Source organism: Dyella sp., assembly GCF_035508675.1.
Lineage (GTDB): Bacteria > Pseudomonadota > Gammaproteobacteria > Xanthomonadales > Rhodanobacteraceae > Dyella_B.
In genome coordinates this window covers 1-51,633 of record NZ_DATJMN010000056.1, presented here as the reverse complement: position 1 = coordinate 51,633, position 51,633 = coordinate 1, and the positions used below count along the sequence as shown (strand labels likewise).

Below are 51,633 nucleotides of genomic sequence, written 5' to 3'. Positions count from 1 at the left end.
AGCGACCGCCTGCGCACCTTGGACGACTACCGGCGCTATCTCGACCGCCTCGGCCAGATTCCGCACTATTTCCAGCAGCAGATCGACAACATGCGGCTGGGCCTCAAGCGCGGATTCAGCGTGCCGCGCGCGGTGCTGGCGGGCCGCGACAAGTCCATCGCCGCCGTGGCGGACCTCACGGACCCCACGGCCAGCAGTTTCTACGCACCCTTCGAACAGATGCCCGCGGGCATCCCCGCCGACCAGGCGCAGGCGCTGCGCGGCGAGGCGCTGCAGCGCATCCGCGACCAGGTGATTCCCGCCTATGCCAACCTGCTGAAGTTCTTCGACGACGAGTACGTGCCGCAGGCGCGCACCACGCTGGCCGCCGAGGCGCTGCCCGACGGCAAGGCCTATTACCGCCAGCAGATCCGCGAATACACCACGCTGGACATCTCGCCCGACCAGATCCACCAGATCGGCCTGGACCAGGTGGCGAAGATCCACGCGCAGATGCTGGACGTGATGAAGCAGACCGGCTTCAAGGGCAGCTTCGCCGACTTCCTCAATTACCTGCGCACCGATCCGCAGTTCTACGCCAAGACGCCGCAGTCGCTGCTCGACCAGACCGCATGGGTGGCGAAGGAAGTGGATGGCCAGCTCGGCAAGTTCTTCGGCCACCTGCCGCGCTCGCGCTTTACCATCGAGCCGGTGCCGGACGCGATCGCGCCGTATTACACCTCCGGCCGCGGCGGCCCGGACGTCTATCTGGTCAATACCTACGACCTGCCCTCGCGCCCGCTCTACAACATGCCGGCGCTGACCTTGCACGAGTCGTATCCCGGCCATGCCCTGCAACTGGAACTGGCGGAGGAGCAGCACGACCAGCCCGCGTTCCGCCGCAACAGCTTCATTTCCGCTTATGGCGAAGGCTGGGCGCTGTACTCGGAATACCTCGGCAACGAAATGGGCATCTACAAGACGCCCTACCAGCACTTCGGCTACCTGACCTACCAGATGTGGCGCGCCTGCCGCCTGGTGGTCGACACCGGCATCCACCACCTGGGCTGGACGCGCCAGCAGGCGATCGACTACATGACCGAGAACACCGCGCTGTCCGAGCGCGAAATCGCCAACGAGGTCGACCGCTACATCAGCTGGCCGGGGCAGGCGCTCTCGTACGAGCTGGGCTATCTCAAGATCATGGAGCTGCGCGCCAAGGCCGAAAAAGCGCTAGGGCCGAAATTCGACCTGCGCGCGTTCAACGACACCATCCTGTCCCTGGGTTCGGTGCCCTTGCCGGTGCTGGAGCAGCGCATCGACCGGTTTATTGCCGAAGGCGGCCCGGAGCCGGACTACGATTGCGACTGCGCCAAGCATTAGCCGCTTGCTTGGCGCGAAGGGCATTGGCAAGAACTTCACAGATGAAGTAGTATGCATTTAAACTTCATCGGGAGAGTCAGCCATGACAGCCCACGCCTTGACCAGGCTAACCCCTGCCGAAGAACTGAGCGGCCCCGCCTTGCGGGCGTTCTTCAACATGGCCGAGCGCTGGAACCTGCGCATTACCGAACAGCGCAGGCTGCTCGGCGAGCCGCCCGAGTCCACGTTCTACAAGTGGAAACGCCACCAGGATGGCGCGCTGGGGCGCGACACGCTGGAGCGCATCAGCTATCTGCTGGGCATCTACAAGGCGCTGCAGATCCTGTTTCCCAATCCCGAACAAGCTGATGCATGGCTGCACAAACCCAACCGCTCGCCACTGTTTGGCGGGCAGTCGGCGTTGGAGCGCATGTTGTCGGGCAACGTGGCCGATCTGTACGTCGTGCGGCAATATCTGGACGCGCAACGCGGCTGGTAAGCACTTCGTCGCAGTCGGCGAGAAGCCATTCCGGCACCCTTCCATTCCCGTCGAACAGGGACGAACACCGATGCTGCGGTGATGTGCCGCGGACCACGCCATGCCTATCGACACGCCGCCCTTACGCCGCATCCGCTGGACGCATGCCTATCGCATCGTGCCGAGCCGCTTTCCGCCGGCTGGCCTGTTCGATCGCATTGCCGATCCGGCCGACATGGATGCCATCTTCGCCATCGAAGTGATGACCAATCCGCGCCTGCGCGAAGAGGCCGATGCCTTGCGCCTGGTACCGCGCGATCGCCGCATCTCCGGCCCGGGCTCGACGCCGGTGATGGCCGCATTCACCCACCTGAATCCGGAAGGCAGCCGTTTTTCCGACGGCACCTGGGGCGTGTTCTACGCGGCGCGCAACATGATCACCGCGGTGGAAGAAACCGTGTACCACCGCGAGCGTTTCCTTGCGGCCACCTCGGAACCTGCCTGCGATGCCGAAATGCGCTGCTATCAGACCAGCGTCGATTGCAAGCTGCACGATATCCGCGGCGGCTGGATGCAGGCGCATGATCCGGACAGCTACGCTGACAGCGTCAAGCTGGCGCGCAGGCTGCTGGAGGAAGGCTCCAACGGCATCGTGTACGACAGCGTGCGCCATCGCGGCGGCGAATGCCTGGCGGCGTTCTATCCCGACGTGGTGGCGCCGTGCGTGCAGGCGCAACACCTGATCTATCGCTGGGATGGCCAGCATATTGCGCAAGTTCTCGAAGTCAGCGAGTTGAAGCGGCGTTGATGCGCTGGCGAAGTCCATGACGGGATCATGCTGGCCACTTCCACCATCAGCTGACGCGCGCGACTATGCGCCAACGCAAAAGAATGTGACGTATATCGATGTGTTTACGCCGAGGTTGGGAGCGAATGGCCAGCCGCAGCCGAAGTGGTTCGTCGAGGATGGGCTGCACATGAACCGTATGGGTTACGAATCGTGGATCACGCTGCCCAAGCCGTGGGTGGACGTGCACGAGCGGTGATTTAACACATTGACTCAAGCGCGCGTCGCGCGTCCACGACGATACGTCCCCTACGCAAAAAAAGCGCCCCTGGGGCGTCCATTCGCCCAAGGTGCGCTTTCCTCTCTGGATCACCAGCCAGCGTTTTGTGGCGAACCATCCGGATGTGCAAACCAAACCACCCAGTTGTGGCCGCCAGGGCAACGCTGGCCACGATTGATATCAGTGATCGCGCCATTGCTGGATGTCATTTTCGCGCGATAACAACTACCGAAATTGTCGGTGTAATCGCGGGTGGTGAAGCTCGTCCAGTCGGTATCCGTTTCGGCAGGGCCACCCTTTCGGAAGGAATGGAACCCGCTGTCAGTATGCGCGGTGAAGGTTCCGACGCCGGGCCGGTAATGGTCTTCGTCGATGACACGCCGCTGTGTGATTGCCACTTTGTAGTTCAGCAAGCTAAGTGTCTCGTAGGGAGGGACGTATTCTTCGAACACGGACTTTCCGGCGACGTAGTAAGTCATTTGCAGGGGATACTGGATGCGAGTCCGGTCCCAGCTGATCAGCCAGTGCCCGATCCTTCGGCTGCTGATCTGCTCCACGTTGTTGGTCAACGAAATAGTCTGGCTATACAGCTCCGGAACTGCCTCGGGACTTTGGTATTGCGGCGAGCTGCTTTCCAGCTGAAAAGCCTGCGTATTGGCAAAACGGCTTATCTGATGCACGCACGAATCGATACGGCCGCGCGACGTGTTGATGAAGCCGTGGATCTGGAAATCCCTGTGCTGTTGTGTCTTGATGTCGCCCTGGTTCGTGATGCCATCGCCTACGATCGTGTCGACGTCGGTAGGGGCGCCATTCTCGGTGGCAAGCGTGTTGAGTGTTACGGCGCCTGTTATCTGAGTGCTTTGCTTATCAAGATAGAGCAGCAATGTCGTGCCTCCATTTCTGCTGCCGTCGGCGTCGGGATTTAGCACCTGGGCACGATTGTCGGCTGTAATGCTGTGTGGGCCGGCTGCACTCAGGATGGCCGCAAAGGGGGTCAGATCGACCCGGTAAGGCTTGAGATTAGGCATTTCCAGTGTTGTTATCGGCTCGTCTGCGGTATTCCGCAGGAATGTCCAGTTCAAATCGGCGACAACAAGGGGAAACGCCGGAGCAATGCCCGCGGGCGTGCCGTCTACTCCGATCTTGGTTTCACGGAAGCTGCCGCCAGGGCACCCTTCCATTTGCAAATAGGGCGAGTAGTAATCGGCATTGCCAGGCGCAAAGTAAAACGCGCTGAGATTTTTGAGCTGTAAGTTGTTCGAGTCAGCGCTGTAGCAGGTGTACCAAAACACGTGATTGTTGTCCTGCGTATTGGCTGGCATGCTTTGATAGTTACCTTCGACATCGAGATAAGCGCGTTCGATGTTGTGAGGCAGGGCGACGGGCGCATCCAGATTCACCGCGACAACCACATCCGGCACTCGGGGCGCCGGCGTGGCGGGAGTAGCCGGGTAGAACAGCAGCTCTGCGCTCCCGGTAAAGGTCGGGCTGTTGGGGATTTGGATGTCATCGAGCTCGGCGCTCCAGATAACACCGCTCTGAGGCGACTTGAACAATGCACTGTAATCGGTCAAGTCGCGCTCGATGGACCAGCTAGAGGTGCCGTCGTAGTGCGGTATGGCGCTACGAAACAACCGCACATGGGCCAGATCCATGCCGAGCGTATCCACCACCGAGCGCCAGCTGGATTGAATATGCACCTCCAGGATGACCTTCGCCCAAGGCGGCGGACAGGCCGACGGTGGCACATAGCTGAAATTCGGATCAATGATGACGGAGTTGGTCGGTTCCGGCCAAGTTCGATCGTGCATCAGCTCGACGACGCACGGTTGTCCAGCAGCAGCCGGTATATGCGGATCGATCGACGCGATTTGCCCAGCTGGTGTTGCAGCGGCGGCCGTGGTCAGCGATGTGGACAGAAGCGCCAGAACAAATGGCGCTGTCGCCATCAGGCGACGCGCTAGACGCATAACTTTCATCGTGGGGCTCCCTGACATTCCCTTTGCGCATCCCCTGCGCGCGCGAACCTACGCCACGCCACATCAACAAAGAGTGAGAGTGGGCATTGCGGGAGCAACTTTATTCCACACGGCGAATGGCTGTTCGCCCTTTACGTGCCGCGGCAGCAACCCCCCTCCTCATTGGAGAGGGGAAGGAAAGGTCATGTATCCGCGTCGGTCGCAAACCCTTCGCGCGTGCCGCGGTTGAACACGCGATCACTCGCCAGCACATCCGCCGCTGCATGCGCCGTTTGCTGCTTGAGCTTGGCGTAGATCGGTGCGAAATCCGGCCGCGTGGCCTCGAACAACTGCTCGAAGCTGTCGATCACGAAATAAGTCTGCTGGTAGGTATCGATGCGGTAGCGCGTATTCATCACGCGCTCCAGGCCGAAGCCGATGCGGTTCGGGGCCGGTGAATCCAGGCAGTAGATCGATTCGCCCTTGGAGCTGACGATGCCGGCGCCATAGATGCGCATGCCTTCGTCGGTGTTGATCAGGCCGAATTCCACCGTGTACCAGTACAGGCGCGTCAGGTTCATCAGCGCCTCGGGGCCGATGCCGAACGCCTTCATGCCGCCGCGACCGTAGGCCTGCATGTAGTCGCCAAAGACCGGATTGAGCAGCAGCGGCACGTGGCCGAACAAGTCGTGGAACAGGTCCGGTTCGCTCAGGTAGTCGAGCTGTTCGGGCTTGCGGATCCACCAGGACACCGGAAATCGGCGATGGGCGAGGTGGTCGAAAAACACCTCGTCCGGCAATAGGCCTTCCACGGCGACCAGTTCCCAGCCAGTGGCCTTGCCCAGCACCTGGTTGAGATCGGCGAACCTGGGAATGCCGCCATCGCCCAGGCCGAAGCGTTCTACGCCTTCCAGGAATTCGCGGCAGGCCCGGCCGGGCAGCAGCTCGCGCTGGCGCTGGTACAGCGTGTCCCATACCTCGTGGTCGGTACGGCTGTAGCTCGACCAGGGCTGCTCCACCACGCCGGTGGCGTAGACGGGGACATAGCCACGGTCGGTCTGCTGGTGTTCCACGCGGCGCGGGGGGCTGGAGGTATCCATCGACGGCTCCGGAAACGGCTTGCGGTGATCAATAGAATACGTCCCATACCGCGCATGTTCCTTGTTTTATTGCATGTAAAAGCGCCATGTGCGCAATAATCATGCGCCATCACCCGAGCAGATCGAGGTATCGTGCATGGTCAGCCTGGATCGCACCGACTTGCGCATGCTGGCCGCATTGCAGGCCGAAGGACGCATCACCAACGCCGAACTGGCCGAGCGGGTGAGCTTGTCGCCTTCCGCCTGCCTACGTCGCTTGCAGCGACTGGAGGGGGAGGGAGTGCTCACCGGCTACAGCGCCCAAGTGGACCCCGAAGCGGTAGGGCTGGGGTTGCAGGCCTTTGTGCGCGTGCAGCTCACCCGCCACGAAAGCGATGTGATCGAGCGCTTTGTGGAGCGAGTGAACGGCTGGGACGAAATCGTGGCCTGTTATGCGCTTACCGGCGACATGGACTATCTCATGCACGTCTATGTGGCCGACCTGCAGCACTTCTCGCGTTTCCTGCTGGATCGCCTGCTCAATGCCTCCGGCGTGGCGGATGTGAACTCCAGCTTCGTGCTGCGCACCGTGAAACGGGCCGGCGCCTTGCCGCTGACTCAGCTGGAGCGTTGATTACGCGTTCTCGCCCGCCACGTGCAAACGCACGGGCTCGCTGTGGCGCCGAATGCGCAAAGCCAGGCAGGCGGCGACCACGCCGGTAGCCCCCGCGATCACGAACGGTGTGAGGTAGCTGCCCAACTGCACGCGCAAGACTCCGGCCATGAACGCTGCCGTCGCCGCGCCCACCTGGTGCCCCGCCACCACCCAGCCAAACACCACCGGCGCATCGCGTTCACCGAAGGCTTCGGTGGTGAGGCGCAGCGTGGGCGGCACCGTGGCGATCCAGTCCAGGCCGTAGAACACACCGAACAGCGATAGGCTGTACAGCGAGAAATCCGAGTAGGGCAGGTACATCAGCGACAGGCCGCGCAAGCCGTAATAGACGAATAGCAGCTTGCGTGGATCGAAGCGATCGGTCAGCCAGCCAGAGGCCGTGGTACCGATCAGATCGCACACGCCCATCATCGCCAGCACGCCGGCCGCGCGCACTTCCGGAATGCCGTGGTCGCCGCACAGCGCGATGAAGTGCGTGCCGATCAGGCCGTTGGTGGTGAAGCCGCACACGAAGAACGTGGCGAACAGCAGCCAGAACACGCCATGTTTGCTGGCGCGGTGCAGGGTGCCCAAGGTCAATGCAAACAGGTTGCCGGATGATGCTGTTGCGTCGGCCTGTTCATTCGGTGCGGCACCGTAGCGCGTGAGACCGATGTCGGCGGGGCGCTCCGGCATCAGCCACAGCACCAGTGGCAGCAGCAGTGCACAGACCGCGGCAATGGTCAGCACCACCGGCTGCCAGCCGGCGTACTCGGCAATGGCTGCAAGACCGGGCAGGAAGATCAGCGTGCCGGTAGCGGTGCTGGCGGTCAGCAAGCCCATCATCAGGCCGCGATGGGCGCTGAACCAGCGACCGACCACGGTTGCGCCCAGCACCACCGCCACGCAGCCGGTGCCGGCACCCGACAGCACGCCCCAGGTCAGTAGCAGATGCCAGGGCCGCGTCATCAGCGCACTGGAAGCGGCCGCCAGCGCCATCAGCGCCAGGGCGACAAGCAGCACTCGCTTGATGCCGAAACGCTGCATCAGCGCCGCGGCGAACGGACCCATCAAGCCGTAGAGCAGGATGCCGACCGCGGCGGCGGACGAAATATCGTCCCGGCTCCAGCCGAAGGCGCGGCCAAGCGGCAGCATCAGCACGCCGGGCGTGGCACGCATGCCGGCCGACGCCAGCAAGGCCAGAAACACCACGGCGAGCACCACGAAGGCATAGTTTTGGCCGAACGGCCGGCGGCGCTGTATAGTCATGTTACCGATCGGTACGGGGCGGAAGCGCAGCGTACGTACCGATCGGTAACATTGTCAACTATCTCGCTTATGGCCATGCGTTCTAAATCTTCCCCCGACATTTCTTCCGACGCCCCGCGACGTGCCGCCGACCGCATCCGCGACACGGCCTTCGACCTGTTCTACCGGGAAGGCATCCGTGCCGTCGGTGTGGAGGAAATCGTCAACCAGGCCGGTGTCACCAAGCCCAGCCTGTATCGCGCCTTCGAATCGAAGGACGAACTGATCGCTGCCTACCTGCGCGATTACGACCAACGGTTCTGCCAACGTTTCGAAGCACCCGGCACCGATCATCCCGACGATCCCAGGGAGCATCTGCTCGCCTATTTGGACCGGCTTGCCCGCCGCGCCAGTCGCGACGGCTATCGCGGCTGCGGCCTCACCAATGCAGTGATCGAATATCCCCACCACGATCATCCTGCACACCAGGTTGCCGTGGAGAGCAAGCAACACCTGCGCGAACGGTTGCGCGAGATGTGCCGTGGCATGGATGCGCGCGATCCTGAGGAACTGGCTGATGGGCTGCTGTTGCTGATCGAGGGCAGCTACGTGTCAGGCCAGGCCTTCGGCGAGGGCGGACCAGCACGCGTGCTGGGCATGATGGCGCGGCGTTTGATCGACGCATCGACGTAAGGCATCGCGCTTCAACTCGTTTGCAGAGGATGTTGCACTGCCGATAGGACGTCGTTAACGCTAAACTAACTGCTGATGAGCATCGAAGCCGTTACCACTCCCGACCGCGACCTGCTGCGCCCGCTGCGTTATCTGTGGCGCGTACCGTTGCTGCTCGTGCACGTCGTGCTGGGCATTCTGCTGTGCGGGTTGATTCTGACCTGGCGTCGCCATGACGTCATGAAGAACGGCCGCGAGCCGTTCACCCATCGCATGATCCGCGCCTGGTCCACCGGGCTAATGCGCATCTTCGGCTTGCGCTCGGTGCGCGTCGGGCAACCGCTGCGCGATCCGGTGCTGTTTGTCGCCAACCACACCTCGTGGATCGACATCGAGCTGTTGCACAGCCAGCGCGCGGCCTGCTTCGTGGCCAAGGCCGAAATCGCCAGCTGGCCGCTGGTCGGCTGGCTGGCGGCGAGCGGCGGCACCATCTTCCATCGGCGCGGCAACAATCATTCGCTGGCGGCAGTGATGCAGGTGATGGTGGAGCGCCTGCGCGCCGGCCGTTCCGTGGCGGTATTCCCCGAAGGCGGTACCGGTCACAACGGCGTGCTGAAAGTGTTCCATGCGCGCATCTTCCAGGCTGCGCTCGATGCCGAGGTGCGGGTACAACCGGTGGCGTTGCGCTTCGTGCGCGGGGGCACGCGGCAGATCGATGCCGGCTTCCGTGACAACGAGAACTTCATGCAGAACTTCCTGCGCATGCTCGGCGGCCCGGCAATGGATGCCGAAGTGCATTTCCTCGAACCGGTGCCGGCCAGTCCCGACGGGCGCCGCCGCATGGCCGAGCTGTCGCGCGAGCGGATCGCCGCCGCGCTCCAGGATCGTTCTGCATGACTGGAGGGACTCAACGCGCCCGCGCGACTCGGGTTGCCGCGGAGCGCCCGCCATGCGGCAGCGTGCGGCTTGAACGGATCACCCGCCAGGCCGCGCGCCGCGCCCTACCACCTGACGACCGCGCCGCGGCAACCCAAGCCACGTGGACACATTGAGCAAACCCTTGCCGCAAGGACGCGACTTTCAGCCGCCCTGGCCGCTGACCAACGGGCATATTCAAACCATGCTGTCCTCCAGCGGCGTGCGGCGCAGGCTGCTGCCGCGCAGCGCCTACCGTGTGCTGAAAGGTGCACAGGAGGTGCTGGTGGATGGTGGCGACGGCATTCGCCTGACCGGTTCGTTCACCGCGCAAACCACGCAGTCCCAGTCGCGCGGCCTGGCGGTGCTGTTCCATGGCTGGGAAGGCAGCGTCGATTCGACCTATGTACTGCAAACCGGCAGCCGTTTGCTGGACGATGGCTGGGACATTTTCCGCCTCAATTTTCGCGACCACGGCGAAAGCCATGGCCTCAACGAAGCACTGTTCCATTCCTGCCGCCTCGATGAAGTGGCGCATGCGCTGGGCGATATCGCGCAGCGCTGGCCGGCGCGCGTGATGGCGCTGGCAGGATTCTCGCTGGGCGGCAATTTCGCGCTGCGCGTGGCGATGCAAGCGCCGGCACATGGCATTCCGCTCGACTACGCGCTGGCGGTGTGTCCCATCATCGATCCCAGCGAAGGCCTGTTCTCGCTGGAAGAATCCGCGCCATGGTTCTACCAGGCGTACTTCATGAACAAGTGGCGGCGCTCGTTGCGCGCCAAGCAAAAGGCGTTTCCGGAAGTTCAATACTTCGAGCTGCAGGAGCTGAAGCAGAATCTGCGCGGCCTCACCGAGTCGCTGGTGCTGCGCCACACCGATTTCGGCTCGCTCGAAGCCTATCTGGATGGCTATTCGGTGGCGGGCCACGCACTGGCGGACATGCAGATTCCGGCCACCATTCTTACGGCGCGCGACGATCCGGTGATTCCGGTCGGCGCGTTCGAAAAGCTCGAGCTGCCCAGCAACGTCGAACTGGACATCGCGACGCATGGCGGCCACTGCGGATTCATTCGCGGCTGGGATATGACCAGCTTCTGCGACGACTACATCGCCGCGCGTTTCAACGCCATCGCCGCAGGGCAGTCGCCGCACTCCTGAGCCCGGTGCATGCCGGGCTGTCACAATCGGATCATGGCGTGCACGTTACCGTCGGACAAACGCCGACTCGCACCGGCACAAGCCTGCCCTGAACCCACGGGCTCCCCTGGCGTCGGAGATTCCCATGCAGCTACGCAGCGACAACTTCCAACACGGCCAACCGATTCCGCCGCAGCTGGCTTTCGCCAGGCTCGGCAAACCGGTGGTGCTGTCCGACAACCGCAGTCCGCATCTGGCCTGGAAAGATGCGCCGTCCGGCACGCGTTCGTTCGTGCTCACCTGTATCGACAACGACGTACCGGGCAAACCCGATGACGTGAACAAGGAAGGCCGCAGCGTGTCGGCCGATCTGCCGCGGGTGGAATTCGTGCACTGGTTGATGGCCAACATTCCCGTCGAGTGCGGCGAACTGGCCAAAGGCGCCTGCAGCGACGAGATCACGCCACGCGGCAAGCAACAGCCCGATGGGCCGCCCGGCAGTGTGCAAGGCGTCAATAGCTATACCGACTGGTTCGCTGGCGACGTGCAGATGGAAGGTACCTATCTGGGCTACGACGGCCCATGCCCGCCTTGGAACGATTCACTGCTGCATCACTATCACTTCCGCGTCTACGCCCTGGATACGCCGCGCCTGGCGCTGGCGACGGGTTTCTCGCTCGAAGAGCTGCGCGCGGCGATGGCCGGCCGTGTCCTGGCGGAGGCCCTGCTTACCGGAACCTACAGTCTCAACCCCAGCGTCCCGGCGTAGGGCGGCCAGCACCAAACGGAGCAGCTCTTCACGCCAGCACAGCATGCGCTATGGAACATGCAAAACGGGGTGGCGACAGGATGCCCTCGGATCGAGGAGGAATGGTGCCATGCTGCATTACGCCCTGGTCTTTCTGGTCATCGCTGTCATCGCTGCCCTACTTGGTTTTACCGGCATAGCCGGTACTGCCGCGTGGATCGCCAAGCTATTGTTCGTGCTATTCCTGGTTCTGGCCGTGATTGCCTTTTTTCGGCGGGCCAGCTGAACAGCGCGAAGAAAGGTTCAGCCAACAGCCTGGCGAACGGCTAGAGTGACCATTCTTGACCTCACGGAGTAACGTCATGAACAACGAAGTCCAGACGAACGAAAACAACGCCCACGGACGCATCGAGCAAGGTGCAGAACGCATCAAGCAGGCGACTTCCGATGCCGTGGCGAACAGCAAGGAAAAATTCGATCGCGCCGCCGACCGTGTCGAGGAACGCGTGCATCACGCCACCGACAAGGCTGCGCACGCCGCCAACCGCGCTACCGATAAGGTCGCCGAAGCCACCGAGCGCGGGCGTGAAGCTTATGACCAAGCCAGGGAACGCGCCGACGAATGGCTGGAAGACGTGCGCGAATACGTGCGCGAAAAACCCGTGCAGGCTGTAGCCATTGCTCTCGGTGCCGGCTGGTTGCTCGGCCGCATCCTGCGTCGCTGAACTTGGCCGTCAACCAGGCACGGAGGCGGCCCATGCACGATGCCGTGCACGACCACGAAGCAGCCGCGCAGCCGGAGCCATCCGGCGCAGCGGCTTCGGGCAGCTTGCTCGACGATCTTGGCCGACTCGCGCGCGCGGTGCGCAGTCTGTTCGGCGCGCAACTGAGCCTGCTCGCCGCGGAACTGGGGCTGGCGCGCAGCGCCGTGTCCTGGCTGCTTGCCGCGGGCCTGGGCGCGACCATTGCCGGGGTAGGGCTCGGTCTCACCTTGCTCAGCCTGATCGGCTTCCTGCTGGCCAAATGGCTAGGCTCATGGATTTGGGCGCTGGCGGCGCTCGCCGTGCTGGAAGTGCTGGCGCTGCTCGGTGCCATCCTGCTGTTCCGCCGTTGCATGCACTGGATGAGCCTGCCGGGCACACGGCAGGAATGGCGTGCGATCATGCGCGATACGCTGCAAAAAGCCGAACGCGATATCGATGCAGGCAAGGGCAAGGGGGAGGTCTGACATGAGCTTGTTCAAGCAACTCAAACGGGTGGACTCGGCGCGCCAGCGCGTGGCGCGACATCGCGAGGAATTGGCCACGCCGGCGGCAGCGCTGCTGGAACGCGGGCACAGCCATCCGTTGACCACGGTCGGTGCGGCCGCCGGCGCAGGGTTCGTGCTCGGCAGCCTGGGTGTCGGCCCGCTGCGTGTACCGGGCTTGATCACGACGGTGAGCGCCGGCTTGGCGGAAATCGTGGCGTACGGCACGCGCCTGATCGCCGAACTGGGCATGGACGAAGGCGATCACGCCAGCGACAGCGACGGACCATGACCGCCATCGAACCCACGGCGCGGCCAGGTACGGCGCCCGTGGACGAAGCACCGCACGGAACGCAGGCCGTGCGTGCATCCGCCGGCATGGCGAAACAGGTGCAGCAGGCCACGCGCGGCGTTCATCGCTTGCGCGGCCATCTGCGTGCCATCCGCATGACGCTCAACGCCATGCTGATGCTTGCCCTGCTCTACACCGTCACCCTGGTCAAGGCGCTGATCATCCCGCTGGTGCTGGCCGGCTTCATCGGCCTGGCCTTGAACCCCATCGTGGCGCGCGGCACACGCCATCACGTTCCGCGCTGGCTGGGGGCGAGTGTGCTGATGGCCGCGCTGATAACAGGCATCGTCGCCGGCATCAGCATGTTGACGCAGCCGGCGTTGACCTGGCTGCATAGCGCGCCATCGCAGATCCACAGCTTCATTCCGAAACTTCAGCACCTCACCCGCCCGCTGGAAGCGGCAAGCCGCGCCACCCAGACACTGGTCAATGGCCATCCCACCTGGTCGGCGCAGAATCCCGGCGACGTCGCGATCAGCGTGTGGGATGTGCTGGCAGGCACGCCGAAAGTATTGGCGGCTGTGCTTACCGTGCTGCTGCTGGTGTATTTCTTTCTGGTTTATGGGGATCTCATCCTGCGCCGGCTGGTTGAGATCGCACCCAGCTTCGGCTACAAGCGGCACGCGGTAAGCATTGTGCGTGGCATCCAGACCGAAGTGTCGCGCTACATTCTCACCACCGTGCTGATCAATGCCTCGCTCGGCGCTGCCACCGCGGGCATGTTGTATCTGCTGCACATGCCCGACCCGCTGCTATGGGGCACGGTGGCGATGTTCGCCAACTTCATTCCCTACGTGGGCGCGATCGTCACCACCACGACCTTGCTGTTCGTGGGGTTGATTCACTTCGAGGTACTTGCCAACGCCCTGCTGCCGGCCTTTTGCTTTGCCTGCATTACCGCCGTGGAAGGCAATTTGATCACGCCGTGGATTCTCGGCCGGCGCATGCGCGTGAGCCCGATCGCCATCCTGATCTGGTTGCTGATCTGGGGTTGGCTGTGGGGCGTGCCGGGTGCGTTGCTGGCGGTACCGATGCTGACCAGCGCGAAGTTGATCGCCGAGCGCGTGCGTGGATGGGAGTGGTTCGCGCGGATGGTGCAGCGTTAACGCCAGCATAGGTGAGGTAGGCTGGGGATCGGCATCGCCTCGCCCCAACCTGTGGGCCGGACACGTTACGGCGCTTGCGCCACGTTTGAGCAGCTGGCGTCGTCACATGCCTGCCAACCGCCGCCTAGCGCCTTGTACAACGCCACCGCGCGCGTATCGATCGCACTCTCCGACTGTGCCAGCGCATCTTCGGCGGCGAGCTGCACGCGTTCGGCATCCAGCAATTCCAGATAGCCAGTGGCGCCTTCCTGATAACGCACGCGTGCCAATTCGGCCGCGCGCCTGCTCTGGTCAGCCTGCGCCATCAATTGCTCCACACGCGCATGTTCGGCGTTGTAGTTGGTCACGGCGTTGTCCACATCCTCGATCGCCTGCAGCACGGTGCGCTGATAATTCGCTTCGGCTGCATCGGCGCGCGCTTCGCTGGCATGCAGATTCGAACGCACGCGTTCCACGTTCAGGCCATTCCAGGTGATGCTGGGCATGTACGACCAAGCGCGCGAGGCCGGTCCGCCGAAATCGTTGCTGCGTCCGGCCAGGAAGCCGACAAAGCCGCCTAGCGTTATACGCGGAAAGAAATCCGCTTTCGCCACACCGATGCGCGCCGTTGCGGCGGCATACTCACGTTCCGCGATGCGCACATCGGGGCGGCGCGCGAGCACGTCGCCGTTCTCGCCCATCGGCAAAACGGTCGCGATCGGCTTGAACGTGGCGGGCGACACGTCGACGTCCAGCTCGCCGGGCCGTTCGCCGAGCAACACCGCCAGCCGGTATTCGTAGCTGTGGATCTGTGCGTCGAGTACCGGCAACTGCGCCTTGGCCGCGCTGAGCTGCGCACTGGCACTGGCAACGTCCTGCTCGGACGCCGTTCCGATTTGTGCCCGTGCATCAATCAGCTTCAACGAATCGGCCTGATTGGCGATGTTGTGCTGGGCGATGGCCAGACGCTGTTGCGTGCCGCGCAATTCGAAATAATTGCGCGCCACTTCTGCAAACAGACTTACCTGTGCATCGTGCATGGAGGCTTCGCTTGCACCCAGGTCCGCTCGCGCCGCCTCCACCGAACGGCGAATGCCGCCGAACAGGTCCAGCTCCCACGACGCGTCAAAGCCTGCCTGATACGTATCGGCCGAGACACGCTGATCGGTAAAGCCAGGCTGTTGCTCACGCGCGCGCTGGAAGTCGATGGTCGTGTCGATGGTGGGAATCTGGTCCGATTTGGCCGTACCGAGCAGCGCGCGCGATTCGGTCAGCCGCGCCCGCGCGATACGCAGGTCGAGGCTGCCCTTGGCGGCGCGCTGGATCAGCGCATCCAGCACCGGATCGTTGAACTGTTTCCACCATGCGGCCTGGAACTGGGCGTTGCTTTCGCGCGCCGCATCGATGTTCTGCACGTTGGCCGGAGGTGTATTCGGGGTCTTGTAATTCGGTCCCACGCTGACGCAGCCGGCCAGCGCGAGTGCCGCAAACAAGCTGGTGTTACGTAAAACACTACCGATAGAAAAAGCGGTCATCTCAATGCCCCTCCAAGGCGGGCAAGTTGGATGCGTGCTGCTTCTTGCGCGCTTCGCGGCGTTCCACCACGGCGCGGATCAGCACGTAGAACAATGGGGTATAGATCAGGCCGAAGAGGGTCACGCCCAGCATGCCGGAGAACACCGCCACGCCCATCGCGTGACGCATTTCCGCACCGGCTCCATGCGAAGTCACCAGCGGCACCACGCCCATGATGAAGGCGATCGACGTCATCAGGATCGGGCGCAGACGCAGGCGAGCCGCTTCGAGCACCGCGTCGTAGCGCGTCATGCCTTCATGCTGGCGTTCGCGCGCGAACTCCACGATCAGGATCGCGTTCTTGCACGCCAGACCCACCAGCACGATCAGGCCGATCTGGGTGAAGATGTTGTTGTCGCCGCCCGACAGCCACACGCCGACGATCGCGGAGAGCAGCACCATCGGCACGATCAGGATCACCGCCAGCGGCAGCGACCAGCTTTCGTACAGCGAAGACAGCACCAGGAACACCAGCAGCACGCACAACGGGAACACCAGGATGGCGGTGTTGCCAGCCAGGATCTGCTGATAGGTGAGTTCAGTCCACTCGTAACTCATGCCATTGGGCAGGTTTTCCTGCGCCAGCTTTTCCATCGCCGCCTGCGCCTGGCCTGAGCTGAAGCCCGGCGCCGGGCCACCGTTGATTTCCGCGGTGACGTAGCCGTTGTAATGCTGCACGCGTTCCAGGCCGGCGGTACGACGCACCGTGACGAACGAACCCAGCGGCACCATCTCGCCCTTGTCGTTGCGGGTCTTCAGTTGCAGGATGTTTTGCGGCTCATGCCGGAACGCGGGCTCGGCCGACACGTTCACCTGATACACGCGGCCGAAACGATTGAAGTCGTTCACATACAGCGAACCCAGGTAGGCTTGCAGCGTTTCGTTCGCATCGTTCAGGTCGATGCCTTCCGCCTTGGCCTTTTCGCGATCCACGTCCGCATCGATCTGCGGCACGCTCACCTGATAGCTGGAGAACAACCCTGCCAGTGCCGGCACCTTCTGGCTCTTGGCGATCAGGTTCTGAGTCTGCTTGTACAACTCGTCGAAACCGAGCTGCCCGCGGTCCTCGATCTGGATACGGAAACCGCCGATCGTACCCAGGCCCTGCACCGGCGGCGGCGGGAATGTGGCGATGTAGGCATCCTGGATCGTCGCGAACTTCTGGTTCAAGGCTGCGGCAATCGCGCCCGCGGACAGCGATGGATCGCGCCGCTCCTCGAACGGTTTCAGCGTCTCGAACACGATGCCCGCGTTGGTGGCATTGGTGAAGCCATTGATCGACAGGCCCGGGAACGCCACGGCGCTCTGCACGCCGGGTTGCTTCAATGCAATCTCGGACATGCGTCGGATGACGTCCTCGGTACGGTCCAGTGACGAGGCATCCGGCAATTGCGCGAACGACACCAGGTATTGCTTGTCCTGCTGCGGCACGAAGCCGGTCGGCACGTGGTAGAAGCCGAAGCCGGCCAGCGCGATCAAACATGCATACACCACCAGCGCCGCCGGTCCCAGGCCGACGATGCGACGCACGCCGCCCACGTAGCGATCGGCGCTGCGATGGAAGAAGCGGTTGAAGGGGCGGAAGAACCAGCCAAGCGCCTTGTCCATCAGGATGGCGACGCGATCCTTCGGCGCATCGTGGCCACGCAGCAGCACAGCCGCCAGCGCCGGACTCAGGCTGAGCGAATTGAACGCAGAGATCACCGTGGAGATCGCAATGGTTAGCGCGAACTGGCGATAGAACTGCCCGGTAAGCCCGCTGATGAAGGCGGTCGGGATGAACACGGCGCACAGCACCAAGGCCGTGGCGATGATCGGTCCGGTCACCTCGTTCATCGCGCGGCGTGTCGCTTCGCGTGGCGTGTAGCCCAGCTCGATATTGCGCTCGACGTTTTCCACCACCACGATCGCGTCGTCCACCACGATGCCGATCGCCAGCACCAGGCCGAACAGCGACAGCGCGTTGAGCGAGAAGCCCGCCACGTACATCACCGCGAAGGTGCCGACCAGCGATACCGGCACCGCCACCAGCGGAATCACCGAGGCGCGCCAGGTCTGCAGGAACAGGATCACCACCAGCACGACCAGGAAGATCGCTTCCACCAGCGTATGCGCCACCGCTTCGATCGAGCCGCGCACGAAGATGGTCGGGTCGTAGACGATGTGGTACTCGATGCCCTGCGGGAAATCCTTGCTCAGCTCCTTCATCGTCGCGCGGACTTCGTCGGAAATCTGGATCGCGTTGGAACCCGGCCGCGCGAAGATCGGAATCGCCACCGCCGGCTGGTTGTCCAGCAGGCTGCGCAACGCGTACTGGTTGGAGCCGAGTTCGATCCGCGCCACGTCGCGCAGATGCACCACGCTGCCATCCGGATCGGTGCGCACGATGATGTCGCCGAATTGCTCGGCGGTGCTGAGGCGGCCTTGCGTATGGATATTGAGCTGGAAGTCCGTATTGCCCGGCACCGGCGGCGCATTCAGCGCACCGGCCGCCACCGCCACGTTCTGCTCCTGGATCGCACGCACGACATCGCCCGTGGTCAGGCTGCGCTGGGCCAGCTTGTTCGGGTCCAGCCACACACGCATGCTGTATTCGCCGGCACCGAACAGCTGCACGTCGCCCACGCCATCAAGACGGGCAAGAATGTCCTTGATGTGCAGGCGCGCGTAGTTCGACAGGTACAGCATGTCGTAGCGCTTATCCGGCGAGGTAAGGTGCACCACCATGGTGAGGTCGGGCGAACTCTTCTGTGTGGTCACGCCCAGGCGCTGCACTTCTTCGGGCAGGCGCGGCAAGGCTTGCGAGACGCGGTTCTGCACTTCCACCTGCGCGTTGTTGAGATCGGTGCCCAGCGCGAAGGTGACGGTCAAGGTCATCTGGCCGTCGCTGGTCGCCTGCGAGGAGGAATACAGCATGCCTTCCACGCCGTTGATCTGTTCTTCCAGCGGCGTGGCCACGGTTTCGCCGATCACTTCCGGGCTGGCGCCCGGATAGCTGGCGCGCACCACCACGGTGGGCGGCACCACTTCGGGATATTCGCTGATCGGCAGCTTGAATACCGCAATGCTGCCGGCGATCACGAAGATCAGCGAAAGCACGGCGGCCATGATCGGCCGGTCGACGAAAAACTGTGCGATGTTTTTCATGTCAGTTCTCGAATTCATTTGAATGACGCGCTCGCCGGAAAGCGGGCCGATGCGCAATCTTTCTGCTCCCTCCCCTACGTGCAGTAGGGGAGGGTTGGGGTGGGGTGAAGCAGCCTCGCGGCGAACTCAAACAGTGCGGGAAGCCCCGGCCCCCCCCGGATCAAGTCTGGGGCAGGCTCTACTTGGCGTAGGGGGAGGGGTCGTATGTCGTGACATCGGGGCATGGCAGTGGGCCGCAGCTGCGCAGCGCCTCAACCCTGCGAACGCTTCTGTGCATTCCTGCCATCTGCCTGCGCGGTCCGTGAATCCTTGTTATCCGGATTCGTCTCCGCCGCATCGACCAGGGCCTTGTCCTGCGCATCCAGCCGGTAATCCATCGCCACCTGCTGCGGATTCACTTCCACGCCTGGACGCACGTGCTGCAAGCCGTTCACCACCACCACGTCGCCGGCGTTGAGGCCGTCGTCGATCACGCGCAGGCCGTGAAACAGCGGGCCGATATCCACCTTGCGGTACTGCACCTTGTGCTGTCCATCCACGACGTATACGAATTGATTGCTCAGATCCGTGCCGACGGCGCGATCGTCGATCAGCACGCGCGGATGCGGCTGGCCAGCCTGCAAGTGCACGCGCGCATACAAGCCAGGCGTAAGCAGGCCGTTCTCATCGTCGAACACCGCGCGCAAGCGCATCGTGCCGGAGCCCGGGCGCACCTGGTTGTCGACGAAGTCGATGCGTCCCTCGTGCGGGAAGCCCTGTTCATCGGCCAAACCCATGGTGGCGTCGATGCGCGGCGCGCGGCCATTCTTGATCGCGTCGCGGCGCAGGCGATCGAGCTTCAGCCAGGTGTGCTCGTCCACATCGAAGTACACGTAGATGGGGTTTACCGAGACCACGCTGGTGAGCACGTCCGAGCTGGACACCAGGTTGCCCGACTGGATGCGGGCATTGCTGACGCGGCCGTCGATCGGCGCCCGCACCTGGGTCCAGTCGAGGTTGAGCTTGGCCGTCGCCAGTGCGGCGGTGGAGGCTTCGAGTGAGGCCTTGGCGCTTTGCTCGGCCGTGTTCTGGCTGTCGGCGTCTTCCTGCGAAATGGCATGCTGGGCGAGCAGCCGGCGCGCGCGGTCGGCATTGGACTGCGCCAGCGCGAGCTGCGCTTTCGCTTGCGCGACATTGGCGCTCAGCCGGTCGACTTCGGCCTGGAACGGACGCGGATCGATCACGAACAGCACGTCGCCCTTGTGGACTTCGGTGCCTTCCTTGAATTCCACGGCATTCACGTAACCGCTGACGCGCGGACGCACGTCGACCGTGTCGACCGCCTGCAGCTGTCCGGTGAAGTTGGCGCTGTCGCTGATCGGGCGCACCAACACCGGGGCCACGGTGACTTCGGGCAGGCCGCCCTGTGCACCGGCGGCTTGGGCATGAGCGCTGCCGCCATGACCGTCCAGCAGCGCCCAACTGCCGGCAATGGCTGCTACGACCAGGCCGGCCAGGATTGCTTTCTTCAACATCACTCGCTCCCAATTTTTGTCAGATGCAAGGAAAGGGCGGTCCCGCGCTTTCCGCTGCGCCGAACCGCGGCGATGCCGGGTTCGTTTACGCCGATACCAAGCGGTTGCCATGCTTGAATCGCGACAGGCCATCCAGGGTCTGTACTGACAAGGCAATTGCGAATACCGTGTCAGGCTTCTTCTTGTCGCACTGCAGCAGGATTTGCGACGGAACGAATGATGGGTACACCGTACAGTTTAGAAAATCCGTTTCTTGCGCAAGCTACTCGTGACTCCCAGTCATGAATGGGCGCATAATCACCGGCAGTCCGTATTCTGGAACATGCTATGGAAGACTTTTCCGCTATCTCCGCTTTCGTCCGGGTCGTGGAAGCGAAGAGTTTTGCGTCGGCTGCCGCCCAGCTCGGCATGACCCCCTCCGGCGTCAGCCGCGCGGTGTCGCGGCTGGAGGAGCAACTCCGTGTGCGGCTGCTGTTTCGCTCCACCCGTGCTTTGCGTTTAACCGACGATGGAGCCTCGTTCTATGCACGTTGCAAGGAGATCCTTGCCGATCTGGCCGAAGCAACGGAATCTTTGGGCTACGCCCACCGCAAGCCCCAAGGCAAGCTGCGGGTCGGTATGTCGGCCTCGGTGGGGCGCGCGGCGATCGTGCCGCAGCTGTCTGAATTCGAGCGCCGCTACCCCGACATCCGCCTGGAGCTGATGATGTGCGACTACCCCTACGACCTGAACGAGGAAGGGGTAGATTGCGCCATTCGCATGGGTGAGCTGGAGGATTCCAGCCTGATCGCACGCAAGATCGGCTACCTGCGCAATGTGCTGCTGGCGTCGCCGGAATATCTGGAGCGCTACGGTTCCCCGGACAGCGTCGAGGATCTGAAAAACCATCGCTGCATCAACTACGTCTACGCCAATGGCAAGCCGCGCCTCTGGCAGTTCGACACGCCCAGCGGCCGCATGGAGCTGGACGTCAACGCGCACCTGTTGATCAACGATGGTGAGTCGGTGATCCAGGCGGCGATGGCGGGCCTGGGCATCATCCAGGCGCCGCACGTGCTGGCCGCTTGCGCACTGGATCTGGGTAAGCTTGAACCGATCCTCCCCGACACGGTGTCCACCGGCAAGAACGTGTGGATCGTGTATCCGCAAAAGAAGCATCTCTCCGCGCGCGTGCAGGCGTTCATCGAATGGGCGCGTGAGCTGTTCGAGCGGCCGTTCGAGGACATCTGCCCGATGGCGCCGGTGGTGGAAGCCTTCCGGCCGCCATTGCCGGCCGTGCGGAAGGAAAAGCTGGCGCCCAGCAGGCTGGGATGAAATCCCAGCATGGCCATGCATGCCGATGCCGGGATTCGACTACGCTCCGTCCCGGCCTGCGAATTCAGGCACCCGCCGGTATCAGCCATAGCAATGCCGCGCCCAGCGCAATGCGATACCAGGCAAACCACGTAAACCGATGCGTGCGGATGTAACCCAGCAGCCACTTCACCGCCACGAACGCCACCACCAGCGACACTACGAAGCCGACGATCAGTGCGCGCCAATCCTCGTGCGCCGCACCGCCACCTTTGAGCACCTTCAACAACTCATAACCGGTCGCGACATACATGGTCGGAATGCCGACCAGGAACGAGAATTCCGTCGCTGCCGGGCGATTGCTGGTGCCCGCGAGCAGCGCGGTGAAGATGGTCGCGCCCGAGCGCGAAGTCCCCGGAAAAATACCCGCCACGATCTGTGCGACGCCAACCAGGATCGCCACCCGCCAAGTCACCTCGCTGCGATCCGCCTGCCGTGCGGCAATGGCCTCCGCGCCCAGCATCCAGAACCCGCCAACCAGCAGCGCCCACGCAATCGGCGTCACCGTCTCCGGCAGCTTGAAGCCGTAGTGCGTCACCACCAGGCCGAGCACGCAGGTAATCAGGAATGCCACGCACAGCTTCAGCAAATAAGCGCGATTGGCCGGGTCCCGCCATCGCGTGAGCAATGCCCAGATGCGTTTCCAGTAGATCAGGGTGATGGCCAGAATCGCGCCGGCCTGGATGCCCACGTTGAACAGATCGGAACGCGCGCCGAGCCCGAAGCTTTCGGCAATCAGCAGGTGGCCGGTACTGGAGACGGGAAGGAACTCGGTAATCCCTTCGATGATGCCGAGCAGGATGACGTTGATGAGGTCATTCACGCGGAAAATTCCTTGCAGGTAAATGCAGCAAGGCCATTAGGCCCATGCGGAAAACGGTATAGCCTAGGGGCTTGGCCATGGTTTGTCGGTTGATTGAGCGGCGTCGTCCGCTTGGCGTCAGTTTGGTGCAAATAAGCACCACATTGGTGCAAAATTTTCTTGCACCAACGTAACTAACCGTGCAATCCATTGAAGTGAAAAGTGTTTTAAAGTTGGTACGGTGTTTGCTCCTAGAGCACGCGCGATCCCCTTCACGAATCATCGAGGTTTTACATGTCCGCCAAGAAAGTGCTCGACCTGATCCAGGAAAAAGAGGTCGAGTTCGTCGACCTGCGTTTCGCCGACATGCTCGGCAAGCATCACCACGTCACCTTCCCTGCCCACACCATCGACGAATCCACGTTCGAGGACGGCAAGATGTTCGACGGTTCCTCGATCTCCGGTTGGAAGGGCATCAACGAGTCGGACATGGTGCTGTTGCCCGACGCGGACAGCGCCTACCTCGATCCATTCAGCGCCCACACCCAGCTGGTTCTGCATTGCGACGTGCTGGAACCCAGCACCATGCAGGCCTACGGCCGCGATCCGCGTTCCATCGCCAAGCGCGCTGAGGCGTACCTGAAATCCACCGGCGTGGCCGACACCGCTTTCTTTGGTCCGGAGCCGGAATTCTTCATCTTCGATTCCGTGCGCTGGCAGAACGACATGGGCCGCGTGTTCTACGAAATCGAATCGCAGGAAGCCGCCTGGAGTTCGCGCTTCAAGTACGACGAAGGCAACAGCGGCCACCGTCCGGGCGTGAAGGGCGGCTACTTCCCGGTCAGCCCGGTCGACTCGCTGGGCGACCTGCGCGCCGACATGTGCAAGGTGCTGGAATCGCTCGGCCAGGTGGTGGAAGTGCATCACCACGAAGTGGCCAACGCCGGCCAGTGCGAGATCGGCGTGAAGTTCAATACGCTGGTGACCAAGGCCGATGAGCTGATCACGCTGAAGTATGTGATCAAGAACGTGGCGCACCAGAACGGCAAGACCGTCACCTTTATGCCCAAGCCGATCGTCGGCGACAACGGCAGCGGCATGCACGTGCACCAGTCGCTCAGCAAGGACGGCAAGAACCTGTTCTCCGGCGATCTGTACGGCGGCCTGTCGCAGCTCGCGCTGTGGTATATCGGCGGCATCTTCAAGCATGCCAAGGCCATCAACGCGTTCGCCAACTCCACCACCAACAGCTACAAGCGCCTGGTGCCGGGCTTCGAAGCGCCGGTGATGCTGGCCTACTCCGCGCGCAACCGCTCGGCGAGCTGCCGCATTCCGTTCGTGTCCAACCCGAAGGGGCGCCGCATCGAAGTGCGCTTCCCCGACCCGATCCAGTCCGGCTACCTCACCTTCACCGCGCTGATGATGGCGGGCCTGGACGGCATCTTGAACAAGATCGACCCGGGCGCGCCGGCCGACAAGGACCTCTACGACCTGCCGCCGGAAGAGGAGAAGAACATCCCGCAGGTGTGCTCCAGCCTCGACGCCGCACTGGAAGCGCTGGACAAGGATCGCGACTTCCTCAAGGCCGGCGGCGTGTTCACCGATGACTTCATCGATGCCTACATCGAACTGAAAATGCAGGAAGTGACGCGCTACCGCGCCAGCACGCATCCGTTGGAATTCCAGATGTATTACGCGATCTGATCGCGGTTGTTTTGGGTATAACGCAACGGGCGCTTCGGCGCCCGTTGTTGTTTGTCCTGAATACAGCAACGGCTGGGATGAAGCGTCGGAACGCCCAACAAAGCTGGGATTTCATCCCAGCCTACGCCGCGCCAGCTTGCTGCTTTCCCCGGCAAACGCCGTTTCGTGGCAAGGTCACTTCTTGCATCACTTTCAAGATGGGAACGAAGCAGCATGGCGACGTTGGTGACAGGCAAGCGAATCGCACTGGGGTTCATCGTATCCGTGGCCTGCTGCGCGCATAGCCTCTACGCGACACCATCGGTCATATCGTCAAGGGAAGCGCCTGCCGCGGTGCATCGCCCCCTCGACCAACCGCAGCCGCCACCCGGCCCTGGCCCGAGTGCGGAAACCATCAAAGCCTGGCAAGACCGTAAATTCGGCATGTTCATCCATTTCGGCCTGTACTCCGTCGCTGGTGGCATGTGGAACGGCAAGCGCGTGGACAACGGCTACAGCGAGCAGATTCTTGCCAACGGGCCGATTCCGCCGAAGGACTACGACGCGCTGGCCAAGCAATTCGATCCGGAGAAATTCGACCCCGATGCGATCGTGGCGCTGGCCAAGGCGGCGGGCATGAAGTTCATCGTGATCACCGCCAAGCATCACGACGGCTTCAACTTGTTCCAGACCGCACAGACATCCTACAACGCGGTCGATGGCACGCCCTATCACCGGGATATCGTGAAAGAACTGGCCGAGGCTTGCGCGCGTGGCGGCCTGAAGTTCGGCGTGTATTACTCCACCATCGACTGGCATCATCCTGGCGGCAATAAGTACATCGAAGGCAACAGCAATCCGATCACGCCCGGACAGGAAGCCTTCAATGTTGCGCAGATCAAGGAACTGCTGAGCCACTACGGCCCGATTTCCGAAATCTGGTTCGATATGGGCAAGCCTACGCCGGCGCAAAGCGCCCACTTCGCGCAGACCGTGCATGCGCTGCAGCCGCAAAGCATGATCTCCGGGCGCGTATGGAACTACTACGGCGACTTTGCCGTGATGGGCGACAATGCGGAACCCGATGTGGCCATGGAATTGCCCTGGCAAGCACCGGCTTCCATGTTCCCCCAGACCTGGGGCTATCGCTCCTGGCAGGAACGAAAGGATTTGCCGGGCAAGATCCGCGAGAACATCACGCGGCTGGTGCGCGTGGTCAGTCGGGGTGGTAACTACATTCTCAACATCGGGCCTGAGGGTGATGGCTCCGTCGTGCCCTACGAGGCGCAGGTGCTGCAAGGCATCGGTGCATGGATGAAGCGCAATGGCGAAGCGATCTACGGCACCCGCAAACAGCCGTTCGCGCCCGTGGATTTTGGTTACGCCACGGTGAGCCCGCATGCGCTTTATCTGTTCGTGGCGAAGATGCCGCCGGATCACCAGTTGCGCGTGCCTGGCTTGGCAGACACCGCGTTCGGCCCCGCCTATCGGTTGGGTGCGCCCGAATCAACCGTGGACGTGCAGCGCAACGGCCATGACATAACCATCGCGCTGGACCATCTCGCCCATTGGCCCATGGTTGACGCCGACGGCAGCGTTGACTACATGCCGGTCATCGCGCTTCCGTTCAAAGGTCCGTTGCGTGTCCGTCCGCAGATGATGGATGCCGGTGCCGACGGTAGTTTCCATTTGCAAGCGACACAGGCCGAGCACTACCTCAACTACAACGGCGAAGGCTACGAAGCCCCGGCTACGCTGTACAAGCTGAGCTGGCAGCTCAATGCAAAAGCCGCGGATTACGTGCTTACCCTGCACTACTCGCGCGCAGCCGCGATTGCGAAAGTGGATGTGTGGATCGACGGCCAACGCTATCCGCTTGGCTTAAGTGGAACGGGTGCGGCCAGCCCATCGCTGCGCATTCACCGCAACCGCGCCGCTCATCCCTATGCGATGCAAGTCGAGGTAACACCTTCCGCGCCCTTCGAGCAGGGCACGGCGCTTCCGCTGACCGTGCAATCGGTGGACCTGTCGCCGACGCAGTAAGGCATCTCGCCAAGGTCATAAGTTGACCCATCGCGTCCAAACAGCTGCCGTGGCGCAGTGCTTGGTGCGCAGACAGGCGCGCAGCAGCGCGGCCAAACGCATGGCATAAACATTGCTGCTCCCGCAATTCAGTGATGCAGTTCACAAAATGGACGACTGCATCACAGCTTCTGGCCCAAGACCAGTTGTGCAGGGGGGAGATATGCGGCTGTCCGATTCTCGCGCCAATCAGGGAAGTATGCCGGCTTCGCTGCTTGGCTTGCTCGCTTGTGGCCATTGCCTGGCTTTCATCGATCGTTACTTGCCCGCCGTTGCTGCCCCATTGCTAAGGGCAGACTTGGGCTTGTCGGATACGCAGATGGGGGTGCTCGACGGACCCGCATTTGTACTGCTTTATGCCGTGGGCATGCTGGCAAGCTGGCCGCTGGCGCGTTCGCCCTATCGTCTTCGTTTGCTCGCCGGGTGCATTGCCACGTGGATGCTCGGCATGGCCGTGTTCGCGCTGGGGCGCTCATTCGGCGTGTTGGTCGTGGCGCGCGCACTGGTGGGTCTTGGACAAGCGGCCTTCGTCCCGCTTGCCCTGGGACTGATCGTGGACTGTTCGGCCGCGCGCTGGCGCGCCCGCTCCATGGCCCTGTTCACCGCAGCGTCGTTTGCCGGGCACAGTCTTTCGATGCTTCTGGGCGGTGCGACGTTGGCGCTGCTAACGAAGTGGACAGCCGTGCCGGCATCCGCGCACTGGCGCTGGTTGTTCCTCATCATGGCGGCGCCCAACGCCGTATTGATCCTCTGGCTGCTGCGCCGGGAAGAACATCCGTATACGCCGTCGCTGCCGCGCGGCCGCGTTTTCAGCCAGATGCTGGCGGCGTTTCGCGAACGCCCGTGGGTGATGGGCATGTATCTATGCGGTGCCGGTGCCAGCATGCTGGTCATCCAGAGCATCGGCGCATGGGCGCCCTCGGTACTGCATCGCGAACAAGGATTGACGCCAGCGACGGCCGCCCTGGTATTCGGCGCATCGCTGCTGGTCGCGGCGCCGCTGGCGAATTTCATCGCCGGCACGCTGGTCGACAAGCGCAGCGATAAGCTGTCGCCCATGATGATCATGGCTGTGGTGCTGCTGCTGGCCATCCCCGTGTTCTGGTCCATTCCCTGGTCGACGTCGGCGGCGACAGCATGCGCGTTGTTGATGCTCGCCTGGCTGATCGGCGCCATCGCCGCCGTCACCATGCTAGTGGGGTTGCCATCCATGCTAAGCGCCCCGTTGCATGACATGGGTTTGCGCATGTTCCTGACCTTCGTCACCGTGGTGGGCGTAGCGCTTGGGCCGCTGATGGCAGGCGTCGTGAGCGATGGCATGCACATGGGCACGCATGGTTTGTCATGGGGCCTGAGCGAGGTCTGCCTGGGCGCCGCGATCGTGGGCATCGTGACGGCCTTGCTGACGCGCAGCGTTGGACAGCGCGTTGCGATCGAGGTAGCCCGGTGAGCGATCTTTGCTTTCGACAGCGAGGACTACGACACGGATGAAGCGTTTGCGCGCTGCTGCAAGCTCTACGCACGCGGCGCGCACGGGCACGCTGTTCTTCGCCTGGGTGCGCAGTGGGCGCCTGGACCGCATGATCCCGCTTGCGTGCGAATACGGCGGCATTCGCCATCACCGCAGGCAGCGAGTGGCGCACGTGGTCGATACCAGCCAGCCGGCGGAAACCAGCGCAGGAAAGGTCCACCTGATCACGGTGGGTCTGGCGCGCGAAGCCACCCGGGCGGCGACCGGCAACCTTAGGCGGCTGCCATAGTTCTGTCATGCGTGGCTCGTAGTGTCGACAAGATGATTTCCCTAAGCCTCGATCCACATGCCGGGCTGCGTGGCGTGGGCTGCCCATGACGACAACGCGGCGTGATTTTCTGCGTAGCGCCGGTGCGCTTGCCGGTGTCTACGTGCTGGGCGACACATGGCGCATGGCGAAGGCCGCCAGCATGCCGATGGCCATGCCGGCGCGCACCACGGCCGCGACCCTGGCTGCACCTAAGGTGCCGTTGATCAATCCCACGTCGTTGGCGCGATTCGTCGATCCGTTGCCGATTCCGGCCGTGGCGCAGGCGGTGGAACAACGTGCGCATCCGGCTTACCCGGGCCGCATGTTGCCCTATTACCGGGTCGAGCTGCGCGCCTGCAAGGTGCGCCTGCATCGCGACATTCCAGCGACGCGGATGTGGGGCTACAACGGCCAATGTCCGGGTCCGACCATCGCGGCGCGGCGTGGCGAGCCGCTGCTGGTCGAATGGGCGAATGCGCTGCCCTCACGACACTTCCTGCCGATCGACCACACGGTGCATGGAGCAGAAAAAGACAAACCCGACGTGCGTGCAGTCACGCACGTGCATGGCGCACGCGCGCCGGCCAAGTCGGACGGCTTTCCGGATGACTGGTATACACCCGGGCATTCGGCGCTGTATGACTATCCCAACGGACAGGACGCAGCCACGCTGTGGTATCACGATCACGCGATGGGTATTACGCGGCTTAACATCTACGCCGGTTTGTTCGGTGCGTACATCGTGCGTGATGCGGACGAACAGGCGCTCAATTTGCCGTCGGGTAACTACGACATTCCGCTGATACTGTGCGATCGGCTCGTCGCCGAGGATGGACAACTCTACTATCCCGTATCGGATGACCCCAACGCACCGTGGGTGATGCAATGCCTCGGCAATCTCGTGCTGTGCAACGGCAAGGTTTTCCCTTATCTGGACGTCGAGCCGCGGCGCTATCGTTTTCGCGTGATCAACGTGGCCAACACGCGTTTCTTCGATCTGTCGCTATCGCATGATCAAGCCATGCAGCAGGTTGCCAGCGATCAGGGCCTGCTTTCGGCACCTCTGGCGCGCGCGCGCATCGAGTTGTATCCCGCCGAACGCGCGGATGTGGTGATCGACTTTGCCGGCTTCGCCGGCAAATCCCTGCAGCTGCGCCATGAGTCGCAAGGCATCCTGGAGTTTCGCGTTGGTACTGCCGCTCGCCGCGACACATCCGCAGTACCGGCAGTGCTGCGTCCTGTCACGCGCATCGATCCGGCCGCCGCCGCGCACGATCGCATCCTTACGCTCAACGAGAGCGATGATGCCAACGGCAACGCCATGCAGATGCTGCTCGACGGCAAGCGCTGGTCCGATCCCATCACGGAAAATCCGCGCCAGAACAGCCTGGAAACCTGGAGCTTCGTTAACCTGACCGGCGATGCGCATCCGATCCATCTGCACCTGGTGCGGTTCCAGCTGATCGATCGCCGGCCGTTCGACCTGTTTGCCTGGAACGCTCATCGCAAGCTGGTGTTCACCGGTCCGCCGGTGCCGCCGGAACCGCAAGAACTTGGCTGGAAAGATACGGTACGTGCAGATGCCGGCATGGTGACGCGCATCGCCATGCGTTTCGAAGGTGAGCCCGGCCGCTACGTGTGGCATTGCCATTTCCTCGAGCACGAGGACAACGAAATGATGCGGCCGTTCGAGGTGCTGCCGGCGCATTCGTAAATGTTGCGTCAATATCGTGTGCATGCATCACGTTTGTCGCAGCATTGTCATCCGTTCATGACGCGGTGTCGTGTCCTTGCCAACGTGGCGTCACATGACCGGCGCAAACTTCCGGGCGGTCTGTGGGGATTTAAGAGCCTGTTCAAAACCTCAGCGCAGCCCGTATAGCCCCTGAGTGACCGCCATGCGGCTGCGCGCGGCTTGACCGCACGGCCAGTCAGGGGCAATGCGAACCACGCTGAGGTCTTGAACAGGCTCTACATCGCAGCAGACTGTAATCAGGGGGATTACTCGATTGCAGGTTTTCGAAGCAAGCCAGCAGGAGACACCCGTTATGCCCACGAAGTTTGGCCGTACCCGGTTGAAACCCTTTGTCTTTTGCGCGCTCGTCACCAGCCTGGTCGGCGTGGCGAATGCGCAGAATGCCGATCAAACCAATGACGCAGCATTTCGCGCCAGCGTACCTGCCACCGCCATCAAGCCCGTCAGCGGCCAACCCGGCGGTGCCGTCACGCTCTACAGCCCGGATTCTGCCGACGCGAGCAATCGCACACGTACGCCCATCAAGCATGTGATCCTGCTGATCGGTGAAAACCGCACCTTCGATCATGTGTTTGCCACCTACACCCCGCCGAAGGGACAAACGGTTGAAAACCTGCTGTCCGAAGGCATCGTCAATGCCGACGGCACGCCCGGTCCGAACGTGGCCAAAGCCCAGCAATGGCAGGCGAGCCAGACCGGCGACTATGCCAATGCGCCCACGCGCACCAGCCCGTACACCAACCTGCCGCCCATGAACACCGGCGGTGCGCCTACGCAGGCTTATCTTTCTTCCGTGGCTCAGGCAGAAGCGATCGAGCCGGCGCTGGAGTCGAACTATTATCCCTACCTCGCCGAAGGCGGCACCGGCCTGCCGAACGACGTGGTCGACACGCGCTTCCCGACCACGCTGCCGAATGCGCCGGTCGATCTGCATGCATCGATCAGCTACAACGACTACGCCAACAGCCCCGTGCATCGTTTCTTTCAGATGTGGCAGCAGCTCGACTGCAGCGTGAGCTATGCGACCTCGAAAAACCCCAGTGGCTGCCGTGCGGACCTGTTCCCATGGGTGGAGGTGACCATGAGCGCCGGCAACAACGGCAAGACGCAGCCGGCCAACTTCACCGATGAAACCACCGGCGAAGGCTCCACTTCCATGCAGTTCCTCAACATGGCCAAGGGTGATGCGCCGTACTTCAAGCAACTGGCCGAGCAATACACGATCAGCGACAACTTCCATCAATCGGTAATGGGTGGCACCGGCGCCAACCACATCATGCTGGGCTTTGGTGACCTGATCTACTACGCCGACGCGAATGGCCAGCCCGTCGCGCCGCCGTCCAACCAGATCGAAAACCCCAACTCGCAACCCGGGACCAACAACTGGTGGGTGCAGGACGGCTACAGCGGCGGTTCCTACGTGAACTGCGCGGATGAAAGCCAGCCTGGCGTCGGCGTCGTGCGCAAGTATCTCAAGAGCCTGCCGTACGACACCTTCCGCCACGGCGACTGCAAGAAGGGCGCGTACTACCTGGTGAACAACTACAACCCCGGCTACCTGGGCACGGGTACGCCCGCGCCGCTGGGCGCCGACCTGTTCACCGTTCCGCCTACCAAACAGCAAAACCTTGGCTTGCTGCTGTCGCGTCATCACGTCAGCTGGAAGTACTACGGCGAAGGCTGGGATGGCGGCAAGGAAGACGGCGAGGCCGGTACCTTCTGCAACATCTGCGATCCGTTCCTGTATTCCACGCAGATCATGACCAACCCGGCCCTGCGTGCGAATAACCAGGACATCAACAACCTCTACAGCGACATCCAGAACGGCACCTTGCCGGCGGTATCCATCGCCAAACCGGATGGACTGCTGGACGGCCATCCTTCCTCATCCAAGCTTGAGCTGTTCGAAGGTTATGCCCAAAAGATCATCGACATGGTGAAGGCCAATCCCAAGCTATGGGACAACACCGCCGTCATGATCACCTTCGATGAGGGTGGCGGCTACTACGACTCCGGCTACGTGCAGCCGATCGACTTCTTCGGCGACGGCACGCGCATTCCGCTGATCGTGGTGTCGAAGTATTCGCAGGGCGGGCGCGTGGTGCATACGTATGAAGATCACGTGTCCTTCGACAAATTCGTGGAGGCGAACTGGGACCTGGATGAAACCATCTCCCACCGCAGCCGCGACAACCTGCCGAACCCGATCTCGCTGCCGTACAACCCGTATGTGCCGCTCAATGCACCGGCCATCGGCGACCTGATGGACATGTTTAGCTTCCACCGTCATTGGGACGGCGACGCCACCGCGCAAAACTGAGTAAGCTCCAACCCATACCCTGCCTGCCAAGCAGGCAGGGTATGTTTTTTCCACCACGCATGCATGATGATGTGAATGATGAGCCTGCTAGCCCGTTCTACCGGCTATCTAAGCCGCTGGTCCAATCCCGTTGCCGCACTGATGTTGATCGGTGCATCCGCCGCCATCAGCACCGGCGCGCATGCCGATCCTGCGGACTTCCAGGCGATGCCGGGTCTGTGGAAAATCACCCTGCACACGCTCAAGGACGGCAAGGAGCAGGTGAAGTGGAAGTGCTTCTATGAGGGCGCCGATCCTTGGACAACCTTCGCCGACAGCGTCGAGCCGGATGCGAACTGCCAGCGCAGCGGCGAGCATCGCACCAGCACGGCGCTGGCGTGGCAGGTAAGCTGCGGCGCACACCAGGGCACCGCGCGCATTCAACTGGATTCCGCCCAGCATTACGCCGGCAAGGTGATGCAGGATGGCAAGCCGGTGCTGGATATTGAAGGCCAGCGTTTGGCGGGATGCACCGGGCCTGCCGACTAGTACGTCATGTGTGGGTGCTGGGATTTCATCCCAGCCTGCGTCGCTACGTGTTCTCGCCTATCCAACACGTTCCGCTTCCGGTGCAGCGATCGGCTTGCCCAATTGCCGTGAGCGTCGCTTCTCTTCACGCCGCGTCCTACGCGCAGCTTTGCGTACACGCCGATCGTGCTGCCACAGGTAAATTGCTGGCGTGCTGAGCAAGGTCAGCAGTTGCGATACGAACAGTCCGCCAAGGATCGCAATGCCCAGCGGCTGGCGCATTTCCGAGCCGATGCCGAAGCCGATCGCCAGCGGCAGTGCCGCGCCCATCGCTACCAACGTGGTCATGGTGATAGGACGAAAGCGAACCAGCGCCGCTTCGCGAATCGCTTCCGGCGGCGTAAGGCCGCCTTCGCGTTCGGCGACGAGCGCGAAGTCCACCATCAGGATCGCATTCTTCTTCACGATGCCGATCAGCATCAGCACTGCGATCACCGACATCGTGCTGAGTTGTGTGTGGGTGATCAGCATGGCGAGGAAGGCACCCATGCCGGCGGCTGGCAGCGTCGAAAGAATGGTCAGTGGATGGATCAGGCTCTCGTAGAGAATGCCCAGTACGATATACATCGCCAGGATCACGGCCATGAACAGGATCAGCGCATTGGTGGCCGCTTCCAGCAGCTTCTGGTTGTCGCCGGTGTACTGCTTCATCACGCCGGGCGGCAGCTGTGCGGCAAACATGGCCTGGTCGACATACTTCAGGCCATCGGCCTGGCTGACGCCGTCGGCGAGGTTGTAGTTGATAGTCGCCGATTCCAACTGGTTGTAGTGCTCGACGTTGATCGGCTCGATGCGCGGGCGAATATGCACCATCGCCGACAGCGGCACCATCTTGTTGCTGTTGCTGCGTACGTACAGGTTGAGCAGCGTGGCGGGACTGAGCGAATGGGCGTTGTCGGCGATCAGGATGACCTGGTACTGGTTGATGTCGGAATAGATGATGGATGCCGGCGTTTGACCAAACGCATCAGTCAGCGCCTGATCGATTTGCCCGATGTTGACCTGCAGCCGCGATGCCGCATCGCGATCGATTTCCACCAGCTGCTGCTTGCCGATGTTGTCGAAGCTGGTGCTCACGTCCTTGAACTGCTTCATCTTGCGCATCACTTGCGCCAACCGCAGCGTGGGTTGCTGCAGGGGCTGGCTGGTGGTGCTGGTGAGGGCGAAGGCGTACTGGCCCTTCGCCCGGCTGCCGCCGCCGCCATTGAAAAAGCCAAGGCTGGTGACGGCGACATTGACCTCGGTCAGCTTCTTGTACTGTTCATTGAGGCGCTTGATCACCTTGTCCGCTGGATCATGGCGCTGACCGGGACCGTCGCCGCGCGGTTTGAGATCGATGAAGAAAGAAGCCTCGTTGCCGACCGCGCCATTGGTGTTGTTGCCGCCCAGGAACGACGCCACATCGAGCACGGCCGGGTCGGCCAGCATGATGGCTTCCACCGCTTGCGCATGCCTGGCGAGCAGGTCCGGAGAGATGTTGGGGTCGGCCACCATGTCCGCCTGCAGCATGCCGGTGTCGCCTTCGGGCATCAGGGCGCCACCGGCCGTCTTCACCACGGCCATCGCCAGGACGATCGTCAACACCAGCAGAATCAGCGGTTGCCAGCGCATTACGCGCCGATGATGCATGGCCCAATCCAGTCCGCGCTCGTAGATGCGCAGCAGCCAGCGATCCAGCCGCTCCACCGTCCTCTCCAGTTTGCCGGGCGCGCGCCGCGCGCGCGTTTCCTCCAGCAGGAAACGCCCGCACAGGGCTGGTGTGAGCGTGAGCGACACCAAGGCCGAAATCACGATGGTAGCAATCAGCGTGACCGAAAACTCGCGCATCAGCATCACCATCGGGCTGTTGCCGAACACCATCGGCGCGAACACGGCGACCAGCGACAGAGTGATCGAAATCACCGTAAAGCCGATTTCCCGCACGCCGATCAAGGCGGCATCCAGCGGTTTGGCGCCCTGCTCCATGTGACGAAAGATGTTCTCGATCACCACGATCGCATCGTCCACCACGAAACCGATGCACAGCACCAGCGCTATCAGCGACAGCATGTTGAGCGTGAAGCCGAGCGCGTACATGAGCACGAACGCGCCGGCCAGCGACAACGGCACGCTGAACATGGCGATGATGGTCGGGCGCACGCGGCGAAGGAACAGCAACATCACCAGCGCCACCATCACGATGCTGAGCAGCAGGGCGATTTCCACTTCATGCAGCGCAGATTTGGTCGACAGCGTCAGATCGAAAATCGGCGTGATCTGCACGTCGGCCGGCACCAGCTTTTGCAGCTGGGGCAATGCGTCGCGGATGGCTTGCACGACCTGCACCGCGTTGGCATCGGAGCGCTTCTGCACCTGCATGATGACGGCGTGCTGGTGGTTGAACCAGGCCGCCTGGGTCGCGTCCTGCTGGCCGTCGCTGACGGTGGCGACATCGGAAAGATGGACCGGCCTGCCTTTTTGATTGGCGATGACCAGCGACGCGAAATCGGCAGGGGTATGCAAGCCGTCGTTGGCCGACACCGTCATCTGTGTCATGCCGTCGCTCAAAATGCCTTGGGGCGAGGCCACGTTGGCAGCACGCAGCACGTTGGCCACGTCGTTGGCGGTCAAACCCTTGGCGGTGAGCGCATTGCCGTTCAACGCGATGCGCACGGCGTGCGGCGAGCCGCCGATCAACTGCGCCTGCGACACGCCCGTGACCTGTGCCACGGCCGGCAGCATCAATGTATTGGCCAGGTCGTAGAGCTTGTCCGGCGCCATGCTGGTCGAGGTCATGGCGATCAGCAGCACGGGAATCTGCGAGGTATCGTTCTTGAAATACTGCGGCGGCGACAGCGCCATCACGGCAGGCAGATCCGGTGCGGCGGCATTGAGTGCCGCCTGCACGTCGCGCGCGGCCTGGTCTGCGTTGCGCGACATGTCGAACTGGATCTGGATCAGCATGCCACCTGCGTTCGAGTTGGAGGTCATCTGCTGGATGCCGGGAATGCGTGCCAGCTGGCGCTCCAGCGGCGCTGTCACCGTGGATGCCACGGTCTGCGCGTTGGAGCCAGGTAACACGGCAACCACTGCCACGGCAGGAAATTCAATCGACGGAAACGCGGCGATGCCGAGCAGCAGATAGGCGCATAAGCCCGCCAGCACCAGGCCGATCGCAAGCAGCGAGGTACCTGCCGGGCGGCGGATGATCGGCTCGAATAGGTTCATGCCGGCGCTCGCGTGTGCGCACGGCCGTGGCGCGTATAAAAAGTATCCATGCGTACTTCATACGCTGACACGTGTGCGCGCAAATGTGCATGAAGTCGGGCCGTGCCAGAAGGCATGGCGACGCTTGCATGAGACTGTCCATGCAAAAGGCGGCGTTCAACGTCGCCTTATCGCCAAACTCGGCCCGCTCAGTCCAATTCGATCGCCGGTGTCTGCCGCGCCAATTCGCGCTGCCGCCGCTTTTCCGCGCGCCGAGCCTTGCGCGCCTCCTTGCGTAGGCGGCGGTCGTACGACCACAGGTAAATCGCCGGCGTGCTCAGCAGGGTCAGCAACTGCGATACCAGCAAGCCGCCGACGATCGCGATACCGAGCGGCTGGCGCATTTCCGAACCGATGCCAAAGCCGATCGCCAACGGCAGCGCGGCGCCCATCGCCACCAGCGTGGTCATGGTGATGGGCCGAAAGCGCACCAGCGCCGCTTCGCGAATCGCGTCCGGCGGCGAACGGCCGTGTTCGCGCTGCGCCACCAAGGCAAAGTCCACCATCAGGATCGCATTCTTCTTCACGATGCCGATCAACATCAGCACCGCGATGATCGCCATCAGCGACAGTGGCGTTTGTGTCACCAGCATCGCCAGGAACGCGCCCATGCCGGCCGCCGGCAGGGTGGAGAGAATGGTCAGCGGATGGCCGAGACTTTCGTACAGGATGCCGAGCACGATGTACATGGCAACGATCGATGCGAGCAGCAGGATGCCGCCATTGGACTTCGCCTGCTGGAACTGCTGGTTGGCGCCGGTGAAATCCAGCCGCACGCCTGCCGGCATGTGCACCGCAAGCGCCGCCTGCTGCACCAGGTCGATACCGGTGCTCTGCTGTACCTTGGGCTTGAGGTTGTAATTGATGGTCGCCACCTGTTGCTGGTTGTGGTGGCGAATGCCGAGCGGGCTCATATCCGGCACGATGCTGGCCAATGCTGCCAACTGGATCATCTGGCCCTTGCTGTTGCGCACGTACAGGTTGAGCAGCGCGTCGGCGCTCATCGATTCGGAGCTGGATGAGGTGAGCACCACGCGGTACTGGTTGATGTCGGAATAGATCACCGACACCTGGTTCTGCCCGAACGAATTGAGCAGCACCGAGTCGATGTCGCCGATGCTCACGAACAGGCGGCCGGCTTTCTCGCGATCGATCTTGATCTCCTGCTGCTTGCCCACGAGATCGAAATTGCTGCTTACGTCGGTGAGCTGCGGAATGGTGCGCAGCTTGCGTACCAGTTGCAGCGTGATCGGCTGCAGGTCCTGGCCGCCGCTGGTGTCGAGGATCTGGAATTCGTACTGCCCCGCGTTGTCGCCGGCGCCACCGCCATTGAAGAACTGGATCGGGTTGAAGTACGCCTTGATGCCGGCGATCGGCTCGAACTTCTTCTGCAGCCGCTCGATCACCTTCTTGATGTCTTCCTTGCGTTCGCCCGGGCCATCGCCGCGCGGCTTGAGGTCCGCATACATCGACGCCGCATTGCCCACCGCACCGCCGGCATTGTTCTCGGGGCCAAGGACCGTCAGCACGTCGCGCGTGGCAGGATCGTCCTGCAGGATCTTGTTGGCTTGCTGTACGCGTGTCGCCAGCAGCGTCGGCGAAATATTGGCGTCCGCGCGCAACGATGCCGCGAGCTGGCCGGTGTCCTGGTCAGGCATGAAGGTGCCGCCCGCGGTCTTGACGATCGCCATGCCGAGCACGACGGTGAGCACCAGCAGGGTGAGCGGTTGCCAGCGCATCAGGCGGCGATGGTGCATGGCCCAGTCCAGCGCCCGCTCGTAGTGCCCATGCAGCCAGCGGTCGAAACGCTGCAACGCCAGCTCGGCGCGCGAGGCTTGTCCGACATACGCCGCTTCGGGCTTCAGGAAATGGCCGCACAGCGCGGGCGTGAGGGTCAGCGACACGATCGCGGAAATCACCACGGCGGCAGTGAGCGTCACGGAGAATTCGCGCAGCAGCATGACCAGCATGTTGTTGCCGAACAGCAGCGGCGCGAACACGGCGATCAACGACAGCGTGATCGAAATGACGGTGAAGCCGATTTCGCTCACGCCGCGCATGGCCGCATCCAGCGGCGGCTCGCCATGTTCCATGTGGCGGAAGATGTTTTCGATCACCACGATGGCGTCATCCACCACGAAGCCGATGCACAGCACCAGCGCCACCAATGACAAGGTGTTGAGCGTATAGCCCAGCGACCACATCACCACGAAGGCGCCGGCCAGTGACAGCGGCACGCTGAGCGCGGCGATCAGGGTGGGACGCAACCGGCGCAGGAACACCAGCATCACCAGCGACACCAGCACGATGCTGATCAGCAGCGCCACTTCCACTTCGTGCAGCGCGCCCTTGGTGCTTTCGGTGAAATCGAAGATCGGCGTCATCTGCACGTCAGCCGGCAACAGCCGGCGCAAGTCGGGCAGGCGGGCGCGTATTGCCTCGGCCGTGGCCACCGCATTGGCTTCCGGCCGCTTGTTGATTTCCAGGCCGACGGCGCGCATGCCGTTGAACCAAGCGGCCTGGTATTTGTCCTGCTCACCGCTGCTGACCTTGGCCACATCGGACAGGTACACCGGCACGCCCTTGCGATTGGCGATCACCAGCTTGGCGAAGTCTGCCGGTGTATGCAGTGCATCGTTGGCAGTGACCGTCATCTGCGTCTGGCCATCGCTCAGGATGCCTTGCGGCGAGGTCACGTTGGCGGCGATCAGCGCATTGCGGATGTCGTTGGCAGTGAGGCCCTTGGCGGACAGCGCGGCGATATTCACATCCACGCGTACCGCATGCGGCGTGCCGCCGAACACCTGCACCCGCGCCACACCCGGGATCTGCGCAATCGCGGGGCTGAGCAGCGTGTCAGTGAGATCGTAGAGCTTGTCCGGCGCCAGACTGCTGGACGTAATGGCGACGTGAAGGATGGGAATCTGCGAGGTATCGAACTTGAAATATTGCGGCGGGCTCGGCAGCGACGAGGGCAGATCGGGCTGGGCGGCGTTGATCGCGGTCTGTACGTCCTCGGCGATCTTGTCGATGTTGCGGCCGAAGTCGAAGCGCACCATCACGGTAGCGCTGCCCTGGTTGGCATTACCGTACATGTCCTGTACGCCAGGGATGCGGCCAAGATGGCGCTCCAGCGGCGCCAGCACCGTGTTCGCGATGGTCTGTGCGCTGGCGCCCGGCTGAGCGACCGTGACGAAGACACCGGGGAAATCCAGCGTCGGCAAGGCTGCCACCCCCAGCATCAGATAGGCGCAGAAGCCGGCGATGGTCAGCCCGATGGCCAGCAGCGAGGTGCCGATGGGGCGGCGAATGATGGGCGCGAAGATATTCATGGCGTTACCCGCGCCGATGCGTCAGGCAAGCGCAAGCCACGGCCGCAGACATCCCGCGCAGGCCGTGGCGCAAGCAAAAAGAAGGGCACATTCATGGGCACCTTTATGCCTTGGAGGCCAGAAGTGCAAATGTGCCTGAAGTCGGGCCGTGCCGAAAGGCATGGCGTGAATTGGCCAGAGTACGTCCCCTCCCCTGCGGCCGCAGGGGAGGGAGCGCATCGTGGCGACGTTGCTTCAAGGACGACCTACAAGCCGTAGCGCACCGTCAAATACCAGGTGCGCCCCAACTGGTTGTAGTAATACACGGTCTCGTAGTTGTGATCGAACACGTTCGCCAGCTTGGCTTCCACCTGCCAGCCGGGCGCAAAGCTGTAGCTCGCGCGCAGGTCGGTGGTGGCATAGCCGCCCATGCGTTCGGTATTGGCGATGTCGTCATAGCGCTTGCTGGAAGCGAAGAACGTGGCGCCGACATTGAACCGGCCCAGCTTGCGGTCGACGTCGACGCGTGCCGTACGTTGCGCACGCCGCTGCAGCAGCTTGCCGTTGTCTGCACCGCCATCGTTCTTCGGCTGCATCAGCGAGAGGTAGCTCTGCACGCGCCAGTCGTCGAGATTGAAGCCGAATTGGCCTTCCAGGCCGCGGATGCGTGCGCGGCTCAGGTTTTGCGGCACGAAATTCTCGTCCAGCACGATCAGGTCGTTGATGGTGGTCTGGTAGGCGTTGAGGCTCCAGTTCCAGTGCTGCAGCTGCTGCGCGAGGCCGATTTCCGCGCTGCGCGAGGTTTCCGGCTTCAGCTCCGGATTGGCGGTAGGGATGGCGCCAAAAGCCGGGAAATACAGGTCATCGAAGGTGGGCGCATGAAAGGCGCTGCCATAGCTCACCGACAACACCGGACCGTTTTCGAAGTGATAGCCCCACGCCGCCGAACCGGTGTTGTGATTGCCGAACTGATCGTTGTGGTCGTGGCGCACGGCAAGCTGCACTTCGTTCTGGCCGAACGTAGCCTGGTATTGCGCAAAGCTGCCGGTGTCGCCGCGGGAGAGGCGCTGGAAATCGGTGTCGCTGGCGATGTGCTCCTGCTGATAGTCCACGCCCACGGTAAGCAGCTGGTTGGCGGTCAGGGTGATGTCGTTCTGCCATGACGCCTGATTGCGGCGCGAATTGAAATAGCCCGTCGCCATGCGCGGGTAGTACTGGCCGAAATAAGTACCCTGGTAATACGTCGCCAGATCGTCGCGGCTCTGTCCGGCATTGAGCGTGACCTTCCACTGCGACAGCGGCGAGAAGCTCAGGCGTGCGCCGGCCACATATTGCTCTTCCAGGCTGTCGTCGCCGCTATACGGGCTGCCGGCAAATTCCGCGTTGCTCTTGCTGCGCAGCCAATCGAAGGCCAGCTCGGTGCCGTTGTCCCAGCGATAACCGAAATTGGCAAAGCCATTCCAGTTGCGGTAGGCATCGTTGCGCGGGTCATCCACGTAGCAGGCCACGCCCAGCTCCGCGGCTCCAGAGCGGCAATTGGGGATGCCGCCGGTGTAGGTACCTCCAAGGCTGGCGTTGTACCAAAGATGCGCATCGCCGCCAGAAACGCCAGCCTGTCCGTCCACGTAACCATGGCTGCCACCGGTGACGCTTACCGAAGGCGACACGCCGCCGTTCGGCTGCCCATGCCGGGTGAAAATCTGGATCACCCCGCCGATCGCATCGGAGCCATACAAGCTGGCGCGCGGACCGCGCACGATCTCGATGCGATCGATCGCATCGACCGGAATCTGTTCCAGTGCCGGCAGGCCGATGCTTACCGAACCGATGCGCACGCCGTCGATCAGCACCAGCACATGCGTGGCATTGGTGCCGCGCAGATACAGCGAGGTCTGCGCGCCGATGCCGCCGCTGCGCCCGATCGACACACCGGGCAGGCCGGTCAGCAGGTCGGCGACGGAAACCGGTTGCAGCCGGTCGATGTCTTCGCGCGTGATCACGGTGACCGAAGAAAGCGCGTCGTTGGCGGTGATGGCGGTACGCGTGGCGGTGACGATCACCGGTTCCAGCGAACCGTTCTGTTCGGTCGATTGGGCGTAGCTGGCCTGCGATGCAGCCAGTGAAAGCAGCAGGGCGGCTGCAAGCGCGGTCTTGTTCAACACGATGGATGTCCCCTGCCGCACGTCCCCGTGCGGCGCAAGTCATGAAGCGACCAGCATCGGGTGGACGTCGAAGGAACGGGAAGCGGGCAGCGCAGAACGCCGCAGCCCGAAAGCCGTGCCTCGCCCACCGCGAGCGCCAGAACCTGTTCCGGGCCGGTCTCCGGACTTGCGAGTGGCATGCATCAATGCACGCCGCCGAACGATGCCTTCCCATGCTGCTGGCACAGTGGCGTGTGGTTCGTTCGGAAAACTCGCATACCGTTGCGGGGGCAGTGCCGGCCTTGCTGCACGAACAGCGCACCGGCTTCCCGTTTCATCCCCTTGGCGTTGGCCGTGGGGACACCTGGAACGCGCGCAACTGTAGCGGGTGGGGGCGGTCAGGGCAATTCGGCTCGCGGTGCAACGCCCTAAAGCGAGTCGATGAAAGGCTCCAACGCTTTCACGGTGCTGGGCAATTGCAGTTGCAGCAACGTATCGAGCAGTTCGGAGGCGGTGCGGGGTGGATTTTTAAGCCGCTCGCGCTGCGCGCGCACGGCGGCGACCACGGTGGGTGCATGGAGATCGATCAGGTGCGCAATGAATTCGTCAGGGTGCTGCGCTTCGATGCTCTTGGGCGCTAAAAAAGCCGCCGGAAAATGCTTCAAATTGAAGGTTACGATTACGTCAGCTCGACCCATGATCGCAGCGGCAAGCACATGGCGATCGTCTGCATCAGGAAGTTCCAACGCACTTCGATGGTTTCATAGCCTGTAATGAGGCAATCAGGCACCGCCTGGTTCATCAGCGCGCGCGTGCGTGTGAGCTGAGCGGGCGTTAGATCGGGGCGTTTTGCCGCCAGATTCCGTATCCGCTCGTCGTGGATGCGATCGGTCCATCTGGCACGAAACATTCCTGTTCCCGCCAGTTGCATGAGCAGGTCACGCAGCGGCGCCGGATAGAGGACGCACGCGTCGTAAAGTGCGACAAACGCCATCAGTAGCCCATGTCCAGTTCTTGGGCTTGGGCTGCCAATGCGTCCATCGCGGCCTTGCTCTGTGCATCACGCTTTTGTTTGTAGTCCAGGACGTCCTTGGCGTAGAGCCGTCGATGCGTGCCTGTTTTGTGAAATTTGATCTCGCCGCGTTCAATTAATGCCACGAGGTGGGGGCGGGAGACATTCAGGAGGTCCGCCGCCGCCTGAGTGGTGAGTTCGGCATGCAGTGGCATGATGCTTACCCCCCTGCCTTCGGCCATGTTGGTCAGAATGTCGACCAGCATGCGCAAGGCGACGACGGGTACTTCAATCGTTTCGTCACCGTTGTGCACGCGCAAGCGTGCGGTCTCGCCGTCTCCGAGGCAGGCGGCCAGGAGGCGGCTGCTGGTTTTGGCCAATTCGGCTTCGTGGACGGTCGGTGGCGGTACCGAGTCCATGCCGAGACGGTTGCGTGAGGTGGTCATAGCCGAAAATCCCATTCACGTTCAGGTTGTTGCGCTGGATATGCAGGCGCACCTTGGTGGATCCGATGGTGGCATTTATTCGAAATAAACGCAACAAACGAAACATTCAAAACGTGAGTGGACAAATTTCCGGCCGGATGTTCTTGGCGGACCGCCTGGCCTCCACCGGAATGAGAAATGGAGCGATCAATCCGTCTGCAATTCGGCGACGAAATCGTAGATATCCCCGCGATACCACGAGGTGGTGAACTCCACCACACGTCCATCGTCGAGAAATCCACGCCGCTCGATATGCAAGCCTGCGCTGCCCGCGCTCACATGCAGCAGGCGCGCCTGCCGTGCGCCGAGCAACACCGCGCGCAGGCGCTGCAAGGCGCGCACCGGGCGGCAGTTGTACTTCTCCAGCGCCTCGTACAGCGAATCGTGCACCTCGTGCGGATCAGGCAGCACGCTGGCCGGCACCACGCTGCGCTCGATCGCCAGCGGTTCGTCTTCCGCATAGCGCACGCGGTGCAGGCGCGCCACCAGCATGCCGGGGGAAAGATTGAGCGCCATCGATTCCTCCGGCGTCACCTCGCCCACGCTGCGCTCGAAGAATTCGGAACGCGGATGCAGTCCGCGCGCGCGCAGGTCCTCGGTGAAGCTGGTGAGGCGCGACATCGGCTTGATGATGCGTTCGGCCACGAAGGTGCCGGCGCCGTGACGCTGGGTAAGCAGGCCTTCTTCAACCAGCCCTGAAATCGCCTTGCGCACGGTCACGCGGGACAAACCCAGGACCTGCGATAAATCGCGTTCGCTCGGCAGCGTCTGGCCGGGCTCGATGTCGCGATGCTGGATCACGTTGCGAATAGCCCGTCGCAGCCGCAGGTAAGCCAGCGGCTGGTGGGTGGTGGTATCGCGGCTAAGACGCCGGTATTCCTCGGCCAAGGCATTCTGCATAGTTGCGAACCATACCAATGCGTGACCAGTGGTACAACAGGGCCGTGAATTGGGAATCGGCCATCGGAAACCGAGGAGCCCGGCGCCCAAAGCCCCGCCAATTGCGGCGCTTTTACGATTTATGGTTCCCGATTTACGATTTCCGCCCATATGAAAACAATGCATACGATTGCACTGCACAAAAGACTGGTATTGCCTGGTACGGCATTGGTACCATCGGGCTTCCCCGGCGGCCGCATTGTCGCGGCTGCCCGCATTCCATAGAGGTGAGTTGTGACTGCACCCGCGCTACCGGTCGAGCTTTTCGACCTGGTGATTTTCGGCGGCACTGGCGATCTGGCCGTACGCAAATTGCTCCCTGCCCTCTTCCACCGCTTCGTCGACGGCCAGATCCAGCCGGGTAGCCGCATCGTCGGCGTGGCCCGCGAAGGCCTGGATGACGAGGGCTACCGTGCGCAGATCCGCAGCGCGCTCAACGGCGCCGCCGCCAAGCACGGCGACAAGCTCGACGCCTTCCTCAAGCTGGTGCATTACCGCCCGCTCGACGCACGCAAGGACGCCGGCTGGGACGACTTCGCCAAGCTGATGGGCGAATGTCCCGATCACGTGCGCGTGTTCTACCTCTCGACTTCGCCCGACCTGTTCGTGGACATCTGCCAGCGCCTGGGCGGCTACGGCCTCAACCAGGGCCAGTCGCGCGTGGTGCTGGAAAAACCCATCGGCAAGGACCTGGCCAGCGCCAACCGCATCAACGACGACGTCGGCCGCGTGTTCGCCGAATCGCAGACCTTCCGCATCGATCACTACCTCGGCAAGGAAACGGTGCAGAACCTGCTGGCGCTGCGCTTTGGCAACGCCTTGTTCGAGCCGTTGTGGAATGCCGGCCACATCGACCACGTGCAGATCACCGTGGCCGAAACGCTTGGCGTGGAAAAACGAGGCCCGTATTACGACCATGCCGGCGCGCTGCGCGACATGGTGCAGAACCACATGCTGCAGCTGTTGTGCATGGTGGCGATGGAGCCGCCGTCCTCGTTGTCGCCGGATGCGGTGCGCGACGAGAAACTGAAAGTGCTGCATGCGCTCAAGCCGATCAACGAAACCAACGCCTCCCAGCTCACCGTGCGGGGGCAGTACCGTGCGGGTGTGGGCGAAGGGCAGAGCGTGCCCGGCTATATCGACGACTTGAACAGCAGCAGCAAGTCCAAAGTCGATCACTCCAATACCGAAACCTTCGTCGCGCTGAAGGCGGAAATCGCCAACTGGCGCTGGTCCGGCGTGCCGTTCTACCTGCGCACGGGCAAGCGCCTGGCCGAGCGCGTGTCGGAAATCGTGGTGGCGTTCAAGCCGGTACCGCATTCCATCTTTACCGCCTCCGCCGGTCCGCTCGCGCAGAACCGCCTGGTGCTGCGCCTGCAGCCGGATGAAGGCGTGAAGCTGTGGCTCACCATCAAGCACCCCGGCCCGGGCGGTTTGCGCCTGCGCCACGTGCCGCTGGACATGAGCTTTGCCGAAGCCTTCGGCGTGCAGCAGCCCGATGCGTACGAGCGCCTGTTGCTCGACGTGGTGCGCGGCAATCCCACGCTGTTCATGCGTCGCGATGAAGTCGAAGCCGCATGGCGCTGGGCCGATCCGATCCTGGCGGCATGGGCAGCGGCCGGCGAAGCGCCGCGTCCGTACACCTCCGGCACCTGGGGTCCGAGCGCCGCGGTGGCCTTGATCGAGCGCGACGGCCGCACCTGGGACGAGGATTTCGAGCAGTGAGCGAGCAACACATCCTGCATGCGTTCGACGATGGCCCGGCGCTGGCCAAGGCCTTGTCGGCCAGCATCGCAGGCCAGCTGCGCGAGGCGATCGGCGTGCGCGGCGAAGCGTTGATGGCGGTATCCGGCGGCAGCACACCCAAGCTGCTATTCGACGCGTTGTCGAACGAAACACTGGATTGGTCGCGCGTCACCGTCACGCTGGTCGACGAACGCTGGGTGCCGGATACCGACGAACGCTCCAACGCGCGGCTGGTGGAATCGCAGCTACTGCAACGCAAGGCGGCCGACGCCGAATTCGTGCCGTTGTACGTGGAAACGCCGACGCCGGAAGCGGGCATCGGCGAAGTGCGCGCACGCGTGGCGGCGTTGAAGCAGCCGTTCGACGTGATTGTGCTCGGCATGGGGCCGGATGGGCACACCGCTTCGTTCTTCCCTGGCGGCGATCGCTTGAGCGAAGCGCTGGACGTCTCGAACACCGCGCTGGTGCTGCCGATGCGCGCGCCGGGTGCGGGCGAGCCGCGCATCACGTTCACCTTGCCGGTATTGTTGAAAGCGCAGGCGCTGTATCTGCATATCCAGGGCAACGACAAGCGCGATGTATTGGCGCAGGCCGAACAGCCCGGCAGCACGCTGCCGGTTGCCAGCGTGCTGCGGGCGAAGCGGCCATTGGATATCTATTGGTGCCCGTGATGTATCCGACTTGTCGCCATTCGCTCCCTCTCCCCGTCGGGGAGAGGGTTGGGGTGAGGGGTCACAGCTTGCATGCATCTTCCAATACACGAAACGTAGGTTGGGGTGAGCGCACGCTAACCCCAACGTCGCCATGCATAGCATTACGTTGGGGTTCGCATACGCTCACCCCAACCTACGCACGCCATGCACGGACATTGAATCAACGCCGAGCGCGCTCGGCCGGAGCATGAAATGAGTTTGCATCCCGTCGTTGCCGAAGTCACCGAACGCCTGCGCGAACGCAGCCGCGATTCACGCGCTGCCTATCTCGAGCGCATCAACAATGCCGTCATCGATGGCCCGCATCGCGCACGCCTTTCCTGCGGCAACCTCGCGCACGGCTTCGCCGCCTGCAACACGCACGACAAGGCGGCCCTGCGCGAGGGCCACACGCCGAACCTCGCCATCGTGACGGCATACAACGACATGCTCTCGGCGCATCAGCCCTACGAGCGCTATCCGGAATTCATCCGCGAAGTGGCGCGCCAGGCCGGCGTTACCGCACAGGTGGCCGGCGGCGTGCCGGCGATGTGCGATGGCGTCACACAAGGGCGCGCCGGCATGGAGCTGTCGCTGTTTTCGCGCGACCTGATCGCCATGACCACCGCGGTCGCCCTGTCGCACGACATGTTCGATGGCGCGTTGTACCTCGGCATCTGCGACAAGATCGTGCCGGGCCTGCTGATCGGCGCGTTGAGCTTCGGCCACCTGCCGGGCGTGTTCGTACCCAGCGGCCCGATGCCCAGCGGCATCAGCAACGAACAGAAATCGAAAGTGCGCCAGGCCTATACGGAAGGCAAGGCCAGCCGTGACGAGCTGCTGGAAGCGGAGGCCGCTTCCTATCACTCGCCCGGCACCTGCACGTTCTATGGCACGGCCAACTCCAACCAGATGCTGATGGAGATCATGGGCCTGCACTTGCCCGGCTCCAGCTTCGTCGCACCCGATACGCTGTTGCGCGATGCGCTCACCGCCGAAGCCGTGCGCCGTTGCGCGGCCTTGGGCAAGGCGGGCGAGCATGTGCCGATCGGCCATATCGTCGACGAACGCGCCATCGTCAACGGCGTGATCGGCTTGCACGCCACCGGCGGTTCAACCAACCATCTGCTGCACCTGGTGGCGATCGCGCAGGCGGCCGGCATTGCGTTGCGTTGGGAGGATTTCGACGCACTGTCGTCGGTGGTGCCGCTGCTGGCGCGCGTGTACCCGAACGGCTATGCCGACGTGAATCATTTCCACGAAGCCGGCGGCATGGGCTTCCTGATCGATCAATTGCTGAGCGCCGGCCTGTTGCACGGCGATGCGCGCACCATCGCCGGTGGCGATCTTTCCGGCTACGCCACCGTGCCGCAGCTGGACGACGTCGGCCAGCTCGTCTGGAAGCCGGTCTCGAAGGAAAGCGGTAACCGCGGCGTATTGCGCAGCATCAGCGAACCGTTCCGCACTGATGGCGGCTTGCGGATGCTCAACGGCAATCTCGGCCGCTCGGTGATCAAGGTGTCGTCGGTGCCGGAAGATCGCCAGGTGATCGAAGCACCGGCGGTGGTGTTCCATGACCAAGACGACATCAAACACGCTTTCGACCGCGGCGAACTCAATCGCGATTTCGTGGCGGTAGTGCGCTTCCAGGGACCACGTGCCATCGGCATGCCGGAATTGCACAAGCTCACGCCGACACTCGCTGTGTTGCAGGATCGCGGCCACCGCATTGCCCTGGTCACCGATGGCCGCATGTCGGGTGCCAGCGGACGCGTACCGGCGGCCATCCACGTGACGCCGGAAGCGGACGATGGCGGCCCGATCGCAAAAGTGCGCGATGGCGACATCATCCGGCTGGATGCGGTGAAGGGCACGCTCGACGTGCTGGTGGATGCGGCGGAATTCGCTGCGCGCACGCCGGCAGTTGAAGATCTTTCCAGGCACCAGCACGGCATGGGGCGTGAGTTGTTCGGCATCTTCCGGCGTAACGCGGTGACGGCCGACCTAGGCGCCGGCGTGTTTTGATCAAGCCACGTAGGTTGGGGTGAGCGCAGCGAACCCCAACGTATCGACATGCATGGCCGTGTTGGGGTTCGGCTACGCCCCACCACCCACCTACGTTTCTCGGAATAGTTATGAACATCGAAACCAAGCAACAACACGTCGAAGCCACCATGCGCCTGGCGCCGGTGATCCCGGTGGTGATCATCGAAGACGCCAAGCATGCCGTGCCGATGGCGCGCGCGCTGGTGGCTGGCGGCATTCCGGCGATCGAAGTAACCCTGCGCACGCCGGCCGCGCTCGATGCGATCCGTGCCATTGCCGCGGAAGTGGAAGGCGCCGTGGTCGGCGTTGGCACCGTGCTCACCGCGAACGACCTGCATGCCGCGGAAAAAGCCGGCGCGCGCTTTGCGGTTTCACCCGGCATGTCGCCCAAGCTGCTTGCTGCCGCCGACGACAGCGCCCTGCCCTTGCTGCCCGGCATCGCCACCGCCAGCGAAGCGATGGCCTTGCTCGAACGCGGTTATCGCCACCTGAAGTTCTTCCCCGCCGTTCCCGCCGGTGGCGCCAAACTGCTCGGTGCATGGGCCAGCCCGCTGCCACAGATCCGCTTCTGTCCCACCGGCGGCATTTCCGTGGCGACGGCGAAGGATTTTCTCTCGCTGCCCAACGTGCTCTGCGTCGGTGGCTCGTGGCTGACGCCGAGCGACAAGCTGCACGCCGGCGATTGGGCCGCCATCGAAAGGTTGGCGCGCGAAGCCGCAGCACTGCACGGCTGATCGTCGCGCCATCGGCATGCTGGGGTTTCATCCCACTAGCTTGCGCGCCCGGGCCCGCAAGCTCGAATGCTTGGCCGTGGCAAGGGTGACTTCTGGGGCGTGAAACAAGTCGTGCTTGGTGCTTAAGCTGCGGGTCTCATCATGCCGCTCTAGGATTGCCCATGCGCAAGCTTCCGCTCGTCCTCGCCCTGGCCGCGTTGCTGGCCGGTCAAGGCGCCACCGCCGCCGACAAGAAGGACAAGGGACCGGAAGAGCCGAAGCCAGAAGCCGCCTTGCTCCAGCCCCAGGCTTCCGCCACCGAAGGCTCGGTATCCGTCGAAGGCAAGCACATTGCCTATAAGGCCGTCGCCGGCACGCTGGTGCTGCACGGCAAGGGCGACAAGGAAAACGAGCCCACCGTCAGCATGTTCTACGTGGCCTATTTCAAGAAAGGCGCGGAGGCATCCAAGCGGCCCATCACCTTCATCTATAACGGCGGCCCGGGCTCGGCCACGGTATGGCTGCACATGGGCGCGTTCGGGCCGCGCCGCGTCGTCACCAAGGACGATACCCACACGCCGGCCGCGCCGTATCAGCTGGTGAACAACGACTACAGCCTGCTCGATGCCTCCGACCTGGTTTTCATCGACGCACCCGGCGCCGGTTTCAGCCGCCTGATCGCCAACGACCCGGATGCCGCCAAGCGCGCGGAGCAGATGAAGGATCGACGCAAGGACATCTACAGCGTCGATGGCGATGGCCACGCCTTTGCGCAATTCATCACCCAGTTCCTGTCGCGCTATGGGCGCTGGAATTCGCCCAAGTATCTGTTCGGCGAAAGCTACGGCACCACGCGTTCGGCGGTACTGGCCAATGACTTGGAAAACGAAGACAGTGTCGATCTCAACGGCGTGATCCTGCTGTCGCAGATTCTCAGCTTCGACAACGACATCGACGCCGCCAACGACAACCCCGGCAACGACCTGCCCTACGAACTGGCGCTGCCGACCTTTGCCGCCACCGCCTACTATCATCACAAGCTGCCGCAGCAACCGGCTGAACTGGAACCCTTCCTGCAGGAAGTGGAGCAGTTCGCGCTCGGCGATTACGCCCAGGCGTTGATGCAAGGCGCGCGCCTGGACGATGCGCACAAGCAGGCCATTGCCCAGAAGCTGCATCAATACACCGGACTTCCGGTGGCCTATCTGCTCAAGGCCAATCTGCGCGTCAACGGCGGCATGTACGAACACGAACTGCTGAGCGACAGCGACGACACCACCGGCCGCCTGGACACGCGCTTTGCCGGCCCCTCGCTCGATCCGCTCAGCAAGGAGGCCGAATACGACCCGCAGTCTTCCGCCATCAGTTCCGCCTATATCGCTGCCTTCAACGATTACGCGCGCAAGGACCTCAAGTACGGCAAGGACCAGGTCTATCGCGAATTCGCCGACGCCCAGGACTGGAATTTCAAGCACGACGGACACTTCGGTGCCGTCAACGTGATGCCGGACCTGGCCAACGCGATGAAAACCAACCCGGATCTGAAAGTGTTCCTCAACGGCGGCTATTACGATCTGGCCACGCCGTTCTTCGCCGCCGATTACGAAATGCACCATCTGCCGATCCAGTCGACGCTGATGAACAACATCAGCTATGCCTGGTATCCGTCAGGACACATGGTGTATGCGCACGAAGCATCCTTGAAGCTGCTGCATGACAACGTGGCGCGCTTCATCGAGCAGACGGATAACGTCGCGAAGCACTGACGCAAGAGGCGTTTGCCCGCTGGAAACGCAGCGGGCGACGAGCTCATACATCCCATCCCTCGGCCATAGATCATGCAGGTCCGGTATGTTCGCCATGGAGCCCAGGGAGCAACGGCATGCGCGCGCTGATTGATCGCTACATCGACGCCTACAACCGTATGGACGTCGATGCCATGCTCAACACCATGCACAGTGAAGTGATCTTCGAGAATTACACGGCCGGCGTGCTCAGCGTACGCACCGTGGGTGCACCCGAGTTGCGTCACCTGGCCGAAAGCTCCCGCGGCTTGTTTTCCGCGCGCCGTCAAACCATCACGCACTACAGCGAAGCCGAAGGCGTAGCCCGCACGCAGATCCATTTCCAGGGCACCTTCGCCGTCGACCTACCCAATGGCATCCGCGCGGGCCAGAGCATTGCGCTGGATGGCCGCAGCGAATACCGCGAACGCAATGGCCTGCTGATCTACATTGCCGACTACAGCGATTGATCACGCGTTGACACGTGGCAGGCTTGCGCGCGTACGCTTGGTCAAATGGTTTTAATCATTTCCCGCGCTTGCCCTGGGGCTTGGCAGGCTGCTTTGGCTTGGGCGCCGGCATGAGTGAAGCGGTCTCGAGGATCAGGCGCCGGATGACGTCCGAGTCGTCAAGCAGCTCGTCGGCAACGGGGTAATCCTTGGCGCCCGGGTAAGGTGGCCGCTGCGGAAGATCGGGCGCAAGGCTTGCGACGGCGTTGGACGGTTTGATGAAAAGGCTGTTGTCGCAGGCAAATGCGACGACTTTTCCGTCGACGTACAGCGCGTACTCACCGAACATCTTCTTGTACGTGAGCCTGTCGCCGAGGGCGATCTGGTCTACCAGGTATTCGATGTATTCAAGATCGGTAGCCATGCTGCTAGTCGCGGTGAACTGTCTTCCTGATTGTGGATGATATTAGGCGGCATGAGGATGGCAATGTTGGGGTTCGCCCC

General features: G+C 62.8%; 44 protein-coding genes and 1 riboswitch. Of the genes, 28 read left to right on the top strand and 16 right to left on the bottom strand.

Annotation, left to right across the window (positions count from 1 at the left end):
• The 4 genes from VMA74_RS03425 to VMA74_RS03410 all read left to right on the top strand — a co-directional run.
• A partial coding sequence (locus VMA74_RS03425; protein ID WP_325364827.1) for a DUF885 domain-containing protein occupies window positions 1-1,362 on the top strand: 1,362 nt, incomplete at its 5' end.
• A gap of 82 nt (window positions 1,363-1,444) precedes the next feature.
• Window positions 1,445-1,840: an MbcA/ParS/Xre antitoxin family protein gene (locus tag VMA74_RS03420; protein ID WP_325364825.1), complete on the top strand. Its 396-nt coding sequence runs from the start codon at window positions 1,445-1,447 to the stop codon at window positions 1,838-1,840.
• 100 nt (window positions 1,841-1,940) lie between these two features.
• Window positions 1,941-2,627 (top strand): RES family NAD+ phosphorylase, encoded by a 687-nt coding sequence (locus VMA74_RS03415; protein WP_325364823.1) that lies wholly within the window; start codon window positions 1,941-1,943, stop codon window positions 2,625-2,627.
• Between the two features lie 85 nt (window positions 2,628-2,712).
• Window positions 2,713-2,865 carry a hypothetical protein gene (locus VMA74_RS03410; protein WP_325364821.1) on the top strand — a complete coding sequence of 51 codons (153 nt, stop codon included), beginning with the start codon at window positions 2,713-2,715 and terminating at the stop codon, window positions 2,863-2,865.
• Window positions 2,866-2,975: 110 nt separating this feature from the next.
• On the opposite strand, the gene VMA74_RS03405 is transcribed toward VMA74_RS03410, so the two are convergent.
• Together VMA74_RS03405 and phhA are read right to left on the bottom strand one after the other, a co-directional pair.
• Complete coding sequence (locus tag VMA74_RS03405) at window positions 2,976-4,868, bottom strand: peptide-N4-asparagine amidase (protein ID WP_325364819.1); 1,893 nt, start codon at window positions 4,866-4,868, stop codon at window positions 2,976-2,978.
• A 182-nt stretch (window positions 4,869-5,050) separates the two neighbouring features.
• On the bottom strand, window positions 5,051-5,947 hold the full coding sequence (gene phhA, locus VMA74_RS03400) for a phenylalanine 4-monooxygenase (protein WP_325364817.1): 897 nt from the start codon (window positions 5,945-5,947) through the stop codon (window positions 5,051-5,053).
• A gap of 136 nt (window positions 5,948-6,083) precedes the next feature.
• Here phhA and VMA74_RS03395 point away from each other — a divergent pair, with 136 nt between their 5' ends.
• Window positions 6,084-6,560, top strand: a complete 477-nt coding sequence (locus tag VMA74_RS03395) for an Lrp/AsnC family transcriptional regulator (protein WP_325364815.1) — start codon at window positions 6,084-6,086, stop codon at window positions 6,558-6,560.
• Here VMA74_RS03395 and VMA74_RS03390 read toward each other — a convergent pair whose 3' ends face one another.
• Window positions 6,561-7,850: an MFS transporter gene (locus VMA74_RS03390; protein WP_325364813.1), complete on the bottom strand. Its 1,290-nt coding sequence runs from the start codon at window positions 7,848-7,850 to the stop codon at window positions 6,561-6,563.
• A gap of 75 nt (window positions 7,851-7,925) precedes the next feature.
• Between VMA74_RS03390 and VMA74_RS03385 the strand changes: the two genes are divergently transcribed.
• From VMA74_RS03385 to VMA74_RS03345, 9 genes are all read left to right on the top strand, one after another.
• The gene (locus tag VMA74_RS03385) at window positions 7,926-8,522 is read left to right on the top strand and encodes a TetR/AcrR family transcriptional regulator (RefSeq protein ID WP_325364811.1); all 597 of its coding nucleotides are present in this window, start codon (window positions 7,926-7,928) and stop codon (window positions 8,520-8,522) included.
• 75 nt (window positions 8,523-8,597) lie between these two features.
• Entirely contained in the window at window positions 8,598-9,398 is an 801-nt protein-coding gene (locus VMA74_RS03380; RefSeq protein WP_325364809.1) for a lysophospholipid acyltransferase family protein, read from the top strand.
• 223 nt (window positions 9,399-9,621) lie between these two features.
• Window positions 9,622-10,575, top strand: a complete 954-nt coding sequence (locus tag VMA74_RS03375; protein WP_325364829.1) for a YheT family hydrolase — start codon at window positions 9,622-9,624, stop codon at window positions 10,573-10,575.
• 124 nt (window positions 10,576-10,699) lie between these two features.
• Window positions 10,700-11,323 (top strand): YbhB/YbcL family Raf kinase inhibitor-like protein, encoded by a 624-nt coding sequence (locus VMA74_RS03370; protein ID WP_325364807.1) that lies wholly within the window; start codon window positions 10,700-10,702, stop codon window positions 11,321-11,323.
• A 109-nt stretch (window positions 11,324-11,432) separates the two neighbouring features.
• On the top strand, window positions 11,433-11,588 hold the full coding sequence (locus VMA74_RS03365) for a DUF1328 domain-containing protein (RefSeq protein ID WP_325364805.1): 156 nt from the start codon (window positions 11,433-11,435) through the stop codon (window positions 11,586-11,588).
• Between the two features lie 76 nt (window positions 11,589-11,664).
• Window positions 11,665-12,027, top strand: a complete 363-nt coding sequence (locus VMA74_RS03360) for a hypothetical protein (RefSeq protein ID WP_325364803.1) — start codon at window positions 11,665-11,667, stop codon at window positions 12,025-12,027.
• Between the two features lie 32 nt (window positions 12,028-12,059).
• The gene (locus VMA74_RS03355) at window positions 12,060-12,530 is read left to right on the top strand and encodes an ABC transporter ATP-binding protein (protein WP_325364801.1); all 471 of its coding nucleotides are present in this window, start codon (window positions 12,060-12,062) and stop codon (window positions 12,528-12,530) included.
• Window position 12,531: 1 nt separating this feature from the next.
• Window positions 12,532-12,840: a hypothetical protein gene (locus tag VMA74_RS03350; RefSeq protein ID WP_325364799.1), complete on the top strand. Its 309-nt coding sequence runs from the start codon at window positions 12,532-12,534 to the stop codon at window positions 12,838-12,840.
• Window positions 12,837-14,006, top strand: coding sequence for an AI-2E family transporter (locus tag VMA74_RS03345; protein WP_325364797.1), 1,170 nt, complete (start codon window positions 12,837-12,839; stop codon window positions 14,004-14,006). Before VMA74_RS03350 ends, VMA74_RS03345 begins: the two co-directional genes overlap by 4 nt.
• A 65-nt stretch (window positions 14,007-14,071) precedes the next feature.
• Here the strand turns inward: VMA74_RS03345 and VMA74_RS03340 are convergent, their stop codons facing one another.
• From VMA74_RS03340 to VMA74_RS03330, 3 genes are all read right to left on the bottom strand, one after another.
• The gene (locus VMA74_RS03340) at window positions 14,072-15,520 is read right to left on the bottom strand and encodes an efflux transporter outer membrane subunit (protein WP_325364795.1); all 1,449 of its coding nucleotides are present in this window, start codon (window positions 15,518-15,520) and stop codon (window positions 14,072-14,074) included.
• Window position 15,521: 1 nt separating this feature from the next.
• Complete coding sequence (locus tag VMA74_RS03335; protein WP_325364793.1) at window positions 15,522-18,707, bottom strand: efflux RND transporter permease subunit; 3,186 nt, start codon at window positions 18,705-18,707, stop codon at window positions 15,522-15,524.
• 251 nt (window positions 18,708-18,958) lie between these two features.
• Window positions 18,959-20,221: an efflux RND transporter periplasmic adaptor subunit gene (locus tag VMA74_RS03330; RefSeq protein WP_325364791.1), complete on the bottom strand. Its 1,263-nt coding sequence runs from the start codon at window positions 20,219-20,221 to the stop codon at window positions 18,959-18,961.
• Between the two features lie 327 nt (window positions 20,222-20,548).
• On the opposite strand from VMA74_RS03330, the gene VMA74_RS03325 reads away from it, so the two are divergent.
• Entirely contained in the window at window positions 20,549-21,535 is a 987-nt protein-coding gene (locus VMA74_RS03325) for a LysR family transcriptional regulator (RefSeq protein WP_325364789.1), read from the top strand.
• Between the two features lie 64 nt (window positions 21,536-21,599).
• Here VMA74_RS03325 and VMA74_RS03320 read toward each other — a convergent pair whose 3' ends face one another.
• Complete coding sequence (locus tag VMA74_RS03320; protein ID WP_325364787.1) at window positions 21,600-22,397, bottom strand: undecaprenyl-diphosphate phosphatase; 798 nt, start codon at window positions 22,395-22,397, stop codon at window positions 21,600-21,602.
• A 273-nt stretch (window positions 22,398-22,670) separates the two neighbouring features.
• Between VMA74_RS03320 and glnA the strand changes: the two genes are divergently transcribed.
• Window positions 22,671-24,080, top strand: coding sequence for a type I glutamate--ammonia ligase (gene glnA, locus VMA74_RS03315; protein WP_325364785.1), 1,410 nt, complete (start codon window positions 22,671-22,673; stop codon window positions 24,078-24,080).
• On the opposite strand, the gene VMA74_RS03310 is transcribed toward glnA, so the two are convergent.
• On the bottom strand, window positions 24,068-24,337 hold the full coding sequence (locus VMA74_RS03310) for a hypothetical protein (RefSeq protein ID WP_325364783.1): 270 nt from the start codon (window positions 24,335-24,337) through the stop codon (window positions 24,068-24,070). The genes glnA and VMA74_RS03310 overlap by 13 nt on opposite strands.
• 76 nt (window positions 24,338-24,413) lie before the next feature.
• Here VMA74_RS03310 and VMA74_RS03305 point away from each other — a divergent pair, with 76 nt between their 5' ends.
• The 6 genes from VMA74_RS03305 (at window position 24,414) to VMA74_RS03280 (ending at window position 32,526) form a co-directional block, all read left to right on the top strand.
• Entirely contained in the window at window positions 24,414-26,102 is a 1,689-nt protein-coding gene (locus VMA74_RS03305; RefSeq protein ID WP_325364781.1) for an alpha-L-fucosidase, read from the top strand.
• A 148-nt stretch (window positions 26,103-26,250) separates the two neighbouring features.
• Window positions 26,251-27,591 carry an MFS transporter gene (locus tag VMA74_RS03300; protein ID WP_325364778.1) on the top strand — a complete coding sequence of 447 codons (1,341 nt, stop codon included), beginning with the start codon at window positions 26,251-26,253 and terminating at the stop codon, window positions 27,589-27,591.
• A gap of 37 nt (window positions 27,592-27,628) precedes the next feature.
• Window positions 27,629-27,901 (top strand): hypothetical protein, encoded by a 273-nt coding sequence (locus tag VMA74_RS03295; RefSeq protein ID WP_325364777.1) that lies wholly within the window; start codon window positions 27,629-27,631, stop codon window positions 27,899-27,901.
• An 85-nt stretch (window positions 27,902-27,986) separates the two neighbouring features.
• Window positions 27,987-29,636: a multicopper oxidase family protein gene (locus VMA74_RS03290; protein ID WP_325364775.1), complete on the top strand. Its 1,650-nt coding sequence runs from the start codon at window positions 27,987-27,989 to the stop codon at window positions 29,634-29,636.
• Between the two features lie 334 nt (window positions 29,637-29,970).
• Complete coding sequence (locus tag VMA74_RS03285) at window positions 29,971-31,998, top strand: alkaline phosphatase family protein (RefSeq protein ID WP_325364773.1); 2,028 nt, start codon at window positions 29,971-29,973, stop codon at window positions 31,996-31,998.
• Between the two features lie 78 nt (window positions 31,999-32,076).
• Window positions 32,077-32,526: a DUF3617 family protein gene (locus VMA74_RS03280; RefSeq protein ID WP_325364771.1), complete on the top strand. Its 450-nt coding sequence runs from the start codon at window positions 32,077-32,079 to the stop codon at window positions 32,524-32,526.
• 57 nt (window positions 32,527-32,583) lie between these two features.
• Here the strand turns inward: VMA74_RS03280 and VMA74_RS03275 are convergent, their stop codons facing one another.
• From VMA74_RS03275 to VMA74_RS03245, 7 genes are all read right to left on the bottom strand, one after another.
• On the bottom strand, window positions 32,584-35,772 hold the full coding sequence (locus VMA74_RS03275) for an efflux RND transporter permease subunit (protein WP_325364769.1): 3,189 nt from the start codon (window positions 35,770-35,772) through the stop codon (window positions 32,584-32,586).
• A 188-nt stretch (window positions 35,773-35,960) separates the two neighbouring features.
• A complete protein-coding gene (locus tag VMA74_RS03270; RefSeq protein WP_325364767.1) occupies window positions 35,961-39,143 on the bottom strand; it encodes an efflux RND transporter permease subunit in 3,183 nt (1,060 codons plus the stop codon).
• 245 nt (window positions 39,144-39,388) lie between these two features.
• Window positions 39,389-41,284, bottom strand: coding sequence for a TonB-dependent receptor domain-containing protein (locus VMA74_RS03265; protein WP_325364765.1), 1,896 nt, complete (start codon window positions 41,282-41,284; stop codon window positions 39,389-39,391).
• A 134-nt stretch (window positions 41,285-41,418) separates the two neighbouring features.
• Window positions 41,419-41,646, bottom strand: a riboswitch (cobalamin riboswitch).
• Window positions 41,647-41,691: 45 nt separating this feature from the next.
• Entirely contained in the window at window positions 41,692-41,961 is a 270-nt protein-coding gene (locus VMA74_RS03260; RefSeq protein WP_325364763.1) for a hypothetical protein, read from the bottom strand.
• Entirely contained in the window at window positions 41,943-42,257 is a 315-nt protein-coding gene (locus VMA74_RS03255) for a hypothetical protein (protein ID WP_325364761.1), read from the bottom strand. Before VMA74_RS03255 ends, VMA74_RS03260 begins: the two co-directional genes overlap by 19 nt.
• Window positions 42,257-42,721, bottom strand: coding sequence for a helix-turn-helix domain-containing protein (locus tag VMA74_RS03250; RefSeq protein WP_325364759.1), 465 nt, complete (start codon window positions 42,719-42,721; stop codon window positions 42,257-42,259). The genes VMA74_RS03255 and VMA74_RS03250 overlap by 1 nt, the downstream gene beginning before the upstream one ends.
• A 186-nt stretch (window positions 42,722-42,907) precedes the next feature.
• A complete protein-coding gene (locus tag VMA74_RS03245; protein WP_325364757.1) occupies window positions 42,908-43,660 on the bottom strand; it encodes a GntR family transcriptional regulator in 753 nt (250 codons plus the stop codon).
• A 273-nt stretch (window positions 43,661-43,933) separates the two neighbouring features.
• On the opposite strand from VMA74_RS03245, the gene zwf reads away from it, so the two are divergent.
• The 6 genes from zwf (at window position 43,934) to VMA74_RS03215 (ending at window position 51,150) form a co-directional block, all read left to right on the top strand.
• A complete protein-coding gene (zwf, locus tag VMA74_RS03240) occupies window positions 43,934-45,424 on the top strand; it encodes a glucose-6-phosphate dehydrogenase (RefSeq protein WP_325364755.1) in 1,491 nt (496 codons plus the stop codon).
• Window positions 45,421-46,116, top strand: a complete 696-nt coding sequence (pgl, locus tag VMA74_RS03235) for a 6-phosphogluconolactonase (protein WP_325364753.1) — start codon at window positions 45,421-45,423, stop codon at window positions 46,114-46,116. Before zwf ends, pgl begins: the two co-directional genes overlap by 4 nt.
• A 234-nt stretch (window positions 46,117-46,350) precedes the next feature.
• Window positions 46,351-48,162 carry a phosphogluconate dehydratase gene (gene edd / locus VMA74_RS03230; RefSeq protein WP_325364751.1) on the top strand — a complete coding sequence of 604 codons (1,812 nt, stop codon included), beginning with the start codon at window positions 46,351-46,353 and terminating at the stop codon, window positions 48,160-48,162.
• Between the two features lie 110 nt (window positions 48,163-48,272).
• Window positions 48,273-48,917: a bifunctional 4-hydroxy-2-oxoglutarate aldolase/2-dehydro-3-deoxy-phosphogluconate aldolase gene (gene eda / locus VMA74_RS03225; RefSeq protein WP_325364749.1), complete on the top strand. Its 645-nt coding sequence runs from the start codon at window positions 48,273-48,275 to the stop codon at window positions 48,915-48,917.
• Window positions 48,918-49,078: 161 nt separating this feature from the next.
• Complete coding sequence (locus VMA74_RS03220) at window positions 49,079-50,662, top strand: S10 family peptidase (protein WP_325364747.1); 1,584 nt, start codon at window positions 49,079-49,081, stop codon at window positions 50,660-50,662.
• 116 nt (window positions 50,663-50,778) lie between these two features.
• Entirely contained in the window at window positions 50,779-51,150 is a 372-nt protein-coding gene (locus VMA74_RS03215) for a nuclear transport factor 2 family protein (RefSeq protein ID WP_325364745.1), read from the top strand.
• A 55-nt stretch (window positions 51,151-51,205) separates the two neighbouring features.
• Here the strand turns inward: VMA74_RS03215 and VMA74_RS03210 are convergent, their stop codons facing one another.
• Window positions 51,206-51,553 carry a TfoX/Sxy family protein gene (locus VMA74_RS03210; RefSeq protein ID WP_325364743.1) on the bottom strand — a complete coding sequence of 116 codons (348 nt, stop codon included), beginning with the start codon at window positions 51,551-51,553 and terminating at the stop codon, window positions 51,206-51,208.
• Window positions 51,554-51,633: the final 80 nt, after the last annotated feature.

Coding starts and splice junctions, on each gene's coding strand:
- VMA74_RS03345 (WP_325364797.1), top strand. CDS start 12,837: ATGACCGCCATCGAACCCACGGCGCGGCCAGGTACGGCGCCCGTGGAC.
- VMA74_RS03295 (WP_325364777.1), top strand. CDS start 27,629: ATGAAGCGTTTGCGCGCTGCTGCAAGCTCTACGCACGCGGCGCGCACG.
- VMA74_RS03335 (WP_325364793.1), bottom strand. CDS start 18,707: ATGAAAAACATCGCACAGTTTTTCGTCGACCGGCCGATCATGGCCGCC.
- VMA74_RS03350 (WP_325364799.1), top strand. CDS start 12,532: ATGAGCTTGTTCAAGCAACTCAAACGGGTGGACTCGGCGCGCCAGCGC.
- VMA74_RS03355 (WP_325364801.1), top strand. CDS start 12,060: ATGCACGATGCCGTGCACGACCACGAAGCAGCCGCGCAGCCGGAGCCA.
- VMA74_RS03215 (WP_325364745.1), top strand. CDS start 50,779: ATGCGCGCGCTGATTGATCGCTACATCGACGCCTACAACCGTATGGAC.
- eda (WP_325364749.1), top strand. CDS start 48,273: ATGAACATCGAAACCAAGCAACAACACGTCGAAGCCACCATGCGCCTG.
- VMA74_RS03285 (WP_325364773.1), top strand. CDS start 29,971: ATGCCCACGAAGTTTGGCCGTACCCGGTTGAAACCCTTTGTCTTTTGC.
- VMA74_RS03255 (WP_325364761.1), bottom strand. CDS start 42,257: ATGGCGTTTGTCGCACTTTACGACGCGTGCGTCCTCTATCCGGCGCCG.
- VMA74_RS03275 (WP_325364769.1), bottom strand. CDS start 35,772: ATGAACCTATTCGAGCCGATCATCCGCCGCCCGGCAGGTACCTCGCTG.
- VMA74_RS03245 (WP_325364757.1), bottom strand. CDS start 43,660: ATGCAGAATGCCTTGGCCGAGGAATACCGGCGTCTTAGCCGCGATACC.
- VMA74_RS03405 (WP_325364819.1), bottom strand. CDS start 4,868: ATGAAAGTTATGCGTCTAGCGCGTCGCCTGATGGCGACAGCGCCATTT.
- VMA74_RS03420 (WP_325364825.1), top strand. CDS start 1,445: ATGACAGCCCACGCCTTGACCAGGCTAACCCCTGCCGAAGAACTGAGC.
- VMA74_RS03340 (WP_325364795.1), bottom strand. CDS start 15,520: ATGACCGCTTTTTCTATCGGTAGTGTTTTACGTAACACCAGCTTGTTT.
- VMA74_RS03220 (WP_325364747.1), top strand. CDS start 49,079: ATGCGCAAGCTTCCGCTCGTCCTCGCCCTGGCCGCGTTGCTGGCCGGT.
- phhA (WP_325364817.1), bottom strand. CDS start 5,947: ATGGATACCTCCAGCCCCCCGCGCCGCGTGGAACACCAGCAGACCGAC.
- VMA74_RS03380 (WP_325364809.1), top strand. CDS start 8,598: ATGAGCATCGAAGCCGTTACCACTCCCGACCGCGACCTGCTGCGCCCG.
- VMA74_RS03385 (WP_325364811.1), top strand. CDS start 7,926: ATGCGTTCTAAATCTTCCCCCGACATTTCTTCCGACGCCCCGCGACGT.
- VMA74_RS03325 (WP_325364789.1), top strand. CDS start 20,549: ATGGAAGACTTTTCCGCTATCTCCGCTTTCGTCCGGGTCGTGGAAGCG.
- VMA74_RS03280 (WP_325364771.1), top strand. CDS start 32,077: ATGAGCCTGCTAGCCCGTTCTACCGGCTATCTAAGCCGCTGGTCCAAT.
- VMA74_RS03390 (WP_325364813.1), bottom strand. CDS start 7,850: ATGACTATACAGCGCCGCCGGCCGTTCGGCCAAAACTATGCCTTCGTG.
- VMA74_RS03300 (WP_325364778.1), top strand. CDS start 26,251: ATGGACGACTGCATCACAGCTTCTGGCCCAAGACCAGTTGTGCAGGGG.
- VMA74_RS03415 (WP_325364823.1), top strand. CDS start 1,941: ATGCCTATCGACACGCCGCCCTTACGCCGCATCCGCTGGACGCATGCC.
- VMA74_RS03290 (WP_325364775.1), top strand. CDS start 27,987: ATGACGACAACGCGGCGTGATTTTCTGCGTAGCGCCGGTGCGCTTGCC.
- VMA74_RS03375 (WP_325364829.1), top strand. CDS start 9,622: ATGCTGTCCTCCAGCGGCGTGCGGCGCAGGCTGCTGCCGCGCAGCGCC.
- VMA74_RS03260 (WP_325364763.1), bottom strand. CDS start 41,961: ATGGGTCGAGCTGACGTAATCGTAACCTTCAATTTGAAGCATTTTCCG.
- glnA (WP_325364785.1), top strand. CDS start 22,671: ATGTCCGCCAAGAAAGTGCTCGACCTGATCCAGGAAAAAGAGGTCGAG.
- VMA74_RS03330 (WP_325364791.1), bottom strand. CDS start 20,221: ATGTTGAAGAAAGCAATCCTGGCCGGCCTGGTCGTAGCAGCCATTGCC.
- edd (WP_325364751.1), top strand. CDS start 46,351: ATGAGTTTGCATCCCGTCGTTGCCGAAGTCACCGAACGCCTGCGCGAA.
- VMA74_RS03210 (WP_325364743.1), bottom strand. CDS start 51,553: ATGGCTACCGATCTTGAATACATCGAATACCTGGTAGACCAGATCGCC.
- VMA74_RS03250 (WP_325364759.1), bottom strand. CDS start 42,721: ATGACCACCTCACGCAACCGTCTCGGCATGGACTCGGTACCGCCACCG.
- VMA74_RS03365 (WP_325364805.1), top strand. CDS start 11,433: ATGCTGCATTACGCCCTGGTCTTTCTGGTCATCGCTGTCATCGCTGCC.
- VMA74_RS03270 (WP_325364767.1), bottom strand. CDS start 39,143: ATGAATATCTTCGCGCCCATCATTCGCCGCCCCATCGGCACCTCGCTG.
- VMA74_RS03370 (WP_325364807.1), top strand. CDS start 10,700: ATGCAGCTACGCAGCGACAACTTCCAACACGGCCAACCGATTCCGCCG.
- VMA74_RS03395 (WP_325364815.1), top strand. CDS start 6,084: ATGGTCAGCCTGGATCGCACCGACTTGCGCATGCTGGCCGCATTGCAG.
- VMA74_RS03360 (WP_325364803.1), top strand. CDS start 11,665: ATGAACAACGAAGTCCAGACGAACGAAAACAACGCCCACGGACGCATC.
- VMA74_RS03310 (WP_325364783.1), bottom strand. CDS start 24,337: ATGAACCCCAGTGCGATTCGCTTGCCTGTCACCAACGTCGCCATGCTG.